Source organism: Caulobacter sp. GW821-FHT10C03, from assembly GCF_059415485.1.
In genome coordinates this window covers 112374-167789 of the sequence record NZ_JBWKNI010000009.1, presented here as the reverse complement: position 1 = coordinate 167789, position 55416 = coordinate 112374, and the positions used below count along the sequence as shown (strand labels likewise).

Here is a 55416-nt window from a genome sequence, read left to right as displayed (position 1 = left end):
GGCGCGCTGGTCGTTGAAGAAGGCGCGGGCGCCGACCCGCCACAGCGAGTTGGCCGAGGCGGCCTGCGGAGCCGGTTCGCGGGCCGAGACGTAGCTGGGGGTCATCGGAGCGAGCGAGGCGGGGTAGCCGACCGGGGCCAGCTCGGGGCCCTTCACGGCCTCCTTGACGCTGGAGCAGGCGGCGATCGGGGCGAGCAGGGCGAGGGCGACGAAGGCGGGACGCATGGACATCTCTGTGCTCTCTTAGCGGGCGGCGTAGCGCACGGAATTGCGGGGAGCCTTCAGGGCTTGCGCCTGAGGGCCGACGACGGCCGAACCGGGGCCGGAGGCCACCGCTTCGATGATCTTCTTGCTGGCGGTGTTCTGGATGCTGAGGGTCTCGCCCACGGCCGCACCGGTCACGGCCTTGCCCTGCAAGGTGAGGGCCACGCCGTCGTAATCGTAGGTGACTGCGACAACATCGCCCTTGGCGATGACCTGGGCGGCGGAAACGTCGCGCAGGGCGGCGGCCGCGCCTTGGCGCAGCGGGCGTTTGGCGCTCATGCCGATCATGGCGTCGGCGTCGCGGGGAGCATCCATGGGCGCGGCGGCGACCTTGATCCACACCAGGTCGGCGGGCTGCACGACCTCGCCGGCGGCGAGGCTGCGGGCATAGGCAAGAACCTCCACGTTGCCGCGCTGGACGCCGGCGGCGCCGGCCAGCTGGCCGCCGTTCTCGACGCCCTGACGGACGATGACGCGGCGCAGGCCCTGGGGATTGGCCCAGTCGAGGCCGTTGCGGCGGGCGGTCATCTGCAGCTGGGCGGCGTCGAGCACGACGCTGGGGCCGGCGCGGCGGGCGACCACGACGCCGCCGGCCGAGCCGGCGCCCTCGAACAGTTCGCCCAGGGTGACGACGCCGTCGGCGTCGGTGGTGTTGTTGCGCAGGTCGACCGGCTGGCCGGCGAAGGCGGCGGGGGCGGCGATCAGCAGGGCGGCGGCGAGGAGCAGGCTTTTCATGAGCTTACGACCTCAGGTTCGAGGTGGCCTGGAGCATCTGGTCGGCCGTGGTGATGACCTTGGAGTTCATCTCGTAGGCGCGCTGGGCGACGATCAGGGAGGTGATTTCGCTGACCGCGTCGACGTTCGAGGCTTCGGTGTAGTTCTGCAGCAGGGTGCCGAAGCCGGTGGAGCCGGGAGCGGCGACGTTGGCCGCGCCCGAGGCGCCGGTCTCCAGATAGAGGTTGTCGCCGATGGCCTCGAGGCCGCCTTCGTTCATGAAGTTGGCCAGCTCGATCTGGCCCACGGTCTGCGGGTCGGCCTGGCCGTCCAGCGTGACCTGCACCAGGCCGGTCTTGCCGATGGTGATGGCCGTGGCGTTCTCCGGGATCGTGATCCCGGGCTGCACCGTGTAGCCGTCCTCGGTGACGATCTGGCCCTGGTCGTTGGTCGAGAAGTTGCCGGCGCGGGTGTAGGCCGTCTCGCCCGAGGGCATCAGGATCTGCAGGTAGCCCTTGCCCTGGATGGCCACGTCCAGCTGGTTGTTGGTGGCCGTCGGGGTGCCTTGCTCGGTGATGCGGTAGACCGAGCCGGCCTTGACGCCGCCGCCGATCTGAATGCCGGTCGGGACCACGTTGCCGTCGCTCGACGACTGGGCGCCGGCGCGCTCGATCGTCTGGTACAGCAGGTCCTGGAACTCGGCCCGTTGGCGCTTGTAGCCAATGGTGTTCATGTTGGCGATGTTGTTCGAGATGACCTCGACGTTCAGCTGCTGTGCAGCCATGCCGGTCGTGGCGGTGCGGAGCGCTTGCATCTGTCGTTAATCCCTTACTGGACCTTGCCCATACGCTCGACGGCGGAGCGCGAGAGTTCGGCGGTTTGGTCCATCATCTTGGCGATGCTCTCGTAGGCGCGGCTGACCTCGATGAGCTTGGTGATCTGCTGGACGGGCTGGACGTTCGACCCCTCCAGCATCCCTTGGTGAATGACCGCGTCGGTGGCCGACTGCGGGGTCTCGTTTCCGGCGTTGCGATAGAGGTTGTCGCCCTGCTTGCGCAGCGAGGAGAGGTCGGAGAAGCGGGCGACGCCGATCTTGCCGACCCGGGCCGCGCCCTGGCTGACGATGCCGTCGCGGCCGATGGTGACGGCGCCCAGCTGCGGGTCGAGGGTGATCTGGCCGCCGCCGTCGTCGAGCACCGGGGCGCCCTGCTGGGTGGTCAGCACGCCTTCGGGGTTGGTCGTGAAGCGGCCGTCGCGGGTGTAGCGCTCGCCTTCGGCGGTCTGGACCTTGAAGAACCCCTGGTTCTCGAGGGCCAGGTCGAGGCTGCCGCCCGTCTGGTTGAGGGCGCCGGGCTTGAAATCGCGCACGACGCCGTCGTCCATCACGAACTTGATCGGCGCGGGGCCGCCAGCGGTGCGCGCGGGCTTGGCCGCTTCGGTGCGGACCATCAGGTCCTCGACCTTGAAGCCGGTGGTGTTGGCGTTGGCGATGTTGTTCGCGACGATGTCCAGCTCACGACGGAGCGTCATCTGCCGCGAAAGGCCCACATACAGCGCGTTGTCCATGACGATTAACTCGCAGTTTGGCGCGACAAATGCGCCGAAACCCTACAAGCAATCCTCGTGCCAACTCGAAAAGCGCAATGAAATCAGCAAACAGGGTGGTTAACGGCGACGCTTTGAGGGGATGCGCCGGGCAGATTCAGCCTGCGACCAAATGGCCGTCAAAAGAGATCGTTAACCATGCTCGCGCACAAGTAGGACCCATAGTTTTCAAGGAACTCGCGCGTGGCCAAGAAACCGCCCAAGGAAGCTCCCGCCCCGGAAGGCGAAGAGGGCGCCGTCGAGGGTGAAGCTTCCGCCAAGAAGAAGCCGCCGATCATCCTGATCGCCGGGGCCGCCGGCGCGCTCGTGCTGCTGATCGGCGGCGGGACCACGGCCTTCCTGCTGATGAAGCCGAAGCCGGCCGCCGAGGGCGAAGCCGCGGCCGGCGAGCATGGCGAGAAGAAGGAAAAGAAAAAGGAAGAGAAGAAGGAAGGCGGCCACGGCGAGGGCGGCGAAGGCGCCAAGGCCGACGGCGGCGCCGGCGCGCCGGTCATCAAGGAAGGCCCCGACGGCGTGGTGTTCTACACCCTGCCCGACATCGTGGTGAACATGCAGTCCGCCGACGGCAAGTCGACCTTCCTGAAGCTGAAGCTGACCTTCGAACTGCCCGACCAGGAGACGGCCGACGAGCTGACGCCGAACCTGCCGCGCCTGACCGACATGTTCCAGACCTTCCTGCGCGAGCTGCGTCCCGAGGATCTCGCCGGCAGCCAGGGCAGCTACCAGCTGCGCTCCGAACTGCTGCGCCGGGTGAACCTGGTGGCCGCCCCTTCGAAAGTGAACGCCGTCCTGATCGAGGAGATGCTGATCAACTAGTCCCCGGGCTGGCTGAAGCGAACCATCATGGCAGACGAGATCGACGATCAGGCCGCAATGGCCCAGTGGGCCGCGGAGAACCCTCCGGGGACCTTCGACGCCGCTGGCGGCGGCGAGATGAACAGCTTCGGCGACTTCAGCGGCGGCATGGCCGGCATGGGGGGCTGGGACGACGGCGGCGGCGACGGCATGGGCGCCGAGCGCATCCTGAACCAGGACGAGATCGACAGCCTGCTGGGCTTCGACCTGTCCGGCGACGGCTCCGACGACCGCACCGGCATCCGCGCGATCATCAACTCGGCGCTGGTCTCCTACGAGCGCCTGCCGATGCTGGAAATCGTCTTCGACCGCCTGGTGCGGTTGATGACGACGTCCCTGCGCAACTTCACCTCCGACAACGTCGAGGTCAGCCTCGACAACATCAGCTCGATCCGTTTCGGCGACTACCTGAACTCGATCCCGCTGCCGGCCATCCTGGCGGTGTTCCGGGCCGAGGAGCTGGACAACTACGGCCTGCTGACGGTCGACTCCAACCTGATCTACTCGATCGTCGACGTGCTGCTGGGCGGCCGTCGCGGCACCGCGGCCATGCGCATCGAGGGCCGTCCCTACACGACCATCGAACGCGTGCTGGTGCAGCGGATGGTCGAGGTGGTGCTGAACGACGCCAAGGCCGCCTTCGAGCCCCTGCATCCGGTGGCCTTCACCCTGGACCGCCTGGAGACGAACCCGCGCTTCGCCGCCATCGCCCGGCCGGCCAACGCCGCGATCCTGGTGAAGCTGCGCATCGACATGGAAGACCGTGGCGGCCGCATCGAGCTGCTGCTGCCCTACGCCACGCTCGAACCCATCCGGAAGATGCTGCTGCAGCAGTTCATGGGTGAGAAGTTCGGCCGCGACAACATCTGGGAAGGCCACTTGGCCACCGAACTCTGGACCACCCAGATGGAGGTGCGCGCCGTGCTCGACGAGCAGCAGCTGCCGCTTTCCAAGGTGCTGAACCTGCAGGTCGGCGACACGTTGATGCTGAACGCCACGCCCGACAGTCTGGTGGAGTTGCGGGCGGGGTCGATTCCGCTTACGCGCGGCCGGATGGGCCGTCGTAACCATTCCATCGCCATTCGGGCCGACGCCCCGCTGACGCCCGCGGCGAAGAAGGCGGTTCAGAAGCTGAAATGAGCCTGGTCGCGGTCGCCCTGCAGGTCTTTCTGGCGGTGCTCCTGATGGTGGCGCTGGTCTTCGGCTGGCGCCTGGAGCGCAAGCTGAAGGCGCTGCGCGACGCCCAGGACGGTTTCGCCAAGGCCGTGGCCGATCTCGACAACGCCGCCCAGCGCGCCGAGCAGGGCCTGGCCGACCTGCGCGCGGCTACCGACGAGGCTTCCGAATACCTGGCCGACCGCATCGAGAAGGCCAAGGCCCTGGCCGCCCAGCTGGACGACCGCATGACCCGCGCGGCCTCGGCGCCGCGGATCGAGACGCGTGAACCCCGCCAAGAACTGGGCCAGCGCCCGGCCCGCGATCCGCGTGATTTCGTCGCGTCGCAGGCTCCCGAGCCGGCGCCCGCGCCGAGCCCCGCCGGCGGTCGCCGCCTGAGCGCGCAGGACTTCGAAGCCATGCTGGAGCGCGAAGCCCGCGCCCGCACGAGCGGCCCTGCGACCTCGCGTCCCGCGACGCCTTCGAATTCCTCGCTTAATCCGCCTGTTAATCCCTCGCGGGAAACGCCCCGTTCACGGGCGCGGGTGGATGATGACCTGTTCGACGGCCCCGACCCCTCGTCGCGGCCCGGATCGCCTTTCAGAGACCGTCGATGAAGAACGTTCCTCGCATCCTGCCGATCGTCGGCGTCGCCGTCGTCGGCGTCCTGGCCGTCAACGCCCTGGCCGGCGCCAAGTCGATGCCCGACCTGCTGGGCGGCGCGAAAGCGTTTGCCGAAGGCGTGGGCAAGACCGACAAGAAGGAAGGCGAAGAGGCCGCCTCGGCCGACGGCGCGGGCGCTGACGCCGCCGCCAAGGTTTCGACCGCCGCCCCGCCGCGCATCTGCGCCCCGTCGGCCACGGATCTCGCCAAGGAAGCCGGCCTGTCGCCGGCCGAACTGCGCGTGCTGCAGAGCCTGGGCCAGCGTCGCGGGCAGCTGGACCAGCGCGAGCAGGACATCGACGTGCAGCTGCAGCTGCTGGCCGCCGCCGAGGCCAAGCTCGACGCCAAGATGAAGAACCTCAACGGCATGAAGGGCGAGATCCAGAACCTGCTGGGGCAGGCGGACTCGCAGAAGGCCGCCGAGGTCGACCGCATGGTCAGCGTGTTCTCGGCCATGAAGCCCAAGGACGCCGCCGTCCGCCTGACGCTGCTGGACGACAGCGTGCGCCTGCCGATCGCCGCCAAGATGAAGGAACGCACCCTGGCGATGATCCTGGCCAACATGGCGCCGGGCGACGCCAAGGTGCTGACCGAGCGCCTGGCCAGCCGCTTCTCGGGCGACGCCATCGCCAAGGGCAAGGCCGCCGTGGCCGACAACGCCGCCGCGCCGGCCGGCGCGGCCGGTGGCCAGCAGGCCGCCGCGGCTCCGCCGCTGGCCGGCGCCGGCGCGCCGAAGAAAGCCGGCTAGGGAAAGGCCAAGGGGGGCTTATGAACCTGCGGGGGGCGTTGAGGGCGAGCGTCGCGGCGATCTGCATCGCCGGCGTAGTCGCGCCCGCCGTCCAGGCCGCGGGACCCGCCGCCGCTCAAGCTACCCAGGGCGATCTCGTCGTCCGCGCGGCCCAGGCTCCCGACTTCTCGCGCCTGGAGTTCCGCTGGAGCGGCCGTGCTCCGGCGATGAAGATGCGCCGCGAGGGCCAGCAGGCGATCCTGCGCTTTGGCCGCGACGCCAATCCCAACATCGCCGCCCTGCGCATCGCGCCGCCGCGCTGGATCCGGACAGTCGAGGCCCGCCACGCCGGCGGCGCGCTGGAACTGGTCCTGACCCTGACCGACGACGCCGACCTGCGGGTCGGCCGCGCCGACGGCGTCGATTTCGTCAACGTCTTCGCCAAGCCGCCCCAAGCCGCGACGCCGGGCGCCCCGCCGACGGCCCCGACTCCGGCTCCGCGCGATCCGCGCCGGCCCAATCCCGCCCCCGCCAGCGGCGTGGTGGCGGTGAACTACAGCAAGACCGACGGCCAGACCCAGTTCGTCACCACCTGGGCCGCGCCCGCCGCCGCCGCCGTCTTCAAGCGCGGCGAGGCCGTGTGGGTGGTGTTCGACGCCTCGGTGCGCCTGGAGCTGGGCCGCACGCCGCAGACCGGCCCAAACCACACCAAGATCCAGGTCTTCCGCGGACCCGACTATTCGGCCCTGCGCATCGTCGCCAAGCCCGGCGTGCCGGTCTATGCCGAAGGGCAGGGGAACGTCTGGACCGTGGCCCTGGGGGCTGGCCTGCAGCCCGAACCCGATCCGATCAAGGTCGCCCGCGACGAGACCGCTTCTCCCGCCAGCCTGTCGGCCAATCTGGCCGGGGCGGGGCGTCCGGTGTGGGTCAATGATCCGGCCGTCGGCGACCGCCTGGCCGTGGTGCCGGCCCTGGCGCCGTCCAAGGGCCTGCCGTCGCGCCGCGAATATGTCGAGATGGCCCTGCTGCCGTCGGCCCAAGGCCTGGCGGTCGAGGCCTTCGCCAGCGACCTGCAGGTGCTGACCGAAGGCGACATCGTCCGCATCGGCCGGCCCAAGGGCCTGGTGCTGTCGCCGGCCTCGGCGTCGAGCGCGGGCGAGGAAGTGATCACCGGCGCGCCGCAGCCGGCGGCCATGCCGGCGGTCGTCGACCTGGAGAACTGGCCGAAGACCGGTTCGGGCGGCTTCATGGCCCGCTACGACGCCTTGCAGGCCGCCATCGCCGCCGTCGATCCGGCCGACCGCCAGGGCGACATCGCCGCCCGCATGGCCCTGGCCCGCTTCCTGGTCGGCTCCAAGCTGTCGTTCGAGGCCATTGGCGTGCTGAACGCCGCCGCCCGCAAGCAGCAGACCCTGCTGGGCGATGCCGAGTTCCGGGGCCTGCGCGGCGCGGCCAAGGCCATGGCCGGACGCTGGGCCGAGGCCGAGGCCGACTTCTCCTCGCCGGTGCTGTCGGACGATCCGTCCAGCGCCCTGTGGCGCGGCTATGTCGCCTACAAGCAGGGCCAGTGGGTGGACGCCCGCAACAAGTTCGCGGCCGGCGCCCAGGCGATGAACCTGTTCCCGAACGTCTGGCAGGCCCGCTTCCTGGGCGCCCAGGCGGAGTCGGCGGTGGCCACCGGCGACGGGATCGGGGCCGAGCGCCTGGTCAACCAGGCCCTGAAGCTGCCCAAGGTGCCGATCGTCGACCAACTGATCCTGCGGCTGACGCTGGCCAAGGCGTTCGAGCTGCAAGGCCGCAAGGACAAGGCGCTGAAGATGTTCCAGGCGATCGGCAAGGCGCCGATCGACCGCATCGCCACGCCGGCCATCCTGCACGCCACCCGCATCAAGCTGGAAAAGAACCAGATCTCGCCGGCCGAGGCCGCCAAGACCCTGGACCAGCTGCGTTTCCGCTGGCGCGGCGACGGCGTCGAGCTGGACGTCGTGCGGGCGCTGGGCAAGCTCTATATCGACCAGGGCCGCTATCGCGAGGCGCTGGAAGTGCTGCGCTCGGCCAACAAGGTGCTGCCCGACCTGCCGCAGGCGGTGGCCCTGCAGAACGACCTCTACGGCGCCTTCCGCACCCTGTTCCTCGACGGCCTGGCCGACGGCATGCAGCCGATCCAGGCCGTGGGGCTGTTCTACGACTACCAGGACCTGACGCCGATCGGGAACGACGGCGACCAGATGGTCCGCAACCTCGTGCGCCGGCTGGTCGATGTCGACCTGCTGGACGAGGCCGCCAAGCTGCTGAAGTACCAGGTCGACAACCGCCTGAACGGCGTGCCCAAGGCCCAGGTGGCCACGGACCTGGCCTGGATCTACCTGATGGACCGCAAGCCCGAGGACGCGCTGGCGGCGATCAACAACACCCGCACCACGATCCTGCCGCCGGCCCTCAACAGCGAGCGGCGCCTGGCCACAGCCCGCGCCCTGATGACCCTGGGCCGCTACGACGACGCCCTGGAGGTGATCGAGGGCGACAAGGGCAAGGACGCCCAGGACATCCGCGGCGACATCGCCTGGAAGCAGCGCAACTGGCCGCTGGCCGGCAAGCTCTACGAGGCCGCCCTGGGCGACCGCTTCAAGAACCCGGCGGGCCTGTCGCCCTCGGACGAGGCCAAGCTGATGCGCGCCGCCGTGGCCTTCAGCCTGTCGGACGACGACGCGTCGCTGGGCCGCCTGCGCACGCGCTACACCAACCTGATCGGCACGGCGCGCAACCCCGAAGGCCTGCGCGTGGCGCTGGCCGGGGTCGACAGCGTGGGATCGAGCGCCGACTTCGGGCGGGTGACGGCTGAGAACGAGGTGTTCAACGGCTGGGTCGCGAAGATGAAGGACCGGTTCCGCGCGGCGGCGACGCCGAAGAGCTAGCGCCGGGGAAGGCCCCCTCCGGCCCTCCGGGCCACCCCCCAGAGGGGGAGGATCTAGTCCGCGAAGATGCTCCCCCTTTGGGGGAGCTGTCGGCGAAGCCGACTGAGGGGGTCTTCTACAGCCCCAGTTCAGCGATCACGCTGGCCGCTTCGGTGAAGGCCGTGTTCGCCGCCGGCACTCCGGCATAGATCGCGGTCTGCATCAGAACCTCCTTGAGCTCGTCCTGGGTGAAGCCGCCTTGCTCCAGGCCGGCGCGGACGTGGAGGCGGAACTCTTCCCAGCGGGCGAGGGAGGCGCAGATGGCCAGCACCAGCAGGCGGCGGGTCTTGTGGTCGAGGCCCGGGCGGCCCCAGATCTCGTTCCAGGCGTAGCGGGTGATCATCGCCTGGTAGTCGGCGGTGAAGGCCGTGCGCTTGGCCAGGGACTTGTCGACCCAGGCGTCGCCCAGCACCTTGCGGCGGTTCTTCAGGCCAGCCTCGAACAGCGTGTCTTTCGCCGCGCGCTCGGCCGGATCGGCGCCGAGGAAGGCGCGCACGGCGCCGGCGAAGGCGGTCGGGGCCTCGATCGAGGGCAGGTGGGCGGCGTCGATCAGGGCGGTCGCCGCGCCGGGGATGGCGGCGGCGATGCGATCGCCGTGGCCTTCGAAGGGCGTGGAGACGTCTTTGGTCCCGCCGATCACCAGGGTGGGGACGGCGATGGCGGAAATCCGCTCCAGCAGGTCCATGTCGCGGATGGCCGCGCCGCAGGCGGCGTAGCCCTCGGCGCTGGTGGCCAGCAGGCCGGCGCGAACGGTCTCGACCTGTTCGGGATGCTTTGCGCGGAAGTCTTTCGAGAAGAACCGGCCCAGGGCCATGTCGGCGATGGCGGCCAGGCCCTGGCTACGGACGGTGTCGATACGGGCCTGCCAAGCGGCGGCGTCCATGGCGGCCGAGGTGCAGGCCAGGACGAGGCCGGTCAGGCGCGCGGGCGCCTTGAGGGCAAGCTCCATGGCGATCATGCCGCCCAGCGAGGTGCCGACGACGGCGGCCTTTTCGACGCCGGCCGCGTCCATGGCGGCCAGCACGTCGCCGGCCAGCAGGTCCAGGCTGTAGTCGCCGGCCGGGGCGTCAGAGGCGCCGTGACCGCGTGTGTCGAGGCGCAGCAGGCGGAAGTTGGCAAGCAGCAGCGGGGCGGCGGCGTCGTAGAGGCCGATGTCGCAACCGATCGAGTTCAGCAGCACCAGGGCGGGCTTCTCAGAGCTGCCGTCGAGGCGGAAATAGAGGCGGGCGCCGTCGGCGGCTTGGGCGAAGGCCATCAGCGGTCCTTTTGGTAGTGGGCGAGGGCCCTGAGAGCGATGCTCTGGCTCTCGCCCGTGTCGGTCCCGACGCCGGCGGCGGCGAGGTTGGCGGCCATGCGATCCGTGTGGACCTCCAGGTCTTCGATGACCGGGGCCATGACGGCCAGGGCCCCGTGGGCCAGCTGGAAGAGCTCGGCGATCACCGGACCCTCGGCCTGCCAGCCGCCCAGGTCGCGCTCGTGCGGCTGGGGCAGGGCGGCGACGAGGGTTGCGGCCAGGTGCGGGGCGCGGATGGCGGCGGTGAGGGCCGTCTGGCAGGCGGTGGGGTTGCGCTTGTGGGCCATGGCCGAGGAGCCGCCGCGCCCTTCGACGCGGGGCTCGAAGGCCTCGGCCACCTCGCCCTGGGCCATCAGGGACAGATCCCGGGCGACCTTGCCAACCGCGCCGACCAGTATGGCCAGGGCCGACGCGAGGGCCGCGATCGCTTCGCGGCGGGCGTGCCAGGGAGCGACGGCGGGGGCGAGGTCGAGGATCTGGGCCAAGCGATCGGAGACGGCGAAGGCTTTGCCGTCCAGGCCGGCCAGGGAGCCGGTGGCGCCGCCGAGCTGGACTTGCAGGGCGCCGGCGGCTTCGGTCTCGAACCGCGCGAGGGCGGCGTCGACGCCCAGCAGCCATTGGGCGGTCTTGGCGCCGAAGGTGATCGGCAGGGCCGCCTGCAACAGGGTGCGGCCGATCATCGGGGTGGCGGCGTGGGCCCTGGTCAGGAGGGCGAGGCCGGCGGCGAGGCGCTGGGCCTCCTCGACGATCAGCGCCATGCCGGCCTTGGCCTGGAGGACCAGGGCGGTGTCGGCCAGGTCCTGGCTGGTGGCGCCCTTGTGCACCAGGGCGGCGATCGCCGGATTGGCGATGCGGCCGCGCAGGTCCTTGACCAGGGGGATGGCCAGTGTGCCGGCGTGGGCGGCGGCCTGCGCCAGAAGCTCGACGTCGGGAAGATCGGCGCAGGCGGCGGCGATGCAGTCCGCCGCGTTCGCATCGATCAACCCGACGTCCGCCTGCGCCCGGGCCAGGCCCGCCTCGAAGCGCAGGGCCGCGCGCAGCAAGGCCTCGTCGCCGAAGATCGCCAGCATGGCGGGCGTCGAGGCCGCGCGATCGCGGATCAGGGATGGCAAGGGTTCGACTCCTGGGCGGCTAGACGTCGAAGAAGACGGTTTCGCGCTCGCCTTGCAAGACGATGTCGAAGCGCCAGGCGTCACCGACCTTGCGGGCGATCAAGGTGTCGCGACGCTCGACGGGCACGAGGGCCAGGATCGGGTCCTCGGCGTTCTGGGCGGCGTCCTCGAAATAGACCCGCGTGACCAGGCGCTTGATCAGGCCGCGGCCGAACACGCCGACGGCGATGTGCGGGGCCTGCAGACTGTTGCCGGGACCAGGGACCGCGCCGGGGCGCACGGTCTTGAAGCGGTAGAGGCCACTCTCGTCGGTCGAGGCGCGGCCGAAGCCGACGAAACCCTCGTCGAGCGGGATCTCGGCGCGGTCGTCGTCGGGGCTGGCGTAGCGGCCGGCGGCGTTGGCCTGCCAGATCTCGATCATGGCGTCCGGGATCGGCTTGCCGTCGGCGTCATAGACCACGCCTTCCAGGGTGATGACCTCGCCGTTGACCGCGCCGCGCGGCGGCGACAGGTTCAGTACGTAGTGCTCCTCGGGGAACAGTTCGGGGCGCGCGCCCATCTCCGACTGGCCGACCAGGTCGGCGCCGCCCTTCCAGGGCAGGCCGTAGTGGAAGAACGGGCCGACGGTCTGCGACGGGGTCTGGCCGAACAGGGCCGGGTCCTGGTTGTCGTGGCGGGGCGCCGGGTTGACCTGCTCAGTCGTCATGGTGGTCGTCCTCGGTGGGGGTCGCATCGCGGCCGCGCAGCACCACGTCGAACAGGTAGCCCAGCGCCCAGTTGGGCTTGGTGGTCTCGATGTCGAAGCGCGAGACCATGCGGTCGCGGTAGGGCATGGGCACGGCGTTGGCGATCGGGTCGATCTCGATCAGCGGATCGTCGGGGAAGTACATCTGGGTGACGATGCGGCTGGCGAATGCCGGGCCCAGCAGCGACAGGTGGATGTGCGACGGCCGCCAGGCGTTGTGGTGGTTGCCCCACGGATAGGCGCCCGGACGGATGGTCACGTACTGGTAGCGGCCCTGATCGTCGGTGACGACGCGGCCGGCGCCGGTGAAGTTGGGATCCAGCGGGGCGTCCCACTGGTCCTTCTTGTGGATGTAGCGGCCGGCGGCGTTGGCCTGCCAGATCTCCATCACCGTGTTGGGCACGGGGCGGCCGTTCTCGTCGAGCACGCGGCCGGAGACGACGATGCGCTGGCCTTGCGGCGTGCCCTTGTGCTGGGCCGTCAGGTCGGCCAGGGACGCGCCCATCAGGTTCTCCCACTGGCCGGCCGGACCCGTGGTCTCGGTCAGGGTGTGGGGGATCTTGACCAGTGGTTGGCGCGGCGAGCGCGCCACGGTCGAGGCGTAGCCGGGGAACAACGACAGCGGCTGGCCGGCGTCTTCCCGCGCATAGGGCAGGATCAGGGTCACGAGGACCTCCTAGTCTTTCGGTCGTCAGACACGTTCGATGGCGAGGGCCGCGCCTTGGCCCACGCCGATGCAGAGGGTGGCCAGGGCGCGCTTGCCGCCGGTCGCTTCCAGCTGGCGCAGGGCCGTCAGGGCCAGGCGCGTGCCGGAGGCGCCCAGGGGGTGGCCCAGGGCGATGGCGCCGCCGTTGGGGTTCACGTGGGCGCCGTCGTCGGGCAGGCCCAGCTCGCGCAGCACCGCCAGGCCCTGGGCGGCGAAGGCCTCGTTCAGCTCGACGACGTCGAAGTCGCCGATCGTAAGACCCGTGCGGGCCAGCAGGCGCTGGGTGGCCGGGACGGGGCCGATGCCCATGACGCGCGGAGCGACGCCGGCGGTGGCGTAGCCCAGCACGCGGGCGCGCGGGGTCAGGCCGTGGCGCTTCACCGCCTCTTCCGAGGCCAGGATGATCGCGGCGGCGCCATCGTTGACACCCGAGGCGTTGCCGGCGGTCACCGTGCCGTCCGGACGGACGACGGGCTTCAGCTTGGCCAGGGTCTCCAGAGTGGTCTCGCGCGGATGCTCGTCGCGGTCGACGATGGTGGGGCCGGCCTTGCCGGGGATCTCGACGGGCGTGATCTCGCCGTCGAAGAAGCCGGCCTTGATGGCGGCGGCCGCGCGCTGCTGGCTGCGCAGGGCGAAGGCGTCCTGGTCGGCGCGGGTCACGCCGTAGTCGGCGGCGACGTTCTCGGCCGTCTCGGGCATGGAGTCGACGCCGTAGGCCTTCTGCATCGCCGGATTGACGAAGCGCCAGCCGATGGTGGTGTCCTCGATCTTGGCCGCGCGCGAGAAGGCGCTGTCGGCCTTGCCCATGACGAAGGGCGCGCGGCTCATGCTTTCGACGCCGCCGGCGATGACGAGGTCGGCTTGGCCGGCGAGAATGGCGCGGGCGGCCGTACCGACCGCCTCCAGGCCCGAGGCGCACAGGCGGTTGACGGTGACGCCCGGTACGGTTTCCGGCAGGCCCGCCAGCAGCAGGGCCATGCGGGCGACGTTGCGGTTGTCCTCGCCGGCCTGGTTGGCGCAGCCGTAGATCACCTCGTCCACCGCGGCCCAGTCGAGGCCGGGATTGCGGGCGATCAGGGCCTTCAGCGGGATGGCCGCCAGGTCGTCGGCCCGCACCTTCGACAGCGAGCCGCCGTAGCGGCCGAACGGGGTGCGGATGGCGTCGCAGATGTAAGCGGTCGTCATTGGAAGGCTCCGGGGTCGAAGGCGGCCTTGGTCTTGGCCTTGACCTCATCCAAACGAACGTTTGGAGCCAGTTCAACCAGCTTCAGGCTCTTCTGACCGTCGGCCCCGCGCTCCAGGGTGAAGACGCAGAGGTCGGTGATGACCATGTCGACGCAGCCCGCGCCGGTCAGGGGCAGGGCGCAGCGCTCCAGCACCTTGCTCTCGCCGGCCTTGTTGGCGTGGTCCATGACAACGATGACGCGCTTGACGCCGGCGACGAGGTCCATGGCCCCGCCCATGCCCTTCACCATCTTGCCCGGGATCGTCCAGTTGGCGATGTCGCCGTTCTGGGCCACTTCCATGGCGCCCAGGACCGTGAGGTCCACATGGCCGCCGCGGATCATGGCGAAGCTCTGGGCGCTGTCGAAGAAGCTTGAGGTCGGCAGCTGGGTGATGGTCTGCTTGCCGGCGTTGATCAGGTCGGGATCGACCTCGTCCGGATAGGGGAAGGGCCCCATGCCGAGCATGCCGTTCTCGCTCTGCAGGGTGACGTGCACGCCCTCGGGGATGTGGTTGGCGACCAGGGTCGGGATGCCGATGCCCAGGTTCACGTAGAAGCCGTCCTGCAGCTCCGCGGCCGCGCGGGCGGCCATTTCATCGCGGGTCCAGGCCATTACGCGTTCTCCTCGCGCGGACGAGTGGTCAGCTTCTCGATGCGCTTCTCGTTGATGGTCGAGAGCACGATGCGGTCGACATAGATGCCGGGGGTGTGGATGCCGTCGGCTTCCAGGGCGCCGGCCTCGACGATCTCTTCCACCTCGACGACGGTGATCTTGCCGGCCGTGGCCATCACCGGGTTGAAGTTGCGGGCGGTCTTGCGGAAGACGAGGTTGCCTTCCGGGTCGGCCTTCCACGCCTTCACGATCGACAGGTCGGCGCGCAGCCAGCGCTCGCGGACGTAAAGCTCGCCCTCGAACTCCTCGACCGGCTTGCCCTCGGCCACGACGGTGCCGACGCCGGTCTTGGTGTAGAAGGCCGGGATGCCGGCGCCGCCGGCGCGGATGCGCTCGGCCAGGGTGCCCTGCGGGTTCAGTTCGAGTTCGAGTTCGCCCGACAGGTAGAGCTGCTCGAACAGCTTGTTCTCGCCGACGTAGGACGAGACCATCTTCTTGATCTGGCCGTTGTTGAGCAGCATCCACAGGCCGAAACCGTCGGCGCCGCAGTTGTTGCTGATCACGGTCAGGCCCTTCACGCCGGTGTCCTTCAGGGCCGGGATCAGGGTCTCGGGATTGCCCGACAGGCCAAAGCCGCCGGACATCAGCGTCATGCCGTCGAAGGTCACGCCCTCCAGGGCGGCCGCGGCGCTCTCGTAGATCTTGCTCTTCATGCTGACTCCTGGGCTCCCGCTAAACCAACGGAAGGCCGACATAGTTTTCGGCCAGCGTCACCTGTGCGGCGCGCGAGCCCTTGATGTAGGCGAGTTCGGCGACCTGCATCTTGCGGTCGAAGCCGTCGCGGTCGGGGAAGCGGTGGGTCAGGCTGGTGAACCACCAGGAGAACCGCTCGGCCTTCCAGACGCGGGCGAGAGCGCGGGCCGAATAGCCGTCGATCCCGGCCTTGGAGCCCTCGTTGAAGTATTCGGTCAGGGCTTCCGACAGCATGACCACGTCGGAGACGGCCAGGTTCATGCCCTTGGCCCCGGTGGGCGGCACGATGTGGGCGGCGTCGCCGGCCAGGAACAGACGGCCGTGGCGCATCGGCTCGGCGACGAAGCTGCGCAGGGGGGCGATCGACTTCTCGAACGAGGGGGCGCGGACGATGCGCGAGGCCGCGTCGGGACCCAGGCGGATCGAGACCTCGTCCCAGAACCGCTCGTCCGACCAGTCCTCGATCCGGTCGTCCAGCGAGCACTGCACGTAGTAGCGGCTGCGGGTCGGCGAGCGCATTGAGGCCAAGGCAAAGCCGCGCTCGTGGTTGGAATAGATCAGCTCGTGGTCGCAGGGCGGGGCCTCGGTGAGGATGCCCAGCCAGCCGAACGGATAGACCCGCTCGAAGGTCTTCAGCACGCCCTCCGGGATCGCCGCCCGGCTGACCCCGTGATAGCCGTCGCAGCCGGCGATGAAGTCGCAGTCCAGGCGCTGCTCGACGCCGTCCTTGCGCCAGGTGACGTAGGGCTTGTCGCCCTCGATGTCGTGCGGCTGGACCTTGTCGGCGTCGAAGACGATCTGCACGCCGCGCTCTTCGGCGGCGTCGAAGAGGTCCTTCATGACCTCCTGCTGGCCGTAGACCATCACCGTCGAGCCGCCGGTCAGTTCGGCCATGTCGATGCGGAAGACCTCGCCGTCGCTGGCCAGGTTTGTGCCGCCGTGGACCAGGCCTTCGCGGCGCATGCGGGCGCCAAGGCCCAGGCGCTCCATCAGGTCGACGGTGATCTGTTCGAGAACGCCGGCGCGCACCCGGCCTTCGACGTAATGGCGGTCCTTGCGCTCGACGATGACGGCGTCGACGCCGGCCTGCTTCAGCAGGTGGCCGAGGAAGAGGCCGGCGGGGCCCGCGCCGATGATGGCGACCTGAGTGCGCATGGGGTCCTTACGTCTCGCTCCCTGGGGGCGCCTCACGGCGTCTTGTGTGGGAGGAGCCTAGCTCTCCGGTTTAGGATTGGGATGGACAGAGCGCGCCAAAACTTGGACATTTCGCACAGGTGTTCGCATTGCGCACAAATTCTGGATCTCCCGGACCTGACGATGGAAAAGACTGTCGTTCCTAGCTTTTTCCTGTTCGGCGAGCCGCCCCAGGCCGCCGAGGGCAAGTTCATCCATCTGGAGGCCTTGGACGATCGCACGCGGCCCAACGACTGGAACATCCGGGCCCACGCCCATGGCGACCTGAACCACGTCTTCCACCTGACTACCGGCGGCGGGACGATGATGGCCGAGGACCGCCGGGTGGCCTTTACCGCCCCGTGCCTGCTGGTGGTGCCGTCGGGCGTGGTCCACGGCTTCGCCTACGACGTGGGGACGGCCGGCTCGGTGCTGACCATCGCCGACAGTTATCTGCGCGACCTTTCCATGCGCGAGCCGGCTTTCGCGGGGCTGTTCCGGGCGCCGGCGGCGCTGGCCTTGGCCAAGGACTCTCGGGTCGAGGGGGCGCTGGAGGGGCTGGCGCGCGAACTGGTCTGGGCCGCGCCCGGCCATGCGGCGGCGGTGGAGGCGCACCTGCTGACGGTGCTGGTCGAAGCCCTTCGCCTGAGCGTCTCGGCGCGGGCCGGGGAGGGGCCGGCGGCGATCGGCGGCCATGCGGCCCTGGTGGCCAGGTTCCGGGAACTGGTCGAGGCCCGCTATCGCGAGCATCTGTCGCTGGAAGCCTATGCCGACCTGCTGGGCGTCACCGCCAGCCGCCTGCGGACGGCCTGCGGCAAGGCGGCGGGCGCGGCGCCGCTGAAGCTGGTGCAGGACCGCATCCTGCTGGAGGCCAAGCGGGCGCTGCTCTATTCCAACATGACGGTGGCCGAGGCGGCCTATCACCTGGGCTTCGACGACCCGGCCTATTTCTCGCGCTTCTTCGCCAAGGCGGTGGGCGCGTCGCCCAGAGCGTTCCGCGAGGGCGCGCGGGTCGAGGCGGTGTAGAGGGCAGTGCGTGGTCCTCGTCCTTCGACAGGCTCAGGATGAGGACCATTGATGCGGCGGTTCAGTAGAAAACCTCACCCTGAGCTTGTCGAAGGGCGTGGTTTTCGCTGGGCGCGGCAGCCCAGGGCGCAATAGCGGCTGTATCGCGGCAGTCGATTGACGTCAGTTTCGAATTAGGACTATGTCGGTCGCGCGCCGCGTCCTGGCGTGGGGAGAGCCTTGTCCGTGACCAGCTACAGCGAACTGATCGGGGCCTTGCGCATCGACGGCGAGGCGGTGGTCGCCAGCGTCGGCGACGACTGGAAGCAGGGGCGCACCACCTATGGCGGACTGTCGGCGGCCCTGTGCCTGGAAGCGGCCGCGCGCCGCCTGCCGGAGGCGCCGCCGCTGCGCTCGGCCCAGTTCGCGTTCGTGGGGCCGGCCGCTGGAGAACTGAGCGCCAAGGTCGAGGTGCTGCGGCAGGGCAAGTCGGCGCTGTTCGCCAATGTCGATCTGCACGGGGAAGGGGGCCTGGCCACCTGCGGCCTGCTGACCTTCGGCGCCCCGCGGGCCTCCAAGCTCGATCACCTGGACCTGCCGGCCCCCGACGCGCCCGCGCCCGAGGGCTGCGAGATCTTCATTCCGGAGGGCGCGGGTCCGGCCTTCGCCCGCCAGTTCGAGTTCCGCTACGTGGCTGGCGGCCGGCCGCTGAGCGGCGGTCCGCCGGACTTCCTGGTCTGGATCCGTCATCGCGATCCGGCCGCGCGGTCGCTGGCGGCGATGGTCGCCCTGGCCGACGCCTTGCCGCCGCCGGCCCTGTCGGTGTTCGACCAGTTCGCGCCGATCTCGACCATGACCTGGTCGATGGACGTGCTGGGCGAGGTTCCCGACGACGACGACGGCTGGCGGCTGATGTCCAGCCGCGCGGAAACCATCGCAGAAGGCTATTCGGCCCAGGCCATGACCCTGTGGAGCCGGGACGGCCAGCCGCTGATCGCGGCGCGCCAGACGGTGGCGGTGTTCCTCTAGGGCGGGGCGGCGTCCGGGCGAAAACCTCGTCCTTCGACAAGCTCAGGATGAGGTTTTTCTATCGCCGGCGCCCGTCTTGGTCCTCATCCTGAGCCTGTCGAAGGGCGAGGACCACGCGAGGCGGTTGGGATATCCGCCCGTCGCCGGCGTCGGCGGCCATTGCCTCGTGTCATCGACTGCGGCTAAGGAGAACGCCCGTTCGCGAACGCGCGCCGTTCGCCGACGTCGAGGCGCCGGCTTAGCTCAGCGGTAGAGCAGCGGTTTTGTAAACCGAAGGTCGGGGGTTCAATCCCCTCAGCCGGCACCAGCTCCCAGAAATCCCTCTCAGGCCTCGGGCTCGTAGTGAACGAAGCCGGCCGGATCGAGGGACTCGAGCACGCCGCGCACGGTCAGGCCCTCGGAATGATGGCGCTCGAAATCCTCGACCTCGTAGACCTGGCCGGTGAAGACGCCCAGGTGGGGCAGGCCGGCGCCGGTGCGCAGGATCATGTCGCCCTGTCGAAAGACGCGTTCGGTCATGGCAAAGTCCTCCCGTTCCTTATCCTGAGATTGCAGGCGAGCGGGCTCTCGACCAAGACACGATGATGTCAGCTTCCCGAGCGGAACCTCTTTCGACGTTCAGAAAGCCATCGTCAGGCGAAGCCGCGCGCCGCCCAGGGCGTCCGGATCGCCGGGCTCGAGCGGCAGCAGCGCCAGGGCGCCGCCGTGGGCCTGGACGATCTGGCGGGCGAGGCTGAGACCGACGCCCGAGCCCGTGGCCTTGGTGGTGTAGAAGGGCAGGAACACCTGGTCGGCCTGGTCGGGGGCGACGCCGGGGCCCGAGTCCTCGACGGTGATGTGCAGGGCTTCGCCGACGCGTTCGGCCGACAGCCGCACGCGCGGGGCGGGGCGTTCCAGCGCGGCCTGGGCGGCGTTGTTGAGCAGGTTGCCGACGGCCAGCCACATCTGGTCCTCGTCGAGGCGGACCTCCAGCTCCGGCGGGGCCGTGCGCTCCAGCGCCACGCCCTTGTCGCGCCACTGGGCCTCGAAGCTCTCGCAGGCGACGTCGAACCAGGCGGGCAGGCTGGCGAGCGTGCGCACCGGCGGCGGCAGGCGGGTCATGGTGCGATAGGCGTTGATGAAGTCCTGCAGGCCGGCGGTGCGGGCCACCACCCGCTCCAGGGCCTTGATCGCCGTGGCGGTCGCCTCGTCGCCGCCGTCGCGCAGCAAATCAAGGGCGCTGCGGCTCATCGAGGCGACGGGGGTCAGAGCGTTCATCAGCTCGTGGTTCAGCACCCGCAGCAGGTCGCGCAGGGCGGTGGCCTCGGCGGCGCGGACGTCGGCGGAGATGTCGGTCAGCACCACCAGATCGGCGGCTTGGCCGTTCTCGATCAGTTCGGCGCGGCTGACGGCGTAGGCGGCGTCGCGCCAGCGGACGGGGGTGACAAGGTCGGCCAAGGGCTGGCCGTCGGTCAGGGCGCGGCGGGCGGCCGAGGGCAGGGCGTAGGGCGTGTCGAACAGCCGCCGGGCGGCGCGGTTGACGGCGATGACCTGGTCGTCCTGGCCGCGCAGCAGGATCGGCGAGGGGGTCTGGTCGAGCAGCAGCTGCAGCCGGCGACGGCTGAGGTCGGCGGCGAAGGCTTCGCCCGGCAGCGCGGCGCGGGCGGCTAGCGGGCGTCCCGACAGCAGGCGCTGGGAAAGGGCGGTGGCCAGGCCGGCGGCGATCAGCACGCAGAGCAGGGCGTTGGCGTAGAGCCCGTGGGTGAAGGCCAGCCAGGCCAGGGCGCCGACGGCGAACAGCGCGGCCTGGACCGCCAGCAGCAGGGCGAGCGGCCTAAAGCCCATGCTTTTCCATCCGCCGATAGAGCGCCGCCCGGGTGATGCCCAGGTCCTTGGCCGCCTGGGAGACGTTGAAGCCGTGCCGGGACAGGGCGGCCTGCACCAGGGCGCGCTCGGAGCGCTCCAGGTTCAGGTCCTTGGGCGGCAGGCCGGCGGGCACGCGGCGCGGAGCCTCCAGCGCCGCCTGGATCGAGCCCAGGAAGCGGTCGTTGTTCCACGGCTTGACCACGAAGTCCTGGGCGCCCAGGCGCATGGCCTGGATGGCGATGGCCATGCCCGAATGGCCGGTGACCACCACGACGGGCAGTTCGGGCGTCGCGGCCAGGGCCGCTTCCAGGAAGGCCAGGCCCGCCTCGCCCGAGGTGTCGCCGCGCCGGAAGTTGAGGTCGAGCAGCAAGAGGTCGATCCCGCCCCGGGCCAGACGCTCGTGCGCGGCGGCCGGAGTCTCCAGCCCCACGAAGGCGAAACCGCCCCGCTGTAGCACCAGGCTGGCGGAGGTCAGGATGTCTGGATCGTCGTCGAGAAAGAGGACGGTGGGCCGGGCGTCGGACATGTTCGGAAACGTACACTCTCAAGCGGCGGTTGAGGTGGAGAATCTGCTGAAATTCCGTATAAATCAAACAAAATCAGTTATTTATGTCTATTGAGTCGATGCTGTTAGCCTAGCAGCATGACCAGGACCGTCCTGCTTTCCTTAACCCATGACGACGCCGGCGCCGGCGGCATGGACCGCCGCGTCGAGCGGCCATGGCACGCCAAACGCGCTTATCGGCTGGGCGCGGCCGCCGTGGCGGTGGTCGTGGTCGGCGCCGTTGCCTGGACCCTGTCGCCGAGGGCGGGGTCGGTGAATATCGACGCCAACCTGCTGACCATCGGCGCGGTGGCCCGCGCGCCCTATCTCGACTACGCCCCGGTGCGGGCCGAGGCGGCGCCGGCGGAGACCACCCTGGTGGCGGCGGAGGCCTCGGGCCGGGTCGAGAGCGTCGGCGCGGCCGACGGCGACCGGGTCAGCGCCGGCCAGGTGCTGGCGCGGCTCAGCAACGCCCAGCTCAGCCTCGACGCCGCCGCCCGCGAGGCCGACATCTCGGCGCGGATCAGCGACAACGCCAGCCGGGTGATGTCGCTGAAGTCGGCCGAGGAGAACCGCGAGCAGGCCCTGGCCGACGCTTCGCACGCGCTGAACAAGGCCCAGCAGGAGCTGGAGAAGCGCCAGGTGCTGCTGTCGCGTGACCTGCTTAGCGAGGCGGCGGTCAAGCCCTATGCCGACGAGGCCGCCTACCAGCGCCAGCGCGTGGCGGCGCTGAAGGCCGGCCAGGCCTCGGACAAGGCGTTCTACGTGTCCCAACGAGCCCAGGCCGCGCGCACGGCCGAAGACCTGCGGCGCAACCTCGTGGAGGTGGGGGCGGGGCGCTCGGCCCTGGTCGTCCGCGCGCCCATGAGCGGCCGGCTGACGGCCTTCGACCTCAAGCCCGGCCAGGCCGTGACCCTGGGCCAGAGCCTGGGCCAGGTGGACGTCGAGGACGCCTACAAGCTGCGAGCCCAGGTCGACGAATTCTACCTGCAGCGCCTGGCGGTGGGGCAGAGCGCCGAGGCGACCGTCCACGGCCGCACGGTGCAGGCCCGCGTGGCCAAGGTGTTTCCCCAGGTGACCGCCGGGCGGGTGACGGTGGAACTGGCCTTCGCCGGCGCCCAGCCCGCCGGCCTCAAGCGCGGCGAGGCCATCGACCTGCGCCTGTCGCTGGGCCAGCCAGCCAGCGCGGTCATCGCCCCGTCCGGCGCCTGGCTGAGCGAGACCGGCGGAACCTGGGCCTTCGTCCTGTCGCCCGACGGCAAGCGCGCCGAGCGGCGGGCGGTGACCATCGGCCGGCGCAATCCCGAACAGGTCGAGGTGGTGAGCGGTCTGGCGCCCGGCGAGCGGATCGTCACCGCCGGCGCCCAGGACCTGCAGAAAGCCAAGACCCTGCGACTTCGAGCGAGAGACTGACCATGATCGAACTGAAATCCCTCTCGCGCCGCTATCGGTCGGACGAGATCGAGACCACGGCCCTGCACGACGTGTCGCTGACCATCCGCCAGGGCGAGTTCGTGGCCATCATGGGTCCGTCCGGCTGCGGCAAGTCGACCTTGCTCAACATCCTGGGCACGATCGATCGGCCGACCGAGGGGCGGTACCTGTTCGACGGCGCGGACCTGACGGCCAGCAGCGAGGCGGCCCTGGCCCAGCATCGCGCCCAACGGCTGGGCTTCATCTTCCAGAGTTTCAACCTGGTCGATGATTTGACCATCGCCGAAAACATCGAACTGGGTCTGCTCTATCGCAAGGGCCGCCAGGGTTCGCGCCGGGCGCTGGTCGAGGCGGCCATGGACCGTGTGGGCGTCGGGCACCGGGCGCGGCACTTCCCGCACCAGCTGTCGGGCGGCCAGCAGCAGCGGGCGGCGATCGCGCGCGCCATCGTCGGCGAGCCCAGCCTGATCCTGGCCGACGAGCCGACCGGCAATCTCGACACCGAGAACGGGGCCCAGGTGATGGAGATCCTCAAGGGCCTGAACGCGGCCGGGGCGACGATCGTCATGGTCACCCACTCGCCCAGCCACGCCGACCAGGCAGGCCGCCGCATCGACATTCTCGACGGGCGGCTGGTGGCCTCCGTCGCCCAGGCGATCTGAGGAGGCGAGGCGTGCTGCGTTCGATCCTGGTCGCCTTCTGGCGCTCGTTCACCCGGCGGCCGCTCTATGCGGCGCTGAACCTTTTGGGCCTCAGCCTGGGCGTGGCGACGTTCCTGACGCTGAGCCTGCTCTATCGCTTCGAGACCAGCTACGAGCGCTGGACGCCCGAGCGCGGCAAGATCTACACGGGCGGTGTGGCCTACAACATCCCCGGCTTCTCGAACGCCACGCGGGTGGGGGCGATGGGCGGCCTGCTGGAGGAGATGAAAGCCGATTATCCCGACGTGCGGGGCGTGCGCGACTGGTCCCAGCAGGCCACGGTGCACAGGGGCGCGGTCGCCACGGCCGAGCAGATGGAGCTGGTCGATCCCGAGTTCCTGGAGTTCTTCCAGGTCCCGCTGCTGGCCGGCGACGCCCGCACGGCCCTGGCCGATCCGAGCCGGATGGCGATCTCCGAGGATCTGGCGCGCAAGTATTTCGGCACGGTGGACGTCGTCGGGCGGACGCTGGAGATGACCGACACCGAAGGGCGGGCGAGCTACACGATCAGCGCGGTGCTCAAGACCCTGCCCAAGAACTCCAGCCTCAAGCTCGACATGCTGCGGCCGCTGACCGCCGTCAGGACGGCCAAGGAAGAGAGCTGGCATCACTGGGGGTCGATCCAGCTCAACACCTTCTTCAAGTTCGACCGGCCCGAGCAGGCGCGCGCCCTGGAGGCGCAGTTGCCGGCCTTCGTCGATCGACGGGTGGGCAAGACCTTTGGCGACGTCGTCCCGCATGAGATGCTGGCCCTGAAGTTCGTGCCTGCGGGCGACGTCCACCTGCTGGATCCGAAGCAGCGGGCGGCGGTCGACACCCTGGGCGTGGTCGGGATCGTGGCCCTGGCGCTGGCCCTGATCAACTATGTGAACCTGGCGACCGCACGGGCGGGCCTGCGGGCGCGTGAAGTGGCCGTGCGCAAGACGCTGGGGGCGGGACCCGGGACGCTGCGGACCCAGTTCCTGGGCGAGGCGGCGGTGACGATCGCCCTGGCGTTCCTGATCGGCCTGGCGGTGGTGGAACTGGCCCTGCCGCTGATCAACGCGGCGGGCGGGCTGTCGCTGGATCTCGACTACCGGCAGGACGGCGCCTGGGTGGCGGGCGTGTTCGGCGTGGTGCTGGCGGCGGGCCTGCTGGCGGCGGTCTATCCGGCCTTCATGCTGGCGGCGTTCAAGCCGGCCCAGGTGCTGGCCTCGAGCCGCGCGCCCAGCGGCGGCCGGTTCGGCGCGCGGCTGCGCGAGGCGCTGGTGGTCTGCCAGTTCGCCGCGGTGGTGGCCGCCTTCGTGCTGATGCTGGGGTTCCTGGGCCAGATCCGGCACATGCAGGACGCCGACTTCGGCTATCGCCGCGACGGGCTCTTTCTGGTCACGGCCACGCGGGGGGTCGGGGTGACGCCCGAGCAGCGCAACGCCTATTGGGAGGCGGTCAGGCGCATCCCCGGCGTGATCGCGGTGACGGCCAGCAGCAACGCCCCGGCCGACGACAGCTTCAACAGCAATTCGTCGGCCACGCGCCTTGACCGGGCCGCGCGCCCGGGTCTTTCGCCCACCCTGAACCTGTCGTCGATCGGGCCGGACTACTTCCAGGCGCTGGGGGGCAAGCTGATCGCCGGGCGGCTGCTGGACCTGCAGCACGGCGGCGACGAGCAGTACGATCCCAAGGCCACGCCCGACACCGTGACCAACGTGGTGATCAGCCGCGCGACCGTGAAGCTGATGGAATACGCCTCGCCGGAGGAGGCGCTGGACAAGCTGATGGACTTCGCCGGCCGCAAGGTGCGCGTCGTCGGCGTGGTCGAGGACATGCGCTTCTACAGTCCGATGGAGAAGGTGTCGGCCAAGATCTACTTGTTCAGCGGCTATCCGGCCTGGTGGCCGGCGGACTGGCCGATCACCATGGTGCGCTATTCAGGGGTGGACGACGCGGCGATGCGGGCGCGGCTGGAGGCGGCCTGGCGGCAGGCCGCGCCGAGCACGCCGTTCGAGGGCAAGACGGCGCTCGCCAATCTCGATCGCTACTACAAGCCCCAGCGCGATCGCTCCAACCTGTTCAGCCTGGGGGCCGCGGCGGGGGCGGGGATCGGCTGCATCGGCCTCTACGGCCTGGCGGCGTTCAACACCTCGCGGCGGGCGCGGGAGGTGGGCCTGCGCAAGGTGCTGGGAGCGTCGAGCCCGCAGGTGGCGCGGCTGCTGATCGGCCAGTTCCTGCGGCCGATCCTGATCGCCTGCCTGATCGCCTGGCCCTTGGCCTGGTGGGCGCTGCGGCGCTGGCTGTCGCAGTTCGACGACCCGGTGGGCATTGGGCCGGGGATCTTCCTGGCCGGCGCGGCGGCGGCTCTGGCCATCGGTCTGGCGACCGTCGGCGGGCTGGGCTGGGCGGCGGCCGCGACCTCGCCCGGCAAGGCGCTGCGCAGCGAGTGAACGGCGCGCACGGTCAGGTGGAGAGCGTTGCGGCGCTCTCCCCCAGGCTTCGCCGCCCTTGATCCAAAAGGCTTTTCGTCGGGGAGGGCGCCTGCGCGGCGGGCAGTTGACTGGCCGGTCCCGGGCTTGCAGAGCTAGCCGTTGACGAGGCGCGCGCCGACAGCAAAGAAGCGCGCCATCGAGGGCGGGCAGGGGCGATCGGTGTGAAGGACGAGGGCTGGCGCGGGCTGGTGCGCCGCATCACGCGCATCACGCGCGACCCCGCCGGCGCGGAAGACGTGGTCCAGTCGGCCATGCTGCGGATGCTGGAATACCGGCGGGCCAACGCGCTGCACAACCCCGAGGCCTTCGTCGCCCGGGCGGCGGTGAACCTGGCCATCGACGAGCGCCGCCAGAGGGCGCGGCGGCCGGAGGAGGGCCTGGATTTCGTCGAGAACGCCCTGGCCGACGCCAATCCGCTGCAGGACGAGGTTCTGAGGGCCCGCGAGCGCCTGGCGCGGCTGAAACTGGGCCTGGCGCGTCTCAGTCCGCGGACACGCGAAGTCTTTTTGCTTCACCGACTGGAGGGGCTGAAGTATCGGGAGATCGCAGAGCGCCTCGGGATCACCGTCAGCGCCGTGGAAAAGCACGTGGCCAAGGCGGCCCTGTTCCTGACCGGATGGACCGAGAAGTGGTGAGCCCAGCGCGCGATCTCGACGCTGTACGCAAGGAGGCGGCCGACTGGCTGGCCCGCCTGCGCAGCGACGCGCGCGGCCCGGCCGACGAGGCCGAGTTCAAGCTCTGGCTGAGCCGTTCCGAGGATCACCGCTCCAGCTTCGACGCCCTGACGGCGACCTGGGAACTGGCCGGCGCCCTCAAGCACGATCCCGAGATCGCCGCCTCCACCCGCCGCCGCGCGCCGTCGATGGCGCGCCGCGCGGTGCTGGCCGGCGTGGGCGTCGGCGCGGTCGGGATCGGCTGGCTGGCCCTGGCGCCGGAGGTCTACGCCACCGGCATCGGCGAGACCCGCACCCTGCATCTCGACGACGGTACCTCGATCCTGCTCGACGCCGACAGCCGCATCCGGGTCCACCTGGGCGGCCGCAAGCGCAAGGCGACCCTGGTGCGCGGGCGCGCCTTCTTCCGCGCCGCGACCGATCCGGTGAAGCCGTTCGTGGTCACCGCCGAGGGCCGCGAGATCGTCGGCGAGGGCGGCGACGCCTTCGACGTGTCGCTGAACGATTCCGCCGTGGCGGTGACGGCGGTCGAGGGCCAGGTGCTGGTGATGGACGCCGGCCAGCCCTCCAGCCGCCTGACCGCCGCCGCCGGGCAGCGGATCGTGATGGCCGGGGAGGGCGCGCCTCGCCGCGAGACCGCCGACGTCCAGGCCGCCACGGCCTGGCGCTTCGGCCAGGCGGTGTTCGACGACCAGACCCTGGCCGCCGCCATCGCCGAGATGAACCGCTACAGCCGTCGCCGCATCGTGCTCTCGGAGCCGGGCCTCGAGGATCTGCGGATCAGCGGCGTCTACAAGGCCGGCGACAACGAGGCCTTCGCCCGTTCGGTGGCGACCCTGCTCGACCTGAAGGTCCAGACCAGCGCTGGCGGACTGCTGATCGAGCCGCGCGGCGGGGCATGAACGCGTCGTTTCGCGGCCCCGAAAAAAGTTGCTGAGGAAAAATCGACCGCCGTCGTCAGGCCTCTAGAGCCCGAACATGTCGGGCTGAGAGGGGACTAGATTTTCATGACGATGGGGAACGACGGCCGGCTGCGCCGAATGCTGGCCGGATCGGCGGCCGTGGGCGTGCTGCTGGCGGCCGGGGCGGCCTTCGGCCAGGCCGTGGCCGTGGACGTGCAGGCTCAGCCGCTGGACAAGGCGCTGCGCGAGCTTGGCAAGGAAACCGGCACCAACATCCTGTTCTCGCCCAAGGCCGTGGCCGGGCGTCGCGCCGGCGCCGTGGTCGGCCGCTACACCCCGATCGAGGCGGCCCGTCGCATGGCCGGCTCGGCCGGCCTGGAAGTGGTCGAGGATGGTTCGGGCGCGCTGATCGTGCGCCAGCCGGGCGCAGCCCCGGTCGCCACCGTCCAGCCGGCCTCGTTCGAAGCCGTAGATCAAGGCCCTGCTGTCCAGGTTGAAGAGGTCGTGGTGACCGGCTCGCGCCTGCGTCGCACCACCTTCGACAGCCCCTCGCCGGTGGTCGACATCGAGCGCGAAGAGCTGCTAGAAAGCGGCTACACCGATCTGGCCGAAGCCCTGACCGACCTGCCGGGCGTCGACATCGGCGTCAACCTGTCGACCAGCCAGTCGGCGGTGCAGGACAACGGCCTGTCGACCGTCAGCCTGCGCTCGCTGGGCCAGAACCGCACCCTGACCCTGATCGACGGCCACCGCACGGTGTCCAACGCCGGCAACAAGAACGCCGTCAGCCTGAGCTCCATTCCGGAGTTCTTTGTCGACCGCGTCGAGATCAGCACCGGCGGCGCCTCGGCCGTCTATGGCTCGGACGCCATCTCGGGCGTCGTCAACATCATCACCACCAGCAAGATGGACGGCGTGAAGGCCCGCGCCGTGGCCGGCGTCACCGACGACGGCGGCGGCAGCTCCCTCGAATACTCGGCGGTCGCCGGCAAGCGCTTCTTCGACGACAAGCTGTTCGTCATGGTCGGCGGCACCTACGAGAAGCAGGACGCCCTGAACGCGACCGACCGCAGCTGGGCGACCCAGTCGGTGGCCTACGACGCCGACACCAACACCGTTTCGGGTCCGGACCTGTCGACCTACACCCCGGGCGGCCGCTTCCGCAGCAGCAGCTTCTATTATGATGAAGGCGGCCTGCAGAAGAACTTCGTCACCGCGGTGAACGGCTACGAGACCCGCAAGAACGGCACCCTGATCACCCCGGCCAAGCGCTCGTCGGCAGCGGCCAAGATCACCTACGACGTCACGTCCGACATCAAGATCTGGGGCCAGTTCCAGGCCTCGCGCGTGACCACCAACTCGGTGCGCGAGCCCTACGCCCTGAGCAGCTCGACCACCTACGGCGTCAACGACGAGTACACGATCGGCAACATCGCCCGGGCCAACCCGTACGTGCCGTCGGCGATCTATTCGTCCTCGACCTCGTCGATCAGCTTCCGCCGCCGCATGACCGAGGTCGGCGAGCTTGAGATCTACAACCGTCGCACCACCCTGCGCGGCTGGGCCGGCGCCGAGGGCAAGGCGTTCGGCGACTGGGACTGGGCCGTGACCTACGGCTACGGCGAGTTCGACGGCTATCAGCTGCGCAAGAACGGCCTGAACATGGCCAATGTGAAGAACGCGCTGAACGCCGAGCTCAACACCACGACCGGCCAGATCCAGTGCAAGGACGCCACGGCCCGCGCCAACGGCTGCGTGCCGCTGAACCTGTTCGGCATCGGCTCGATCAGCGCCGCGGCGGCCGACTACATCCGCGCCGACATCTGGTATCGCCCGCAGAACCGCCAGGACACGGTCGAAGGTTACATGACCGGCGAGCTGTTCCAGCTGCCGGCCGGTCCGGTCGAGACCGCGTTCGGCTTCGAGCTGCGTCGCGACAAGACCCGCACCACCACCGACGAGCTGACCCAGAACGGCCTGACCAACTTCGCCTACATCCCCGAGTACACCGGGGTGGTGAAGGCCAAGGAAGCCTTCATGGAAGCCTCGGTGCCGCTGGTGAAGGATCTGCCGCTGATCAAGCGTCTGGAAGTCGACGGCGCCGTGCGCGTCGCCCACTACAATCTGGAGAACGTCGGCACGACGGTCAGCTATCGCGGCGGCCTGCAATGGGCGCCGGTCTCGGGCCTGCGCTTCCGCACCGCCTGGAGCCGGGCCCAGCGCGCGCCCGACACCACCGAGCTCTATTCGCCGCCCCGCGACGACTATGACTCGGTCGCCGACCCCTGCACCGGCGTGACCGCCTCCTCGACCGGCACCGTGGCCCAGAACTGCCGGGCCAACCCCGGCATCGCCGCGGCCATCGCGGCCGAGGGCGTGTTCAACTCGGAAGTCACCAGCGTCAACTCGCCCAACGGCGGCAACGTCGACCTGAAGGAAGAGACCGCCGACACCCTGACGATCGGCTTCGTGCTCCAGCCGACGTTCCTGCGCGGCTTCAACCTGAGCGTCGACTACTACGACATCAAGGTGGCCGACGCGATCTCGTCGCTGTCGAACAGCCAACTGCTGGCCGAGTGCTATCAGTCGACGAGCGGCACGGATAACCGCTTCTGCAACGTCATCAGCCGTGACGCCGAGGGCCAGATCACCAAGATCCTGAACCTCACGGAAAACCTGGACGACCTGCGCGCCAGCGGCGTCGACGTGGCCCTGCGCTACCGCTTCGACCTGGAGCGCTGGAGCGTGCCGGGCGACTTCACCTTCCGCGCCAACTACAGCCGGCGCCTGAAGCTGGAGAGCCGCTACCAGGGCATCGACGGCACGATCGTCGACAACGACCTGGGCGAAGTCGGCACCTCGAAGAACGAGGGCATGGCCAGCCTGGCCTGGCGCGGCCGCCACTGGAACCTGCAGTGGACGACCAACTACATCGGCAAGGCCGTGGACGACAACGACCTGGCGGCCGCCTTCGCGGCAGCCGGCGTGACCGACCCGCTGTACCTGCACGTCGACGCTTTCTGGCGCCATGACGTGTCGGTGAAGTTCTTCCCGGATCCGAAGAACAAGGACCTGCGCGTGTTCGGCACGATCAAGAACGTGTTCGACAACCAGGGCCCGTTCCTGCCCAGCGGCACGGTGTACGGCAACGACTACAACTACAACGCCGTCTACGGCGTGACCGGCCGGGCCTACACCCTGGGCCTGCAGGTCGCGTTCTAAGCGCGACGTCTTCCTCGCCGGCGCCCTTCGGGGCGCCGGCGATTTCATTTCCGGAGCTTTTCGATGTTTCGTTTCCGCCTGGCGGCCCTGGCCGCCGGAAGCCTGCTCGCGTCCGTGGCCTCGCACGGCTGGGCCGCCCCGCGCGTCATGACCGCCACCGACCTCGTGGGCCTCGAGAAGCTCTCCGATCCCAAGGTCTCGCCCGACGGGCGGTTCGTGCTCTATTCGGTCGGCCGCGTCGACTGGAAGGCCAACGCCGTGCAGGACGACCTGTGGCGCGTGGGCCTGGACGGTTCGGATCCCCGGCGGATGGTCGAGGGACCGGCCTCGGGCGCGACCTGGGCGCCGGACGGCAAGCGCTTCGCCTTCACCGCCAAGCGCGACGGCGACAGCGGCCGGCAGATCTATCTGTCGCCGATCGATGGCGGCGAGCCGCGCCGTATCGGCAAGCTACGCACCAGCCCGTCGGACCTGCGCTGGTCGCCGGACGGCTCGGCGATCTACTTCCTGGCCGACGCGCCGGATCCCAAGCCGGTGGCCAAGCGCAAGCGCGAGAAGGATGACATGGTCGCCTTCGAGACGCCGCAGGCGCGCGGTCGGCTGTGGCGGATCACCCTCGCCGACGGCAAGGCCGAGCCGGTGGTCGAGGGCGACTTCGAGGTCGAGGCCTACGACCTGTCGGCCGACGGCAAGACCATCCTCTACCGCCGCGCGCCCTCGCACCTGCTGGACGACAATCCGAAATCCGAGTTGTGGGTGAAGACAGGGCAGGGGCCCGACCGTCGCCTGACCGACAACGACTTCCAGGAAAGCACGCCGCGCCTGTCGCCCGACGGCCGCTCGGTTCTGTTCCTGGCCACGGCCGAGAACGGCCGCTACGGCACGGTCAATCCGAACCTGTTCGTCGCGCCGCTGGCCGGCGGCGCGCCGCGCGAGCTGGCCCACGGCCTGCCCTACGAGATCGAGGACGCGGCCTGGTCGGCCGACGGCCGCGAGATCTACATCACCGCCACCACCGGCGTGCGGCGCGAGCTGTTCGCCGTCGACGTCAAAAGCGAGACCGTGCGCCCGCTGGCCCGCGGCGACCACGCCGCCGGCGACGTCACCCAGACCCGCGACGGCAAGACGGTAGTCTATTTCAAGGCCTCGGCGACCTCGCCGGGCGAGGTGTTCCGCATCGACCCGGCCAAGCCGGCGCCGGTGCAGGTGACCCACCTGAACGACGACATCGCGCAGCGCTTCCGCCTGCCGAAGCAGGAGGCGGTCCAGTGGACCGCGCCCGACGGCCAGGCGCTGGAGGGCCTCGTCACCTATCCGCTCGACTACCAGCCGGGCCGCCGCTACCCGCTGATCGTGCAGAGCCACGGCGGGCCGCGCTCTTCGGACGTGTTCAACATCTTCGCCTATGGCCGGTTCAACCCGCTGCTGGCGGCCAAGGGCGTGATGACCCTGAGCGTCAACTACCGGGGCGGCACCGGCTATGGCGACGAATTCCTGCAGGGGATGAACGCCGGCTATTTCCGCCACGCCGACAAGGACGTGCTGTCGGGCGTCGACAACCTGGTGGCCAAAGGCCTGGCCGATCCGGATCGCCTGGGCGTGATGGGCTGGAGCGCGGGCGGCCACATGACCAACCGCCTGATCACCGTCACCGACCGCTTCAAGGCCGCGGCCTCGGGCGCGGGGGCGGTGGACTGGCCGTCGATGTACCTGACGTCGGACAACCGCTGGCAGCGCACCGAGTGGTTCGTGACGCCGCCTTACGGCTCCACCGCGCGACGGGATCTGTACACGGACAATTCGCCGCTCAGTCAGCTGGACAAGGTCAAGACCCCGACCCTGATCCTGGCCGGCGCCGAGGACGAGCGGGTGCCGTGGACCCAGTCGGTGATGCTGAACCGGGCGCTGCGGGCCCTGGGCGTGGAGAGCGAGCTCTACCTGGCCCCGCGCGAGCCGCATAACTTCCGCGAACTGCGCCACCGGCTGTTCCAGGTGAACGTGCAGATGGACTGGTTCAGCAAGCGCGTGCTGGGCCAGGACTACGTCTGGAGCGCCCCGCCGGGCGGTGAGAGCGACGAGGCCGGCGAGCCCTGAAATGGAAACGGCGGGGGCCAGGGCCCCCGCCGTTTTTGGTTCTAGCGACGCACCCGCAGGGTGACGCCGAAGGTGCGCGGGTCGCCCAGCGTGCCGGTGACGGCCCCGGTGTTCGCCGCCGCCAGCGACAGGTAGTAGAGCTTGTCGAAGACGTTGCGGCCCCAGACCTGCAGGTCCCAGCGGCCGTCTTCCGAGCCGATGCCGGCGCGCAGGTTCAGAAGGGTGTAGCCCGGGATCTTGGAATATTCGGAGTCCGCGGCGGTGGTGTAGTAGGCCGAGCGGTAGTTGGCGTCGTAGCCGGCATAGGCCTCCAGCCCGTTCCCACGCCAGGTCCCGGCCGGACGGCGGTATTCGCCGCCGGTCGACACGGCCCACAGCGACACGCCCGGCAGGCGGCGGCCGGTGAGGTCGCAATAGGTCGTCAGGTGGACCTCGATCGGGCAGGCGGCCTGCTCGTAGCTGGTGTAGCTGGCGTCGTTGTAGGTGGTCGAGCCGTAGAGGGTCAGGCCCTCGATCGGCGCGGCCCGCACATCGACTTCCACGCCGCGGCTGCGGACGCTGCCAGCGTTGGTCAGATAGCTGATGTTGTTGATCAGGTTGACGGCGGTGGTCTGGTAGCCCTCGTCCTCGGTCCAGAACAGGGCGAGGTTGGCGGTCAGGTGGCGGTCGAACCAGGTGCTCTTCAGGCCGGCCTCGTAGCTGTCGATGGTCTCAGGATCGATGACCGGATCGACGGCGTTGGCGCCGGAGGTGTTGATGTTCGACAGGTTCAGGCCGCCAGCCTTGTACCCTCTGGCATAGGTCGCATAGACCAGCGGACCGTTGTCGAAGGTGTAGGCCAGGGTGACGTTGCCGGTCAGGCTGTCGCCCGAGGTCTTGGACGAGAAGCTGTTGGCCGCGCCGAAGCGGGCGCGCAGGGCCAGCGCCGTGGCCTGTTCGGCCGTGGTCAGGCCCGAGAGGCTGGCGCCCGAAGCGGTCTGGTCGAACCAGCCGGTCATCTTCTCGTAGGTGTAGCGCAGGCCGCCGGTGATATCGAACCGGTCGGTGACGTGCCAGGTGCCCTGAGCGAAGGCCGCCGCGCTGGTGGTCTCGGGGCTGGAGTGGCTGATGATCGAGTAGTTGTTCAGCGCCGCGGCGCGCACGGTGGCCGAGGCCGCCGCCGGGGCCAGCAGCCAGTCGGCCGCGTAGGGGCCGTAGTAGTTGACGGCCTCGGCCTCGAGGTCCTGCCAGAAGTAATAAAGGCCGGCCACGTAGTCGAGCTTGCGGTCGCCTTCCGAGCGGATGCGCAGTTCCTGGCTGAACTGCTGCTGGTCGTTGTCCTGGTGGGCGTCGATGATCGCCGACAGGGTGGTGCCGTCGGCGTCGTTGTGCGGACGCCAGTGCCAGCCGCGCCAGGCGGTGACCGAGGTGATGGTGGCGTTGTCGAGGCTGTAGTCGGCGATCGCCGAGACGCCGCCGTGGGTCTCGAAATAGCTGTTCTTGGTGTTGACCGAGACCTGGCGGGCTTCCGGATCGATGGCCGGCGGCGTGAAGCCGATGCGGGCCGCGCGGGCCAGATAGCCGTTCGGATAGGCCGTGCCGTCGTCGGCGTAGGTGGTCAGCAGGCCGGTCAGCACGCTGGCGGCGGTGTTGGAATATTGCTGGCCGTAGTCGCCCGACAGCTTGATCTCCAGCTTCTCGTTCGGGGTCAGCAGGAACTGAACGCGGCCGCCGAAGTCGTGATAGTCCTGGGTCTTGGAGCCGTCATAGACGTTGGTCATGTAGCCGTCGCGCTGGGTGTTGGCGAGGGCGACGCGGAAGGCCAGCTTGTCTTCGACGATCGGACCGGCGAGCGCCAGGTGGGCCTGGAAGTAGTTGTAGTTGCCGCCGGTGACGTCGGCCGCGAACTCGGGCGTGAACTTCGGCTCCTTGGTCGAGATCACCAGGGCGCCGGCCGAGGTGTTCTTGCCGAACAGCGTGCCCTGCGGGCCGCGCAGCACCTGCACGGAGTCGAGGTCGGCCAGATCGAACACCGCCTGGCCCGGACGGCCCAGATAGACCTGGTCCAGATAGACGCCGACCGCCGACTGCAGGCCGTCGTTGTAGACCGAGACGTTGTTGCCCAGGCCCCGGATGTTGATGCTGGTGTTGCGCGGGTTGGTGACGCTGACGCTGAGGCTCGGCGAGAGCTGCTGCAGGTCGCGGACATTGTAGGCGCGGGCTTTTTCCAGTTGCGCGCCGCCGAAGGCGGAAACCGCGACCGGCACGGTCTGGGCGTCTTCCTCGCGGCGGCGGGCGGTGACGACCACCGACTCCAGGCCGACGGCGTCGTCAGGCGTCGCGGTGGGCTCGGCGGGCGTCTCCGCGGCGAAGGCGGGCGCGCCGGCCATCAGGGCCGCGCAGGACGCGGCGGCCAGGGCCAGGCGACGCAGTGTCACGCCGTGGTTGTGGTCGAGGCGAGTATTCGCCTGGCGATAAGAATGTTGCGCGCCCGACATGTTGTGGAGCCCCCATAAACAGCAAGAACAACCGCATAAGAACGACGGTCCTTGACGCCTCGGCGGGCCCTTCGCCGATGCGTCGTCGTTGCGGTGCGGAGGGAGCTTTAAATCCCAACTACTCCGATCGGCATTGCAGAAATTCTCAACGGTGCGTTTCGAAATTGTCGTAAGCGCCTCCGAGCAGGGAGGCCTTAGGGGAAAGGGAAAGCTGAGGGAAAGCGTCATGAAGACCTATCGAAACACCCTGCGCGGACGGCTCCTGGCCGGCGCCATGATCGCCGCGACCTGCCTGGCTGGAGGTCTTGCGGGCGGCCTCGCCAACGCCGCCGAACCGACGGCTCCGGCCGCGACGCGCAGCGTGGAGAAGCGACCGAACTTCTTGATCATCGTGGCCGACGACTTGGGCTATTCTGATCTGGGCGCGTTCGGCGGCGAGATCGAGACGCCGAACCTCGACGCCCTGGCCAAGGCCGGCGTGCGCCTGTCGGGCTTCCACACCGCCGCCACCTGCTCGCCGACCCGCTCGATGCTGCTGACCGGCTCGGACAATCACCAGGTCGGCCTGGGCTCGATGGCCGAGATCCTGACCCCCGGCCAGAAGGGCCAGCCCGGCTACGAGGGCTATCTCAACGACCGCTCGGTGACCGTGGCCGAACTGCTGCGCGACGCCGGCTACCGCACGGTGATGGCCGGCAAGTGGCACCTCGGTTTGACCGACGACCAGTCGCCGACCGCGCGCGGCTTCGAGCGCTCCTACGCCCTGCTGCAAGGCCTGCAGAACCACTATGGCGAGGACCAGAACGAGGCCTATGCGGCCGCCGGCGCGGCCTCGACCTTCCGCGAGGACGGCAAGGTCGTGACTTATCCCAAGGGCGTGTTCTCGGCCGACTTCTACGGCGACCGGATGGCCCAGTATGTCCGCGACGGCGCCAAGGACGGCCGGCCGTTCTTCGGCTACCTGACCTTCACCGAGCCGCACTGGCCGCTGCAGGCCCCGCCCGAGACCATCGCCAAGTACAAGGGCCGCTACGACGCGGGCTACGAGGCCCTGCGCGAGCAGCGGCTGGCCAAGCTGAAGGCGCTAGGCCTGGTGGCCAAGGACGCCAAGCCGCATCCGTTCGTCGACGTGCCGGCCTGGAGCTCGCTCACTCCCGAGCAGCAGAAGGTCGAGGCGCGGAAGATGGAGATCTACGCGGCCATGGTCGATCGCCTCGACCAGAACGTCGGCAAGGTGGTCGCGGCCCTGAAGGAGACGGGCCAGTACGACAACACCATCATCGTCTTCCTGTCGGACAACGGCGCCGAGGGCAGCCGTATCGACACCGTGCGGGCGGTCTTCGATCCGGCCAAGCTGGCGGCGCTGAAGGTCGACAACAGCTTCGACAACCTGGGCCGCGCCAGCTCGCACGTCGGCTACGGCCCCGGCTGGGCCCAGGCGGCGACGTCGCCGACGCGGCTGGTGAAGGGCTATTCGACCGAGGGCGGCATCCACACGCCGGCCATCGTCGAGGGCCCCGGCGTCAAGGGCGCTGGCCGCATCGTCGACTCCCTGGCCCACGTCACCGACGTCGAGGCCACGGTGCTGGAACTGGCGGGCGTGAAGCGTCCGGAGACCTATCGCGGCCGTGCCGTCGCCCCGGCCATCGGTCATTCGTGGGTCCAGGCCCTGGCCAGCCCCGACGCCTCGGTGCGCGGCCCGCAGGACACCGTGGCCTGGGAGCTGTTCTTCCGCCGGGCGGTGCGTCGCGGCGACTGGAAGGCGGTCTATCTGCCCACGGCCCCGGGCGGGGCGGCCTATTCGCGCGAAGCGGTGCTGCCGGCCAACTGGCAGCTCTTCAACCTGAAGAGCGACCCGGCCGAAGCCGTCGACCTGGCCGCCAGCCAGCCCGAGAAGCTGAAGGAACTGGTCGAGGCCTGGAACCGCTACGCCGCCGACAACGGCGTGGTGCTGCCGCCGGCCCCGCCGGCCGCTGGAGGCGCCGCCGCGCCCGCCAAGACCAGCGGCAAATGAGCCGGCGCGGCCTTTCCTGGGCGGTCGCCGCTGGAGCCCTCGTCGCCGGCCTGGCGACGAGCGGCTTCACGGTCGCCGATCCGGCGGGCGTCGAGGTGGCGGCCATACGCGCCGCCGCCCCCGGTGCCTGCCATGCCCGCAAGGGCGAGGACAGGGAAGGCCGCGCCTTCGTTCCCGCCGGCGCCGTGGCGCTGGGCGAGGATGGTCCGGGCAAGCCGGGCAAGGCCGTGGCCGTCGAGGGTTTCTGGATCGACCGCCACGAGGTGACCAACCGCCAGTTCGCCGCCTTCGTCGACGCCACGGGCCATGTCACCCAGGCCGAGCGGGAGGGGGCCTCGGCGGTGTTCGTCCAGCCCGAGCATCTGTCCGGCGACGACGCGGCCCAGTGGTGGAAGCTGGTGCGCCGGGCCAACTGGCGTCATCCGCACGGCGGCGGGGCCGACGACCTGGCCCATGCCGACGAGCCGGTGGTGCACGTGACCTATGACGACGCCCAGGCCTACGCCCGCTGGGCCGGCGGTCGCCTGCCGACCGAAGCCGAATGGGAACGTGCGGCGCGCGGCGCCCAGTCCGGCCCGCGTTCGCCCCAGGCCTGGGCCTATGACGACGACGGCAAGCCGACCGCCAACACCTGGCAGGGCGAGTTCCCGCTGGCCCAGAGCAACGAAGACCACTTCACGGGCCTGGCGCCCGTCGGCTGCTTTTCCGCTAACGCCTTCGGCCTCGTGGACATGATCGGCAACGCCTGGGAGTGGACGTCGAGCGCCGCCGCGAGCGGCGGACCCGAACGCCTGATCAAGGGCGGCTCGTTCCTCTGCGCCTTCAACTACTGCGCCAACTTCCGCCCCGCCGCCTGGCAGGCGCAGGAGGAGGGGCTGGGGACGTCGCACGTGGGGTTCCGGGTGGCGTACGCCCGGGCGGCATGAGCGTCAGTCGTTCCGAAGTTCGCTGGCGTCATAAAGGACGCTCGTGCTCCCGAAGTGGTGCTTCCACAGGTTCGCGCCCAAGCCGGCCGAGCGATCGAGCGACGAGCCGACCGTCAGCCACTTGAGCAGGGTCGGGCGAAGGCCTGCGTCGAACAGCATGAAACCGGCGGCCAGGCAGCAGGTGTCCGCCTGGATCCCGCACACCAGCACCTGGTCAACCGCCATCGACTTCAGGTGGTCGATCAGCGCGGGCGGCGGGAGATAGCCATGCTTCACGAACACCTTGTCGGTGGGAACGAGCGGGTCGTCGGCGGGGGCGGGCTTCCACCCAAGTTGCCCCCAGAAGGGCGTCACCGCCTCGTCATGCCGCTCCACGGTCGCGACCGAATACAGGGTCGGCGCCAGTCGCGAAATCTGCTCCACCTGCCAGGTGGGCGGCTCGAAGCAGGGCTGAACGTCGATGATCAGGAGCGCTTGTTTCATGGGGCGCTCTATCAGTCTCGCCCCTCGCCGGCCAGCGGCGACCGCGGCGACCGGTCGTCCGCCGCTATCCGATCACCTCCGCCGCATCCCCGTCCAGATCGATCCGTTGGCGGATGATCTCAAGCCGATCGCCCGCGTCGCGCATCTCGTAGAGCTTGCCGCGGGCGTTCTTGAACGGCCGGTGGACGATCATCATCAGCTGCCCATCGAAGCGGCGGAACGGCATGCCGTGGCCGCTGTCGTGGCGGACGAGCGGCGGCAGTTGCTCCCACGGGCCTTCGATCCTGCCCGTCGTCGATCGGGCCTGGGACTGGACGTAGCCGTTCCGGTCATAGCTGGACCACAGCATCAGCAACTGGCCGGTCTTGGTCGTGAAGAGCTGCGGGCCGTCGGTGACATAGGCCAGATCGCCTTCGGGCTGTCGCTTGCCGTCGGCCCATGGCGCCTGGCTGGCGGTGAACAGGGTGATCGGCGGGCCGGCGGCGGCGAGGTCGTCGCTCAGGGGCAGGGCCTCGATGGCCCCGTCGCCGACCTGCAGCCACTCGCGCGAATAGACGTACCAGGGACGCCCGTCGGGGGTGACGTGGAGCGTGCCGTCCAGGGTCATGAGCGCCTTGGGCGCGACCGGCTCGCCGCCGCGCACGGCGGTGAACGGACCTTCGGGACGGTCGGCGACCGCCAGGATCGTGCCGCGCCGATAGGGTCTGCGCTTGCCGACCGGCGGCAGGGCGGCGGCCTCGTCGTGGAAGGTGGTGAAGAGCCACCAGCGGCCCTTACAGAAATGGACCTCCGGCGCCCAGGCGCCGCCCTTGAACCAGGCGTCGGTCGGAGCCGTGAACACCGTCTTCGGCTTCTCCCAGTCCAGCAGGTCGCGGCTGACATACATCATCGTGCCCAGGCCCGGCGTTCCGCTGAAGCGAGGGATGTTCGAAGTGTAGAGCCGGTAGAGCCCGGCCTGCTCGTCGGCGACCATGAACGGGTCGTGCAGCGGCATGTTCGGCAGACGCAGCATCGGCGCGGGGGCGGTCCGCGCCTTGGCCGCCGGCGCGATGGCCAGGGCGGCGGCGCCGAGGGCCAGGGCCCGGCGCGAATGATCGACGGGCATCGAGGCTCCTACGCGACTTCACCGATCGGACGATCCGGGTTCCCGCGGCGCTTTGCAACGGCGAGGGCAGGGGGCAAGCTGGCGTGGAACGTACGGCCTTCGGCAAAGGTCATGCTGGTGTGACGGACTTTTCGGGCATAAACGTCGGCCAACAACGAAACATGCGATGGAGGCTCTCCGAAAAGAGCCTCGTCCCGAGGAGGAATGCGTTGATCGAGTCGGTCCTGATCGCCAATCGCGGCGAGATCGCGCGCCGGATCATCCGCACCGCGCGCGAGATGGGCGTGCGCACCATCGCCGTCCACTCGGAGGCCGACACCCACGCCCCGTTCGTGATGGAGGCCGACATGGCCATCCTGATCGGCGGCTCGCCCGCTCGCGAAAGCTATCTCGTCCCCGAGAAGATCCTGGCCGCCGCCCGCCAGACCGGCGCCGAGGCGATCCATCCGGGCTATGGCTTCCTGTCGGAGAACGCCGACTTCGCCCAGGCGGTGATCGACGCGGGCCTGGTCTGGATCGGCCCGCCGCCGTCGGCCATCCGCGCCATGGGCCTGAAGGACGCCGCCAAGAAGCTCATGATCCAAGCTGGCGTGCCGACCACGCCCGGCTATCTGGGCGACGACCAGAGCGAGGCGCGCCTTTCGAAGGAAGCGGCCGCCATCGGCTTTCCCGTGCTGATCAAGGCCGTGGCCGGCGGCGGCGGCAAGGGCATGCGCAAGGTCGATCGCGCCGAGGACTTCGCCGAGGCCCTGGGTTCGTGCCGCCGCGAGGCCGCCGCCAGCTTCGGCGACGACCGCGTGCTGCTGGAGAAGTACGTCACCCGGCCGCGCCACATCGAGGTGCAGGTGTTCGGCGACCAGTTCGGCGAGGTGGTGCACCTGTTCGAGCGCGACTGCTCGCTGCAGCGCCGCCACCAGAAGGTCATCGAGGAGGCTCCGGCCCCCGGCATGGACGAGGAGACCCGCGAGGCCGTGTGCGGCGCGGCGGTGCTGGCGGCCAAGGCCGTCGGCTATGTCGGCGCCGGCACGGTGGAGTTCATCGCCGACGCCAGCGAGGGCCTGCGCGCCGATCGCATCTGGTTCATGGAGATGAACACCCGCCTGCAGGTCGAGCATCCGGTCACCGAGATGGTCACCGGTCAGGACCTGGTCGAATGGCAGCTTCTGGTCGCTTCCGGCGAGCCGCTGCCTCTGGCCCAGGACGAGATCGAATTGCAGGGCTGGGCCATGGAGGCCCGCCTCTACGCCGAGAACCCCGCCACCGGCTTCCTGCCCTCGACCGGTCCGCTGAAGCACTTCCGCCTGCCGGAGGGCGACGTGCGGGTCGACAGCGCGGTGGAGGAGGGCGGCGAGGTCACGGCCTTCTACGATCCGATGATCGCCAAGCTGATCGCCCACGGCGTCGATCGCGAGGACGCGGCCCATCGCCTGGCCGAGGCCTGCAAGCTGGTCGAGGTCTATCCCGTGAAGACCAACGCCGCCTTCCTGGTCGCCTGCGCCAGCCATCCCGACTTCGTCGAGGGCGCGATCGACACCGGCTTCATCGCCGCGCGGCTGGAGGAACTGACCGAGCGGACGTTCAGCGACGCCCCGACCCTGGCCGCGATCGGCCAGCGGCTGGAGGGCTTCATGGCCGCCGACCAGCCCAAGGCCGATCCGTGGGCCAGCGCGCCCTCGCGCCTGCTTGGCTTCCGCATGAACGCCCCGCGCGCGGCCATGGCCCTGCCGCTGACCGTGGACGGGGCCAAGGTTCCGCTGCGGGTCGGCCTGGTGGCTGGCGCGGGCGACGACTGGTCTTGGGACATCACCGTCGAGGACGGTCGGGCGCTGGACGACGTCGACGTGCTGCCCGGCGTCTACGGCCGCGATCCGCTCTATGTGTTCGAGGGCGGCGACGTGCGCGAGTTCGACTTTGCGCCCAAGGTCGGCGGCGGCGCCCATGGCGCGGCGTCGGACGGGGCGATCCTCTCGCCGATGCCGGGCAAGGTAGTGTCGGTGGCGGTCGCGGCCGGCCAGGCGGTGACCAAGGGTCAGACCCTGATGGTGCTCGAGGCCATGAAGATGGAACACGCCCTGGCCGCGCCGTTCGACGGCGTGGTGGGCGAGCTGTCGGCCGTGGCCGGGGGGCAGGTCGCCGAGGGCGTGGTGCTGGCGCGGCTGGAGGCGGTTTCCTGATCCTTCTCCCCTTGCGGGAGAAGGTGTCGGCGAAAGCCGACGGATGAGGGGTCTCTCAAAAGAGAACCGCCTCGCCCGGCTCAGCCGCTGCTGCGGCGGATCAGTCTGAGAGACCCCTCACCCGACCTCCCTTCGGGAGGCCACCCTCTCCCGCAAGGGGAGAGGGAGCCAAGCCGGAGCTTGCGCCGCGACCGCGACGCGCTACATCGGCCTCATGGCTCTGCACATGATCAAGCTGGTCGTCGGCTGCGACACCATCGACGACCTTCTCGCCTGGCACGAGGAAGGCCATCCGTGGGTGATGCACACCCGGATGACGCCCAAGCGCATCGACGAGATTCTCGACGGCGGCTCGCTCTACCGCGTGTTCAAGGGCCAGGTGCTGTGCCGCCAGACCATCCTGGCCATCGACACTGTGGGCGAGGGGCAGGCGGCGCGTTGCGAAGTGACCGTGGATCCTAACATCGTCCGCGTCGCGCCCCAGCCGCGCCGGGCCTTCCAGGGCTGGCGCTATCTCAAGCCGGAAGACGCCCCGCCGGACCTGACCGAGGGCGAGGCCGCCGACATGCCGCCGGAACTGGCGCGGCAGCTGCGCGAACTCGGCGCCTGGTGAGCGCTTAGCGTCTCGTCAACCCAAGGGTGCGACGCTCGATCCTCGGTCTTGCGAGGAGAGCGAAGATGCGGCTGGCTTACGTGGCGCTTGGCATGGGTCTGCTGTTCCTGGCGATGGTGATCGCCGTCGGGGTCGCCCTGGCGGTGAAGGTCTAGCCGGGCCAGGGCAGCCCACGGCCCAAGGTCAGCACGAACGCCGCGAAGACGACGATCGCGGCGACGATCAGCGCGCGGTCTCGGGCGAGACCCCGGGACGCGGCGTTTCCACGGATCCAGATCAACGGGGCCGAGGCCAGGCCGATCTCCAGGCCCGCGTCGCGCAGGCCAAGACCCAGGTCGCGCGTGCTCGCCAGGGCGGCCAGCAGGGCCGCGAGCGTGGCCGCCAGCCAGGCCGTCCTGGCCGTTCCGTCGCCGAGCATCGAACGGGCCAGGCGCAGCGTCGCGATATAGAGGCCGATCCCCATCGTCGCCGCCAGAACGCGCACCGCGACCGGAACCGCCCCCAAGGCGCCAGCGAGGCCGAAATAGAGGTCGCCGTCCCGCAGAAGCATGGCCTTGACCACGTAGCCGCCCTCCCAGAACCAGCTGAACGCGCCGACCAGGACCAGCAACAGCCGCGGAGCGGGCGTGCGGACGCGGCTCGCCACCGCCCAGGCCAGGGCCCCGACGACGAGGTTGGCGAGCGGTCCCGCCGCGTCGACCAGCGGCGAGGGCTGGGCGCATCGGAAGATCGCCGAGCTCAGATGCTCGACCGCCGCGCCGGAGGCCAGGCAGGCGCCGGCGTGGCCGAGGGCCTCGTGGCTGAAGGTGGTCGCGCACATGGCCAGCACGGCGGCGGCGCAGAGGGTCGGCTTGTCGACCGGGGCGGTGGTCATCGTCGGCTCCGGTGGAAGAGGCGGCGATGAAGGGATTGGTCGGCGGCTATGGCTCGTCGGATTTCGAAATCCGATCGGCCGCCGCCTTGCGATAGGCGCCGGGCGTCACGCCGGTCTGCGCCTTGAAGGCGCGGTTGAACGGGGTCAGCGAGCCGAAGCCGGCGTCCAGGGCGATGGTCAGGATCGGAACCTGCGCCTGGCCGGGATCGGCCAGGGCGGCCTTGGCCTCGGCCAGCCGGTAGCCGTTGACGAAGACCTGGAAGTTGGCGTGGCCCAGCCGCTGGTTGATCAGCCGGCGCAGGCGGTAGTCGGGCACGGACAGCCGCGCGGCCAGCTTGGCCACGTTGAGGCGCTCATCGCGATGCGGGCGCTCCTCGTCCATCACCCGGCGCAGCCGGCCCAGAAGGGCGTCCTCGGCGGCGTCGGACAGGTGCGGGGCGGTGGGCGGCCTGGAGGGCTCGCTCTCGGGCGCGAGGCGCAGCAGGCCCGCCGCCACGACCAGGCTGGCGGCCAGCAAGGCGATCGCGCCCATGAGGTTGCCAAGGCCGGGAGCGTCGGGCCGCGCGCCGCCGAGGTCGGGGACGGCGCTGGCCAGGATGTAGGCCGCGCAGGCCAGGACGACGAACACCCGCAGCCGGCGTCGGCGCTCCATCAGGTCGTCGCGCCAGGTGCGCACGGTCTGGATCAGCGCTAGGGCGGCGAAGGCCGGGGCCTGGATAGTCAGCAGCGGACCGAGAACCTGGGAGCCCGCGCCCAGCTGGTTGGCGACCTGCAGCAGCACGATCAGGCTCCAGGCGGCGCCGTGCCAGGGGCGCAGGTCGAACCCGTCGTCGAAGGTCCGCCGCGCCAGCAACCAGAACAGCAGGGTGTTGCCGGTCGTCACGGCGATGACCGGGATGGCGATCCGGGGATCGAGCGCCGAGAAGCCCGGCGCGGTCCGCCAGACGTGCACGATGACGCCGCAGGCGAAGGCGGCGCCGAGGCGGGCGAGGCCAGACTCTCTGCGGTCGCGCAGCAGGACGAGGGCGATCAGCGCCAGGAGCGCCGAGCCGCCGCCGCGCAGGACGAGGTCGAGGAGCAGCATGGCTGGAGCTCCCCGGTGGCGGCTAGGCGGCCATGTTGTCGATCAGGCGGGTCTTGCCCAGCCAGGCGGCGGCCAGCAGGCGGGCCTTGGCGCCGTTAAGGGCGTCCGGACCCAGGCGCGACAGGTCGTCGGCGTCGCGGAAGTCGAAATAGTCGACCTGGCGGAAGCCGGCGGCGGCCAGGGCCGCCTTGCCGGCGGCCTCGGCGGCCTCGACGCGTTCGCCAGCCTGGACGGCGGCGATGGCGGCCTTCATGGCGTTCGGCAGGGCGACGGCGGCGGCGCGTTCCTCGGGCGACAGGTAGGCGTTGCGCGAGGAGAGGGCCAGGCCGTCCTCGGCGCGGGCCGTGGGGGCGCCGACGATCTCGACGGGCAAATCAAGGTCGCGGGTGACGCGGCGGATAACCTGGAGCTGCTGGTAGTCCTTCTCGCCGAAGACGGCGATGTCCGGTTCCGCCTGGATCAGCAGCTTGGTGACCACGGTGGCGACGCCGCCGAAGAACTGCGGGCGGGCGGCGCCTTCCAGCGGCTCGGACACGCCGGTCAGGTTGATGCTGGTCGCGAAGCCTTCCGGATACATCTCGGCCCCGCCCGGCGCGAACAGCAGGTCGCAGCCGACGGTTTCCAGCAGTTCGGCGTCGCGGGCCTCGCCGCGCGGATAGGCGTCGAAGTCCTCGTGCGGGGCGAACTGCTTGGGATTGACGAAGACGCTGGCCACGGTGCGCTGCACCTTGGTCTGGGCCAGGCGGATCAGCGACAGGTGGCCTTCGTGCAGCGCGCCCATGGTCGGGATGAGACCCACCTGCTCGCCGGCGGCCTTCCAGGCGCGGACTTGCTGGCGCAGTTCGGCGACGGTGCGGACGATGCGGGTCATGGCGGAACTCTGCTGCAACGCAAAAACAAGCGTTCGGACGGGGCGGCTTATGGCCGATCTGGGACAGTCGGTCCACCTGCGACGCGGAGTCTGTGGACGCCGGGCGCCACAAGATTGACGCTGATGGCGTGCAGGGCGCTTCATGCGCGTTAAGATTTTGGTTAGATTCGCCGAGTCGGGCGGAACGAAGGATGAAGCCAATGGCCGAAACGCGCGTGATCGTCGTCGGCAACGAAAAGGGCGGCGCCGGCAAGTCGACCATCGCCATGCACCTGATGACGTCGCTGCTGTACGGCGGCGCCCGGGTCGCGATCATGGATCTGGACCTGCGCCAGTGCACCAGCATGCGGTTCTGCGAGAACCGCGTGGCCTGGCTGGCCGGCAACGACATCAAGCTGCCGATGCCGCAGACCTTCCGTCTCAGCGACAACGACATCGCCCTGGCCGCGGCGTCGGAGGCCGAGCAGGTCGCCGCGTTCGAGAAGGCCTTCCTGGCCGCGCGCGAGGTCGCCGACTTCGTGCTGATCGACACCCCTGGCGGCGACACCCAGATCACGCGCATGGCCCATGGGCTGGCCGATCTGATCGTCACCCCGATGAACGACAGCTTCGTCGACTTCGACATGCTGGGCCACGTCGACCCGGTGACCATGGAGCTGCAGAAGCCCAGCCTCTATTCCCAGACGGTGTGGGAGGCCCGCAAGGCCCGCGCCATGGCCGGCCAGCGCCAGCCGCTGGACTGGGTGGTGCTGCGCAACCGCCTGGCCACCACCGAGGCCCGTAACCGCAAGCGCCTGGAAGACCGCCTGACGGCCCTGGCCAAGCGGGTCGGCTTCCGCATGGGCCCCGGCCTGCGCGATCGCGTGATCTATCGCGAGCTGTTCCCGTTCGGCCTGACCATCGCCGACCTGTCGACCCAGGTGCGTCCGGTGCCGGTGTCGCTGCAGCACCTGGCCGCGCGTCAGGAACTGCGGGCGCTGATGCACTCGCTTGGCCTGGCGGCGTTCTCGGGCGAAACTCTGCTCGCCGCCCAATAAGTCATTGGGGCGGCGGCGGGACCGCTGATGCTCTTCTATCTGATCCTCGGCGGCGTGGTCGTCGCCTGGCTGCTGTGGGGCAAGCGCAAGCCGCTGCTGGCCGGCGAGGGCTGGCGCGTCGGCGCGGGCGTGGCCTCGGCAGCCGCCTTCGCCGCGGCGGCCTATGCCGGCGTACGCAGCCAGTGGCCGGCGACCCTGGCCCTGTGCGTGCTGGGCCTGTGGTGCGCCACCTCGGCCCGCCAGCGTCCGGTGATCCGCAAGGTGGCCGAGCCGGGCAAGGCCCAGCTGTCGGCGAGCGAGGCGCGCTCGATCCTGGGCGTCGACGCCCAGGCCGGCGCCGAAGAGATCCAGGCCGCCTACGCCCGGCTGATCCGCCTGGCCCATCCCGACAAGGGCGGCACGGCGGGGCTGGCGGCGCAGCTCAACGCGGCGCGGGACCGGCTGCTCAAGGGGCGGTGAGGCCTCGGCGCCCAGACCTCTGCGCACGCATCACCGTTCAATCCCCGCGAAGGCGGGGATGCTCGGAGGCGGGGGCGACCCGTTCAAGCGCAAAGAAAAAGCCGGCGACCGCGAGGTCGCCGGCTTTTCTGTTTCTGGCTCCAGGCCGGATCAGCGCGGGGCGATGACCATGCAGGGCTGGCGCTTGGCGGTGATGGCCGAGCAGGCGGCGCGGGCGGCCTCGGCGGTCATGCCCTGGAACTGGGCGCGGAAGGCCCCGCCAGCGGCGCCGACCACGGCCCCTTCGGCGTCGGCCACGGCCTTGGCGAAGCGGTCGCGCACCAGGCCCAGCTGCTTGTTGGCCAGGCTCTTGGACTGGAAGGCGCCGACCTGGACGCTCCACTCGCCCTTGACCTTCTTCGGCGCCGGCTTGGCGGCGTCCTTGGCGGCCTTGAGGGTGGGGGAGACCTTCACCGGGACGGGCTTGGGGTTGTCGGTCAGGACGATCTTCAGGCCGGCCTGGTCGCCGTCGCCCTCTTCGGACGAGGGGCGCATGATCGGGCCGGTCGGTTCGTCCTCATAGAGGTTGGCGGCGATGGTGGTGCGCTCGCCGTGCGAGCGGCGCTTGAGCACGTCGAAGCCCGTGGTCAGCAGGTCTTCCATGTTGTTGTCGCGCCAGGCGGTCGAGGAGCCGCCCAGGACCACGGCGATCAGGCGGCGGCCGTCGCGCACGGCCGAGCCGGCGAGATTGTAACCGGACGCATTGGTGTAGCCGGTCTTCAGGCCGTCGAAGCCGTCCATGCTGTTGAGCAGGCGGTTGTGGCCGCGCACGTAGCTGCCGCGAAACTCGAAGCCCTTGAGGCTGAAGTAGGAATAGTACTGCGGGAAGTCGCGCATGGTGGCGCGCGACAGGATGGCCAGGTCGCGGGCGGTGCTGATCTGGCGGCTGTCGGGCAGGCCCGAGGCGTTGACGAAGCGGCTGTTGCGCATGCCCAGTTCCTGACCGCGCAGGGTCATCAGGGCGGCGAAGCGGCTTTCGCTGCCGGCCAGCTTCTCGGCCATGGCGGTGGCGATGTCGTTGGCCGACTTCACGGCCATGGCGCGAATCGCCTCGTCGACGCTGAGGCTGTCGCCGGGGCGCAGGCCCATCTTGGTCGGAGCCTGGGCGGCGGCGCGCGGCGAGATCGGCACGCGGTCGGTCAGCTTCAGGCGGCCTTCGCTGAGCGCCTCGAAGGTGAGGTACAGCGTCATCACCTTGGTGACCGACGCCGGATAGCGGGGGCTGTCGGCACGCTTGTCGTAAAGGACTTCGCCCGAATTGGCGTCGATCACGATGGCCGCGTACTTGGGTTCCGCGGCGTTGAGCTGCAGGTACGGGATCTGGGCCGAAGCGACGGTGGGAGCAGCGACGCCGACCAGCGCGGCCGCGGCGAAGCCGACGGCGACGAGGAGGCTACGGGCGGAGTTAAGCTTGGCGAACATGCGACAAACGTCCGTCATTTGAACTGAGCGGTTCCGCACCGCCACACGCGTGAACCTAGCATGCGCGTTGTCGCCTTACGCCAAAGTAAACAACTGGTGAGCGATTTCGCCGCAGAATGAGATAAAACTTGGGCGTTGCGGCAACGCTTCGCCTCCGTTGGTTCATCGCCGCGTCGCGTTCGCGCCATGCGGGAACTCAGCGCACGGAGCAGCTTCACCCTAGGTTATGGTGCGCTGCACAAAAACGTTTGACTGCTGCACTGCAACATGAGAAAACCATGTCGTCCCAACGCATGGGGCAGGGCCGCGGAACGTCTCATTCCACCCGTCGCTCGAACCCGTGCCCCGCCACCTGCCCAGGAGCCTTCCCCATGGCCGTCACCGAGACCCTGAAGAGCACCGTCGAGCAATACACCTCCGCCGGCAACCAAGCGTTCAAGGACGGCGTCGACAAGTCGCTCGCCGCCCTGGCCGAGGCCAACACCCATTCGAAGAAGAACCTCGAAGCCGTCGTCGCTTCGGTGACCGCCGCGACCAAGGGCGCCGAAGCCCTGGGCGCCGAAGCCTTCGCCTACTCGAAGAAGGCCGCCGAGGACCAAGTCGCCGCCGCCAAGGCCCTGGCTTCGGCCAAGAGCGTGCAGGAAGCCGTCGAGCTGCAGACCGCCTGGGCCAAGTCGGCCCTGGAAGCCTACATCGCCCAGGTCAGCAAGGCTTCGGAGATCGTCTCGGCCTCGATCAAGGACTCGGTGAAGCCGCTGAACGAGCGCGTCACCGCCACGGTCGAGAAGTTCCAGGCCGCTCGCTAACCAAACCGAATTCGTAACGGCCCCGCTTGCGGGCCGTTTCGCAGATCTACCCAGCCTTTCGGCCCGGACCTCGCGTCCGGGCCTTTTTTCTTGGGCCCTTTGGCCCGGACGGTGCGTCCGGGCCTTTTTTCTTGTGCGAAGGCTTCCCCTTGCTAAGCATGCGCACTCGGTAAGGGAGCGTTTGAATGTCGAAGGTGGAAGAGCGTCTGGCGGGTCTCGGGATCACGCTGCCGGAACCGGTGGCGCCGGTGGCCAACTACGTGCCGTTCGTGCGGTCGGGCAATCTCGTCCACATCTCCGGCCAGATCTCGCTCGACGCCTCTGGCGGCATCAAGGGCACGGTCGGGGTCGACGTCGGCCTGGAGACCGCCCAGAAGGCCGCCCGCCTGTGCGGCATCAACCTGCTGGCCCAGATCAAGGCCGCGACCGGCGACCTCGACAAGGTGGCCCGCATCGTCAAGCTGGGCGGCTTCGTGCAGGCCGGCCCGGACTTCATCGACATCCCCAAGGTGATCAACGGCGCCTCCGACCTGATGGTCGAGGTGTTCGGCGACGCCGGCCGTCACGCCCGCTCGGCCGTCGGCGTCTACAAGCTGCCGCTGGGCTTCGCCGTCGAGGTCGACGCCGTGGTGGAGGTCTTCTGATGCGCGCCCGTCCGCGACCCGGGACCGAGGTGTTCGGCGAGGCGTGGGAGCGCCTGTTCGATCCGCCCGTGGCCCATCGCGGACTGTGGACGCCGGGCGGCGCGCCGGAGAACTCCCTGGCCGCCTTCCAGGCCGCCTGCGCCAAGGACTACGCCATCGAGCTGGACGTGCAGTTGACGGCCGACGGACAGGCGGTGGTCTTCCACGACGATCGCCTGGAGCGGCTGACCGGCGCCGAGGGCCGCCTGCGCGACCACACCGCCGCCGAACTGGGCGCGCTGAAGCTGTCGGACACGGACGAGACTATCCCGACCCTGGCCGACGCCCTGGCGGTGATCGGCCACCGGGCCATGGTCTATATCGAGCTCAAGACCCCGTTCGGCGAAGTGGGGGAACTAGAAAAGAAGGTCTCCGAGATCCTGATCGATCACAACGGTCCGATCGCGGTGATCGGCTTCAATCCCTATTCGCACGCCTGGTTCGCCGACCATCATCCGCAGATCCTGCGGGGTCTGGATTCCTACGGCTGGAACGACGACAACGCCCGCAAGCTGGCGCCGGAGCTGCGCAAGTCGCTGGCGGCGCTGGAGCAGGTGGAGCTGGCGCGGCCCGATTTCCTGGCGCTGGGCCTCGACATGCTGCCGAGCGCGCGCGCCGACGTGTTCCGGGGCAAGGGCATGCCGATCATCGCCTGGACGGTGCGCTCCCAGGACCAATGGGACGCCGTCTCCGACCATTGCGACAACCTGATCTTCGAGGGCTTCACGGCGTGAGTTCGCTTAAGGCGGAGGTGCGCATCCACCGCCGCATCGCCGATATCGGCAAGGAAGCCTGGGACGCCTGCGCCGGTCCGTCCGGCGACCCGTTCGTCAGCTTTGACTTCCTCGACATCCTCGAAGAGAGCGGCTGCGCCGGCGACCGCACCGGCTGGGCGCCGCATCACGTCAGCGTCGCCGACGTGGATGGGGCCATCGGCGGGGTGATGCCGCTCTATCTGAAGAACCACAGCCAGGGCGAATACGTCTTCGACCACGCCTGGGCCGACGCCTACGAGCGGGCGGGAGGCGACTACTATCCCAAGCTCCAGTGCTCGGCGCCGTTCTCGCCGGTGACGGGGCCGCGGCTGATCGCGCGGCCCGACGTCGATCCCGACGAGGCGCGCTCGGCTCTGCTGGGTGGGGCGCTGACCCTGTGCGACCGCCTGAAGGCCTCGTCGCTGCACGTGACCTTCCCGACCGCCGACGAATGGGACTGGATGGGCGATCGCGGCCTGCTGCGCCGGCAGGACCAGCAGTATCACTGGGAAAACGCAGGCTACGCGACCTTTGACGACTTCCTGGCGGCCCTGTCGTCGAACCGCCGCAAGACCATCCGCCGCGAGCGGCGCGACGCTCAGGACGGGCTGGAGATCGAGGCTCTGTCCGGCGACGAGCTGAAGGCGGAACACTGGGACGCCTTCTTCGGCTTCTACATGGACACCGGCGCCCGCAAGTGGGGGCGGCCCTATCTGAACCGGCGGTTCTTTTCGCTGCTGCACGAGCGGATGGCCGACAAGGTGCTGCTGATCCTAGCGCGTCGGCCGAGCGGGCCGTGGCTCGCCGGGGCCCTGAACCTGATCGGCCGCGACTGCCTATACGGCCGCCACTGGGGCTGCACCGAGGACGTGCCGTTCCTGCATTTCGAGCTCTGCTACTACCAGGCCATCGAGCATGCGATCCGGCTGGGCCTGCCGCGCGTCGAGGCCGGCGCTCAGGGCCAGCACAAGATCGCCCGCGGCTATCTGCCCAGCGCGGTCTACTCGGCGCACTGGATCGCCGACCCGGCCCTGCGCGAGCCGGTGGCGCGCTATCTGGAGCGCGAGCGCGAGGCGGTGGCGCAGGAGATCGAGGCGCTCACCGAGGAATATTCGCCGTTCCGCGAGGCGCGCTGAAGCGCTCGGCGGATCGGCTTTCAGAAGCTAGAGCCCATTTCCACCGAGCATCCCCGCGAAGGCGGGGATCCAAGCCGAGCCGACGGATGACCTGCTGCCGGGCCTCCTCCGGAACGTCAGTTTGGATCCCCGCCTTCGCGGGGAAAGACGGATTGGGGGGGGCGGGCAATGAACGTCGATCCGGACTAATGCAGCACGACCTCGGCGACCTTGTCGCAGTAGTCGCGCTTGGGATCGCGGCCGAGCATCAGGCGCATGCCGGCGAACAGGCTGTTCTCGTTCAGCCAGATGCGGGCGTGCTCGGGCTCGAAGCGCAGAAGGCGCAGCTTCGGGTCGTCCATGCCGTCGAACCAGGCGGCGATGAACGGGTTCCAGAGGCGCTCGACGGTGGTGAAGTCGGTGTCGATGCGCAGATGGCCGTCGATCTGGGCGAAGAGATCGTGGCCCTTGGACGAGAAGTGCATCACCGCGTCGCGCTCGTGGGGCAGGGCGGCGACGAGGTCGCTGTCGGCCGAGGTGAAGATCCACATCGGTCCGCTGTGATCGCCGTCCATCAGGACGGTCATCGGCTGGCTGTGGCCGCCCTCGACGTCGGGCAGTCCCAGCATCACCATGCGGTCGTTCTTGAGGGCTTTCCAGAACTTGGCGGTGAGATCGGCTTCCTTGGACATGGCTCTTGTCCTCCCGCCGTCAAAAACGTGGCTGTGGCCTCCCGCGTTCCCGTTCAGGAGCGGTCCCAGGCCGCTTTCAGCAGGGCCGCGACCTCGTCGTCGACCTCGGCCGGGGAGGCGAGGGCCAGCTTGGCCTTCAGCCGCTCGGACCAGCTTTCGTTCTTCGGTTCGGAGAGGCGAGGGGAGGCGTCGGGCGTCAGGGCCAGGCCCAGGGAGACGGTTCCGCCCTTAACCGGCTTGGCGGCGGCGAACTGCACCTTGTTCGACCAGGCGGTGAAGCCCTTGCGCTGACCGGTGACGAGGCCTGGGAAGTCGGCGACGGCCGCCTCGATCGCCTCCAGGATCGCCGTCGAGGCCGGGTCGGTCCACAGCGCCGCGCGCAGGCCCGCCGCGTCGTCCCAGCCCAGTTCCGACGGAAAGGCCTCGCCCAGGATGTGGGCGCAGCGATTGACGCCCAGGCCGTAATTGGCCTTCAGCCAGTCGACGCGGGCCTTGGGTTTGGTCTCCTTGCAGTCGCGGCGGACGATCTCGACCCACTGCGCGAGGGTCTTGCCGGTGTCGCGTTCCAGGCTGGCCTGCACCGAGGCGAACCACTTCTTCTGGCGGTCGGTCAGGCCTTGTCCGGCCTCGTCGATCTTGCCCACGCTTGCGCCCCCTCCCTGGTTTGCTAGGACCTGTCCCACGCAATGGAGACGGTCATGAGCCTTCACGGAACCTACGATCCGGACAACATCTTCGCCAAGATCGTTCGCGGCGAGATCCCGAGCGTGAAGGTGTTCGAGGACGACGAGGTCCTGGCCTTCATGGACGCCTTCCCGCAGTCGCCGGGCCACCTGCTGGTGATCTCCAAGACCTCGAAGGCGCGCAACGTGCTGGAGGCCGAGCCCAAGACCCTGGGGCGGCTGATCGGCGCGGTGCAGAAGGCGACCCGGGCGGTGACGCAGGCCCTGAAGCCCGATGGCGTCGTCGTCACCCAGTTCAACGGCGCGCCGGCCGGCCAGACGGTGTTCCACCTGCACTTCCACGTCATCCCCCGCTACGAGGGCCAGGCGCTGGGCCGTCACGGCGAAGGCATGGCCGACGCCGAAGAGCTGAAGGCCCTGGCCGCGAAGATCGCCGCGGCGCTCTGAAGCCTGAAGTTGCGACCCCGCGCGAACGCCTGCATAGGAGGCGCGGGGGCTGCATGAAACTTCATCCGATCACCTGGATCCTGCTGGGGGCGGCCGGTTTGCAACTGGTCGTGCTGGCCGGCTATTTCGTCGGCGTCGCCTACGCGGCCGGCGAGGCGACGCGCATGCCGTCGATCGGTCCGGCCGATATCGGTTTCCTGCAGGCCTGGCTTGCCCGGTGGCTGGGCGATGGATTGCTGCGGCTGGGCGCGATCGTCGCCAGCGTGGCGGGCGCGGCCTGGGTCGAGTTCCTTGCCCGAACCTATCATCAGTTGCGGGCCATGGGCGCGCAGGGAGAGACGACGTGTCCGACGCTCTGAACGCACCGGCCGACCGCGTGGCGGGCTTCTTTGGCCGCCTGCATCCGGTGACCCGCATCGTCGCCGCCGCGGCGATCGTCAGCCTCTTTGGCGACATCGTGCAGTTGATCGGCGTGATCTCGGCGCTTCAGCAGGGCTCGGCCCTGGCGCCGCTCAGCCAGTCGATCTCGACCTTCCTGAACAGCCTTGGCTACTCGATCGGCTTCATCGGCGGCGCGGCGAGCGTGGAATACCTGTTCCGCATCTGGCGCGAAGTGAAGGCCATCCGCGAGCGCGGCCAGGGCTGAGCCCCGAAGGCTGCTGACTAGGGCAGCAGCTTGATCAGGGCGGTGGAGATCGACACCAGCACGGCCATGCCGCCCAGCAGCGCCCAGCCCTGCAGGCGGATCTTCTCGCTGAGGTCGGTGCGGATGCGGGCCTCGGTGAGGGCGATGTCGCTCTTGAGTTCGTTGCGCACCGAAGTGATCTCGCTCTTCAACTCGCCCTTCACCGCCTGCAGTTCCGAGCGCGTCGCCAGTTCGCTGATGTCGGGGAGCACGGTCGTCTGCTGCACCAGTTCCACGATCGCCTCGGCCGCGCGTTCGTTCAGGCCCGCTTCACGCAGGCGCTTGGAGGCGCTCAAGGTGTCGAAGGCCGCATGGGTCATGCCCTCACGCTACGCGTTTGTTCCCGTTTTGTCTACAGCCGGCGCGTGAGCCGAATGAACCTTTTAACGGTTCCGCGTCTTAACCCTCCGGCCTGAGCTTCAGTAGCGGCCGAGGACCGTGAATGACCGATATCCTGGCCCGGCGCGGCCTCTATCGCCTGGTCTATGCGAGCCGGGCCGCCCATCCCGAGCAGTTGGACGAAACCCTGCGCGCCGTGGTCGCCAGGTCGATCCAGAACAACCGCGTCGACGACATCACCGGCTTCCTGGCGGCCGGGGAGGGGCGGTTCCTGCAGGTGCTGGAAGGGCCGGGCCAGACCGTCGCCGAGGCCTTCGCGCGCATCGGTCGCGACCCGCGCCACGACGAGATCGTGCTGATCGCCGACGGCCCGGCCGAGCGGCGGCTGTTCCGCGACTGGAACATGGGCCAGCGTCGGCTGGAGGTGGAGGACGCCTCGGCCCTGTCCGAGGTGGGGCTGGAGCACTTCACGCCCGCCGGCCTCGACGAGGAGCGGGCCTTGCGCCTGCTCACCACGCTCGGCGCGCGTCACCTGCGCTAAAGAAAAAGGCCCGGATCGCTCCGGGCCTTTTCCCTGATCATTTGGCGACTGGCCTTATTCGGCCAGGGCCGGCTCCTCGGCCTCTCCTTCGTCGGAGGGCGACTTGCCGGACTTGCCTTCCGAGGCGCTTTCGATCTCGAAGCCGATCTTGCCGTTCTCGAGCACCACCTTGACGTGGCCCCCGCGGATCAGGCGGCCGAACAGGATGTCGTCGGCCAGCGGCTTCTTGATGTGCTCCTGGATGACCCGGGCCAGCGGACGGGCGCCGTAGAGCTCGTCGAAGCCGTTCTTGGCCAGCCAGTCGGCGGCGTCGTCGGAGAGTTCGATCGTGATGTTGCGGTCGGCGAGTTGCGCCTCCAGCTGCATGACGAACTTCTGCACGACCTGGCGGATGATCTCCGGCGTCAGCGGCTTGAAGGCCACCGTCGCGTCCAGGCGGTTGCGGAACTCCGGCGTGAACAGGCGCTTGAGGGCGGCCTCTTCCTCGCCTTCGACCTTGGAGCGGCCGAAACCGATCGACTGCCGCTGGGCGTCGGAGGCGCCCGCGTTGGTGGTCATGATCAGGACCACGTTGCGGAAGTCGACCTTCTTGCCGTTGGAGTCGGTCAGGGTGCCGTGGTCC

At 69.6% G+C, this 55416-nt stretch carries 54 protein-coding genes and 1 tRNA gene (2 of these 55 running past the window's edge); 29 read left to right on the top strand and 26 right to left on the bottom strand.

The genetic code is table 11. The features are described 5' to 3' along the window. The 4 genes in view from flgH to flgF are tightly spaced (at most 18 nt apart) and all read right to left on the bottom strand, a layout consistent with a single transcriptional unit that may run on beyond the window. A protein-coding gene (flgH, locus tag AC07NG_RS14060) for a flagellar basal body L-ring protein FlgH (RefSeq protein ID WP_492857276.1) crosses the window boundary here: on the bottom strand, window positions 1-225 show its beginning. The gene continues 504 nt to the left of window position 1, outside the view; 225 of the gene's 729 nt are visible here — the first part of the coding sequence; it begins with the start codon at window positions 223-225; its stop codon lies off the left edge, out of view. An 18-nt stretch (window positions 226-243) separates the two neighbouring features. Beyond that, window positions 244-999, bottom strand: coding sequence for a flagellar basal body P-ring formation chaperone FlgA (flgA, locus tag AC07NG_RS14055; protein ID WP_494594635.1), 756 nt, complete (start codon window positions 997-999; stop codon window positions 244-246). A 4-nt stretch (window positions 1000-1003) separates the two neighbouring features. Beyond that, complete coding sequence (gene flgG / locus AC07NG_RS14050) at window positions 1004-1792, bottom strand: flagellar basal-body rod protein FlgG (protein WP_110120637.1); 789 nt, start codon at window positions 1790-1792, stop codon at window positions 1004-1006. A gap of 14 nt (window positions 1793-1806) precedes the next feature. Continuing rightward, window positions 1807-2544, bottom strand: coding sequence for a flagellar basal-body rod protein FlgF (flgF, locus tag AC07NG_RS14045; protein ID WP_110120638.1), 738 nt, complete (start codon window positions 2542-2544; stop codon window positions 1807-1809). A gap of 222 nt (window positions 2545-2766) precedes the next feature. Between flgF and fliL the strand changes: the two genes are divergently transcribed. Genes fliL through AC07NG_RS14020 form a run of 5 tightly spaced genes read left to right on the top strand, consistent with a single transcriptional unit; the run spans window position 2767 to window position 8898 of the window. After that, window positions 2767-3399, top strand: coding sequence for a flagellar basal body-associated protein FliL (gene fliL / locus AC07NG_RS14040; protein ID WP_110120639.1), 633 nt, complete (start codon window positions 2767-2769; stop codon window positions 3397-3399). 27 nt (window positions 3400-3426) lie between these two features. Further along, complete coding sequence (gene fliM, locus AC07NG_RS14035; RefSeq protein ID WP_110120640.1) at window positions 3427-4578, top strand: flagellar motor switch protein FliM; 1152 nt, start codon at window positions 3427-3429, stop codon at window positions 4576-4578. Beyond that, the gene (locus AC07NG_RS14030) at window positions 4575-5210 is read left to right on the top strand and encodes a DUF6468 domain-containing protein (protein ID WP_494594633.1); all 636 of its coding nucleotides are present in this window, start codon (window positions 4575-4577) and stop codon (window positions 5208-5210) included. Before fliM ends, AC07NG_RS14030 begins: the two co-directional genes overlap by 4 nt. Beyond that, window positions 5207-6004, top strand: a complete 798-nt coding sequence (locus AC07NG_RS14025; RefSeq protein ID WP_494594632.1) for a MotE family protein — start codon at window positions 5207-5209, stop codon at window positions 6002-6004. Before AC07NG_RS14030 ends, AC07NG_RS14025 begins: the two co-directional genes overlap by 4 nt. A 20-nt stretch (window positions 6005-6024) precedes the next feature. Further along, complete coding sequence (locus tag AC07NG_RS14020; protein WP_494594630.1) at window positions 6025-8898, top strand: tetratricopeptide repeat protein; 2874 nt, start codon at window positions 6025-6027, stop codon at window positions 8896-8898. A gap of 115 nt (window positions 8899-9013) precedes the next feature. Here the strand turns inward: AC07NG_RS14020 and pcaDC are convergent, their stop codons facing one another. From pcaDC to pobA, 8 genes are read right to left on the bottom strand one after another with little or no spacing between them, the layout of a single operon-like run. Further along, on the bottom strand, window positions 9014-10192 hold the full coding sequence (gene pcaDC, locus AC07NG_RS14015; RefSeq protein WP_494594628.1) for a bifunctional 3-oxoadipate enol-lactonase/4-carboxymuconolactone decarboxylase PcaDC: 1179 nt from the start codon (window positions 10190-10192) through the stop codon (window positions 9014-9016). Further along, window positions 10192-11343 carry a 3-carboxy-cis,cis-muconate cycloisomerase gene (gene pcaB / locus AC07NG_RS14010; RefSeq protein WP_494594626.1) on the bottom strand — a complete coding sequence of 384 codons (1152 nt, stop codon included), beginning with the start codon at window positions 11341-11343 and terminating at the stop codon, window positions 10192-10194. Before pcaB ends, pcaDC begins: the two co-directional genes overlap by 1 nt. Before the next feature lie 19 nt (window positions 11344-11362). Continuing rightward, the gene (gene pcaG / locus AC07NG_RS14005) at window positions 11363-12049 is read right to left on the bottom strand and encodes a protocatechuate 3,4-dioxygenase subunit alpha (RefSeq protein WP_494594625.1); all 687 of its coding nucleotides are present in this window, start codon (window positions 12047-12049) and stop codon (window positions 11363-11365) included. Then, window positions 12039-12749, bottom strand: coding sequence for a protocatechuate 3,4-dioxygenase subunit beta (pcaH, locus tag AC07NG_RS14000; RefSeq protein WP_494594689.1), 711 nt, complete (start codon window positions 12747-12749; stop codon window positions 12039-12041). Before pcaH ends, pcaG begins: the two co-directional genes overlap by 11 nt. A gap of 30 nt (window positions 12750-12779) precedes the next feature. After that, window positions 12780-13979 (bottom strand): 3-oxoadipyl-CoA thiolase, encoded by a 1200-nt coding sequence (gene pcaF / locus AC07NG_RS13995; protein ID WP_494594623.1) that lies wholly within the window; start codon window positions 13977-13979, stop codon window positions 12780-12782. Further along, a complete protein-coding gene (locus tag AC07NG_RS13990; protein WP_110120646.1) occupies window positions 13976-14632 on the bottom strand; it encodes a CoA transferase subunit B in 657 nt (218 codons plus the stop codon). The genes pcaF and AC07NG_RS13990 overlap by 4 nt, the downstream gene beginning before the upstream one ends. Further along, window positions 14632-15345 (bottom strand): CoA transferase subunit A, encoded by a 714-nt coding sequence (locus AC07NG_RS13985; protein WP_494594621.1) that lies wholly within the window; start codon window positions 15343-15345, stop codon window positions 14632-14634. Before AC07NG_RS13985 ends, AC07NG_RS13990 begins: the two co-directional genes overlap by 1 nt. A 19-nt stretch (window positions 15346-15364) precedes the next feature. After that, window positions 15365-16540, bottom strand: coding sequence for a 4-hydroxybenzoate 3-monooxygenase (gene pobA, locus AC07NG_RS13980; protein WP_494594620.1), 1176 nt, complete (start codon window positions 16538-16540; stop codon window positions 15365-15367). Window positions 16541-16702: 162 nt separating this feature from the next. Between pobA and AC07NG_RS13975 the strand changes: the two genes are divergently transcribed. The 3 genes from AC07NG_RS13975 (at window position 16703) to AC07NG_RS13965 (ending at window position 18899) form a co-directional block, all read left to right on the top strand. Continuing rightward, complete coding sequence (locus tag AC07NG_RS13975; RefSeq protein WP_494594618.1) at window positions 16703-17584, top strand: helix-turn-helix domain-containing protein; 882 nt, start codon at window positions 16703-16705, stop codon at window positions 17582-17584. A gap of 225 nt (window positions 17585-17809) precedes the next feature. Then, the gene (locus tag AC07NG_RS13970) at window positions 17810-18592 is read left to right on the top strand and encodes an acyl-CoA thioesterase (RefSeq protein WP_494594616.1); all 783 of its coding nucleotides are present in this window, start codon (window positions 17810-17812) and stop codon (window positions 18590-18592) included. 232 nt (window positions 18593-18824) lie between these two features. Next, a tRNA-Thr gene (locus tag AC07NG_RS13965) sits at window positions 18825-18899 on the top strand. A gap of 17 nt (window positions 18900-18916) precedes the next feature. On the opposite strand, the gene AC07NG_RS13960 is transcribed toward AC07NG_RS13965, so the two are convergent. The 3 genes from AC07NG_RS13960 to AC07NG_RS13950 form a co-directional block, all read right to left on the bottom strand. Continuing rightward, complete coding sequence (locus AC07NG_RS13960) at window positions 18917-19111, bottom strand: hypothetical protein (protein ID WP_110120652.1); 195 nt, start codon at window positions 19109-19111, stop codon at window positions 18917-18919. A 99-nt stretch (window positions 19112-19210) separates the two neighbouring features. Then, a complete protein-coding gene (locus AC07NG_RS13955) occupies window positions 19211-20416 on the bottom strand; it encodes a sensor histidine kinase (RefSeq protein WP_494594614.1) in 1206 nt (401 codons plus the stop codon). After that, a complete protein-coding gene (locus tag AC07NG_RS13950) occupies window positions 20406-20963 on the bottom strand; it encodes a response regulator (RefSeq protein WP_494594613.1) in 558 nt (185 codons plus the stop codon). The genes AC07NG_RS13955 and AC07NG_RS13950 overlap by 11 nt, the downstream gene beginning before the upstream one ends. Before the next feature lie 117 nt (window positions 20964-21080). Between AC07NG_RS13950 and AC07NG_RS13945 the strand changes: the two genes are divergently transcribed. The 7 genes from AC07NG_RS13945 to AC07NG_RS13915 all read left to right on the top strand — a co-directional run bounded on the left by AC07NG_RS13945 (window position 21081) and on the right by AC07NG_RS13915 (window position 32470). Further along, the gene (locus AC07NG_RS13945; protein ID WP_494594612.1) at window positions 21081-22394 is read left to right on the top strand and encodes an efflux RND transporter periplasmic adaptor subunit; all 1314 of its coding nucleotides are present in this window, start codon (window positions 21081-21083) and stop codon (window positions 22392-22394) included. Window positions 22395-22396: 2 nt separating this feature from the next. After that, window positions 22397-23077, top strand: a complete 681-nt coding sequence (locus AC07NG_RS13940) for an ABC transporter ATP-binding protein (protein ID WP_487289745.1) — start codon at window positions 22397-22399, stop codon at window positions 23075-23077. An 11-nt stretch (window positions 23078-23088) separates the two neighbouring features. Continuing rightward, entirely contained in the window at window positions 23089-25536 is a 2448-nt protein-coding gene (locus AC07NG_RS13935) for an ABC transporter permease (RefSeq protein WP_494594610.1), read from the top strand. 203 nt (window positions 25537-25739) lie between these two features. Further along, complete coding sequence (locus tag AC07NG_RS13930; protein ID WP_487289748.1) at window positions 25740-26213, top strand: RNA polymerase sigma factor; 474 nt, start codon at window positions 25740-25742, stop codon at window positions 26211-26213. Then, the gene (locus tag AC07NG_RS13925) at window positions 26210-27154 is read left to right on the top strand and encodes a FecR family protein (RefSeq protein WP_492857232.1); all 945 of its coding nucleotides are present in this window, start codon (window positions 26210-26212) and stop codon (window positions 27152-27154) included. Before AC07NG_RS13930 ends, AC07NG_RS13925 begins: the two co-directional genes overlap by 4 nt. 105 nt (window positions 27155-27259) lie before the next feature. After that, on the top strand, window positions 27260-30376 hold the full coding sequence (locus AC07NG_RS13920; protein ID WP_494594607.1) for a TonB-dependent receptor domain-containing protein: 3117 nt from the start codon (window positions 27260-27262) through the stop codon (window positions 30374-30376). A gap of 63 nt (window positions 30377-30439) precedes the next feature. Beyond that, window positions 30440-32470 carry an alpha/beta hydrolase family protein gene (locus AC07NG_RS13915; RefSeq protein WP_494594605.1) on the top strand — a complete coding sequence of 677 codons (2031 nt, stop codon included), beginning with the start codon at window positions 30440-30442 and terminating at the stop codon, window positions 32468-32470. 41 nt (window positions 32471-32511) lie between these two features. Here AC07NG_RS13915 and AC07NG_RS13910 read toward each other — a convergent pair whose 3' ends face one another. Next, on the bottom strand, window positions 32512-34887 hold the full coding sequence (locus tag AC07NG_RS13910; RefSeq protein WP_494594604.1) for a TonB-dependent receptor: 2376 nt from the start codon (window positions 34885-34887) through the stop codon (window positions 32512-32514). 286 nt (window positions 34888-35173) lie between these two features. Here AC07NG_RS13910 and AC07NG_RS13905 point away from each other — a divergent pair, with 286 nt between their 5' ends. Together AC07NG_RS13905 and AC07NG_RS13900 are read left to right on the top strand one after the other, a co-directional pair. Then, complete coding sequence (locus AC07NG_RS13905) at window positions 35174-36961, top strand: arylsulfatase (protein ID WP_494594602.1); 1788 nt, start codon at window positions 35174-35176, stop codon at window positions 36959-36961. After that, window positions 36958-37887, top strand: a complete 930-nt coding sequence (locus AC07NG_RS13900) for a formylglycine-generating enzyme family protein (protein WP_494594600.1) — start codon at window positions 36958-36960, stop codon at window positions 37885-37887. The genes AC07NG_RS13905 and AC07NG_RS13900 overlap by 4 nt, the downstream gene beginning before the upstream one ends. A gap of 3 nt (window positions 37888-37890) precedes the next feature. Here the strand turns inward: AC07NG_RS13900 and AC07NG_RS13895 are convergent, their stop codons facing one another. Together AC07NG_RS13895 and AC07NG_RS13890 are read right to left on the bottom strand one after the other, a co-directional pair. Further along, window positions 37891-38370, bottom strand: coding sequence for an isochorismatase family protein (locus AC07NG_RS13895; protein WP_494594599.1), 480 nt, complete (start codon window positions 38368-38370; stop codon window positions 37891-37893). A 64-nt stretch (window positions 38371-38434) separates the two neighbouring features. Next, complete coding sequence (locus AC07NG_RS13890; RefSeq protein ID WP_494594597.1) at window positions 38435-39475, bottom strand: glycoside hydrolase family 43 protein; 1041 nt, start codon at window positions 39473-39475, stop codon at window positions 38435-38437. 209 nt (window positions 39476-39684) lie between these two features. Between AC07NG_RS13890 and AC07NG_RS13885 the strand changes: the two genes are divergently transcribed. Together AC07NG_RS13885 and AC07NG_RS13880 are read left to right on the top strand one after the other, a co-directional pair. Then, entirely contained in the window at window positions 39685-41649 is a 1965-nt protein-coding gene (locus tag AC07NG_RS13885; protein ID WP_494594596.1) for an acetyl/propionyl/methylcrotonyl-CoA carboxylase subunit alpha, read from the top strand. Window positions 41650-41863: 214 nt separating this feature from the next. Further along, a complete protein-coding gene (locus AC07NG_RS13880) occupies window positions 41864-42262 on the top strand; it encodes a DUF1489 family protein (protein ID WP_487289760.1) in 399 nt (132 codons plus the stop codon). 151 nt (window positions 42263-42413) lie between these two features. Here AC07NG_RS13880 and AC07NG_RS13875 read toward each other — a convergent pair whose 3' ends face one another. The 3 genes from AC07NG_RS13875 to panC are packed head-to-tail and all read right to left on the bottom strand — an operon-like array spanning window position 42414 to window position 45091. After that, the gene (locus AC07NG_RS13875) at window positions 42414-43136 is read right to left on the bottom strand and encodes a hypothetical protein (RefSeq protein ID WP_494594594.1); all 723 of its coding nucleotides are present in this window, start codon (window positions 43134-43136) and stop codon (window positions 42414-42416) included. A 46-nt stretch (window positions 43137-43182) separates the two neighbouring features. Continuing rightward, a complete protein-coding gene (locus tag AC07NG_RS13870) occupies window positions 43183-44220 on the bottom strand; it encodes a helix-turn-helix domain-containing protein (protein WP_494594593.1) in 1038 nt (345 codons plus the stop codon). Window positions 44221-44242: 22 nt separating this feature from the next. Continuing rightward, a complete protein-coding gene (gene panC, locus AC07NG_RS13865; RefSeq protein ID WP_494594591.1) occupies window positions 44243-45091 on the bottom strand; it encodes a pantoate--beta-alanine ligase in 849 nt (282 codons plus the stop codon). Window positions 45092-45291: 200 nt separating this feature from the next. Between panC and mipZ the strand changes: the two genes are divergently transcribed. After that, window positions 45292-46128 carry a division plane-positioning ATPase MipZ gene (gene mipZ, locus AC07NG_RS13860; protein WP_110119014.1) on the top strand — a complete coding sequence of 279 codons (837 nt, stop codon included), beginning with the start codon at window positions 45292-45294 and terminating at the stop codon, window positions 46126-46128. Between the two features lie 27 nt (window positions 46129-46155). Beyond that, on the top strand, window positions 46156-46587 hold the full coding sequence (locus AC07NG_RS13855; RefSeq protein ID WP_487289764.1) for a J domain-containing protein: 432 nt from the start codon (window positions 46156-46158) through the stop codon (window positions 46585-46587). Between the two features lie 150 nt (window positions 46588-46737). Here the strand turns inward: AC07NG_RS13855 and AC07NG_RS13850 are convergent, their stop codons facing one another. Further along, entirely contained in the window at window positions 46738-48048 is a 1311-nt protein-coding gene (locus AC07NG_RS13850) for a D-alanyl-D-alanine carboxypeptidase family protein (protein ID WP_492857246.1), read from the bottom strand. 371 nt (window positions 48049-48419) lie between these two features. On the opposite strand from AC07NG_RS13850, the gene AC07NG_RS13845 reads away from it, so the two are divergent. From AC07NG_RS13845 to AC07NG_RS13830, 4 genes are all read left to right on the top strand, one after another. Next, the gene (locus AC07NG_RS13845) at window positions 48420-48854 is read left to right on the top strand and encodes a phasin family protein (protein ID WP_487289765.1); all 435 of its coding nucleotides are present in this window, start codon (window positions 48420-48422) and stop codon (window positions 48852-48854) included. A 185-nt stretch (window positions 48855-49039) separates the two neighbouring features. Then, on the top strand, window positions 49040-49498 hold the full coding sequence (locus AC07NG_RS13840) for a RidA family protein (RefSeq protein ID WP_494594589.1): 459 nt from the start codon (window positions 49040-49042) through the stop codon (window positions 49496-49498). After that, on the top strand, window positions 49498-50271 hold the full coding sequence (locus AC07NG_RS13835) for a glycerophosphodiester phosphodiesterase (protein WP_494594587.1): 774 nt from the start codon (window positions 49498-49500) through the stop codon (window positions 50269-50271). The genes AC07NG_RS13840 and AC07NG_RS13835 overlap by 1 nt, the downstream gene beginning before the upstream one ends. Continuing rightward, on the top strand, window positions 50268-51428 hold the full coding sequence (locus AC07NG_RS13830) for a GNAT family N-acetyltransferase (protein ID WP_494594586.1): 1161 nt from the start codon (window positions 50268-50270) through the stop codon (window positions 51426-51428). The genes AC07NG_RS13835 and AC07NG_RS13830 overlap by 4 nt, the downstream gene beginning before the upstream one ends. 185 nt (window positions 51429-51613) lie before the next feature. On the opposite strand, the gene AC07NG_RS13825 is transcribed toward AC07NG_RS13830, so the two are convergent. Then, window positions 51614-52099, bottom strand: coding sequence for a pyridoxamine 5'-phosphate oxidase family protein (locus AC07NG_RS13825; RefSeq protein WP_494594585.1), 486 nt, complete (start codon window positions 52097-52099; stop codon window positions 51614-51616). Window positions 52100-52152: 53 nt separating this feature from the next. Continuing rightward, window positions 52153-52734 (bottom strand): DUF4287 domain-containing protein, encoded by a 582-nt coding sequence (locus tag AC07NG_RS13820; RefSeq protein WP_494594687.1) that lies wholly within the window; start codon window positions 52732-52734, stop codon window positions 52153-52155. A gap of 63 nt (window positions 52735-52797) precedes the next feature. Here AC07NG_RS13820 and AC07NG_RS13815 point away from each other — a divergent pair, with 63 nt between their 5' ends. From AC07NG_RS13815 to AC07NG_RS13805, 3 genes are read left to right on the top strand one after another with little or no spacing between them, the layout of a single operon-like run. Then, complete coding sequence (locus AC07NG_RS13815) at window positions 52798-53229, top strand: HIT family protein (protein ID WP_494594583.1); 432 nt, start codon at window positions 52798-52800, stop codon at window positions 53227-53229. A 53-nt stretch (window positions 53230-53282) separates the two neighbouring features. After that, window positions 53283-53588 (top strand): hypothetical protein, encoded by a 306-nt coding sequence (locus AC07NG_RS13810; protein ID WP_492857257.1) that lies wholly within the window; start codon window positions 53283-53285, stop codon window positions 53586-53588. Beyond that, a complete protein-coding gene (locus AC07NG_RS13805) occupies window positions 53573-53875 on the top strand; it encodes a hypothetical protein (RefSeq protein ID WP_492857259.1) in 303 nt (100 codons plus the stop codon). Before AC07NG_RS13810 ends, AC07NG_RS13805 begins: the two co-directional genes overlap by 16 nt. Before the next feature lie 17 nt (window positions 53876-53892). On the opposite strand, the gene AC07NG_RS13800 is transcribed toward AC07NG_RS13805, so the two are convergent. Further along, window positions 53893-54234 (bottom strand): CCDC90 family protein, encoded by a 342-nt coding sequence (locus AC07NG_RS13800; protein WP_492857260.1) that lies wholly within the window; start codon window positions 54232-54234, stop codon window positions 53893-53895. A 122-nt stretch (window positions 54235-54356) separates the two neighbouring features. Here AC07NG_RS13800 and AC07NG_RS13795 point away from each other — a divergent pair, with 122 nt between their 5' ends. Next, on the top strand, window positions 54357-54794 hold the full coding sequence (locus tag AC07NG_RS13795; RefSeq protein WP_492857261.1) for a BLUF domain-containing protein: 438 nt from the start codon (window positions 54357-54359) through the stop codon (window positions 54792-54794). Between the two features lie 54 nt (window positions 54795-54848). Here the strand turns inward: AC07NG_RS13795 and clpA are convergent, their stop codons facing one another. Beyond that, on the bottom strand, window positions 54849-55416 hold the end of the coding sequence (clpA, locus tag AC07NG_RS13790) for an ATP-dependent Clp protease ATP-binding subunit ClpA (protein WP_494594580.1). The gene runs 1766 nt beyond the window's last position; only the last 568 of its 2334 coding nucleotides appear in the window; its start codon lies beyond the right edge, outside the window — the gene reads right to left on this strand; its stop codon occupies window positions 54849-54851.

Coding starts and splice junctions, on each gene's coding strand:
- flgA (WP_494594635.1), bottom strand. CDS start 999: ATGAAAAGCCTGCTCCTCGCCGCCGCCCTGCTGATCGCCGCCCCCGCC.
- flgG (WP_110120637.1), bottom strand. CDS start 1,792: ATGCAAGCGCTCCGCACCGCCACGACCGGCATGGCTGCACAGCAGCTG.
- flgF (WP_110120638.1), bottom strand. CDS start 2,544: ATGGACAACGCGCTGTATGTGGGCCTTTCGCGGCAGATGACGCTCCGT.
- fliM (WP_110120640.1), top strand. CDS start 3,427: ATGGCAGACGAGATCGACGATCAGGCCGCAATGGCCCAGTGGGCCGCG.
- AC07NG_RS14030 (WP_494594633.1), top strand. CDS start 4,575: ATGAGCCTGGTCGCGGTCGCCCTGCAGGTCTTTCTGGCGGTGCTCCTG.
- AC07NG_RS14025 (WP_494594632.1), top strand. CDS start 5,207: ATGAAGAACGTTCCTCGCATCCTGCCGATCGTCGGCGTCGCCGTCGTC.
- AC07NG_RS14020 (WP_494594630.1), top strand. CDS start 6,025: ATGAACCTGCGGGGGGCGTTGAGGGCGAGCGTCGCGGCGATCTGCATC.
- pcaDC (WP_494594628.1), bottom strand. CDS start 10,192: ATGGCCTTCGCCCAAGCCGCCGACGGCGCCCGCCTCTATTTCCGCCTC.
- pcaG (WP_494594625.1), bottom strand. CDS start 12,049: ATGACGACTGAGCAGGTCAACCCGGCGCCCCGCCACGACAACCAGGAC.
- pcaF (WP_494594623.1), bottom strand. CDS start 13,979: ATGACGACCGCTTACATCTGCGACGCCATCCGCACCCCGTTCGGCCGC.
- AC07NG_RS13990 (WP_110120646.1), bottom strand. CDS start 14,632: ATGGCCTGGACCCGCGATGAAATGGCCGCCCGCGCGGCCGCGGAGCTG.
- AC07NG_RS13985 (WP_494594621.1), bottom strand. CDS start 15,345: ATGAAGAGCAAGATCTACGAGAGCGCCGCGGCCGCCCTGGAGGGCGTG.
- pobA (WP_494594620.1), bottom strand. CDS start 16,540: ATGCGCACTCAGGTCGCCATCATCGGCGCGGGCCCCGCCGGCCTCTTC.
- AC07NG_RS13975 (WP_494594618.1), top strand. CDS start 16,703: ATGGAAAAGACTGTCGTTCCTAGCTTTTTCCTGTTCGGCGAGCCGCCC.
- AC07NG_RS13960 (WP_110120652.1), bottom strand. CDS start 19,111: ATGACCGAACGCGTCTTTCGACAGGGCGACATGATCCTGCGCACCGGC.
- AC07NG_RS13955 (WP_494594614.1), bottom strand. CDS start 20,416: ATGGGCTTTAGGCCGCTCGCCCTGCTGCTGGCGGTCCAGGCCGCGCTG.
- AC07NG_RS13950 (WP_494594613.1), bottom strand. CDS start 20,963: ATGTCCGACGCCCGGCCCACCGTCCTCTTTCTCGACGACGATCCAGAC.
- AC07NG_RS13945 (WP_494594612.1), top strand. CDS start 21,081: ATGACCAGGACCGTCCTGCTTTCCTTAACCCATGACGACGCCGGCGCC.
- AC07NG_RS13940 (WP_487289745.1), top strand. CDS start 22,397: ATGATCGAACTGAAATCCCTCTCGCGCCGCTATCGGTCGGACGAGATC.
- AC07NG_RS13920 (WP_494594607.1), top strand. CDS start 27,260: ATGACGATGGGGAACGACGGCCGGCTGCGCCGAATGCTGGCCGGATCG.
- AC07NG_RS13915 (WP_494594605.1), top strand. CDS start 30,440: ATGTTTCGTTTCCGCCTGGCGGCCCTGGCCGCCGGAAGCCTGCTCGCG.
- AC07NG_RS13905 (WP_494594602.1), top strand. CDS start 35,174: ATGAAGACCTATCGAAACACCCTGCGCGGACGGCTCCTGGCCGGCGCC.
- AC07NG_RS13900 (WP_494594600.1), top strand. CDS start 36,958: ATGAGCCGGCGCGGCCTTTCCTGGGCGGTCGCCGCTGGAGCCCTCGTC.
- AC07NG_RS13895 (WP_494594599.1), bottom strand. CDS start 38,370: ATGAAACAAGCGCTCCTGATCATCGACGTTCAGCCCTGCTTCGAGCCG.
- AC07NG_RS13890 (WP_494594597.1), bottom strand. CDS start 39,475: ATGCCCGTCGATCATTCGCGCCGGGCCCTGGCCCTCGGCGCCGCCGCC.
- AC07NG_RS13880 (WP_487289760.1), top strand. CDS start 41,864: ATGGCTCTGCACATGATCAAGCTGGTCGTCGGCTGCGACACCATCGAC.
- AC07NG_RS13875 (WP_494594594.1), bottom strand. CDS start 43,136: ATGACCACCGCCCCGGTCGACAAGCCGACCCTCTGCGCCGCCGCCGTG.
- AC07NG_RS13870 (WP_494594593.1), bottom strand. CDS start 44,220: ATGCTGCTCCTCGACCTCGTCCTGCGCGGCGGCGGCTCGGCGCTCCTG.
- panC (WP_494594591.1), bottom strand. CDS start 45,091: ATGACCCGCATCGTCCGCACCGTCGCCGAACTGCGCCAGCAAGTCCGC.
- mipZ (WP_110119014.1), top strand. CDS start 45,292: ATGGCCGAAACGCGCGTGATCGTCGTCGGCAACGAAAAGGGCGGCGCC.
- AC07NG_RS13855 (WP_487289764.1), top strand. CDS start 46,156: ATGCTCTTCTATCTGATCCTCGGCGGCGTGGTCGTCGCCTGGCTGCTG.
- AC07NG_RS13850 (WP_492857246.1), bottom strand. CDS start 48,048: ATGTTCGCCAAGCTTAACTCCGCCCGTAGCCTCCTCGTCGCCGTCGGC.
- AC07NG_RS13845 (WP_487289765.1), top strand. CDS start 48,420: ATGGCCGTCACCGAGACCCTGAAGAGCACCGTCGAGCAATACACCTCC.
- AC07NG_RS13840 (WP_494594589.1), top strand. CDS start 49,040: ATGTCGAAGGTGGAAGAGCGTCTGGCGGGTCTCGGGATCACGCTGCCG.
- AC07NG_RS13835 (WP_494594587.1), top strand. CDS start 49,498: ATGCGCGCCCGTCCGCGACCCGGGACCGAGGTGTTCGGCGAGGCGTGG.
- AC07NG_RS13825 (WP_494594585.1), bottom strand. CDS start 52,099: ATGTCCAAGGAAGCCGATCTCACCGCCAAGTTCTGGAAAGCCCTCAAG.
- AC07NG_RS13815 (WP_494594583.1), top strand. CDS start 52,798: ATGAGCCTTCACGGAACCTACGATCCGGACAACATCTTCGCCAAGATC.
- AC07NG_RS13810 (WP_492857257.1), top strand. CDS start 53,283: ATGAAACTTCATCCGATCACCTGGATCCTGCTGGGGGCGGCCGGTTTG.
- AC07NG_RS13800 (WP_492857260.1), bottom strand. CDS start 54,234: ATGACCCATGCGGCCTTCGACACCTTGAGCGCCTCCAAGCGCCTGCGT.
- AC07NG_RS13795 (WP_492857261.1), top strand. CDS start 54,357: ATGACCGATATCCTGGCCCGGCGCGGCCTCTATCGCCTGGTCTATGCG.